At 47.4% G+C, this 57671-nt stretch carries 44 protein-coding genes (2 of these 44 only partly in view); 10 read left to right on the forward strand and 34 right to left on the reverse strand.

Annotated features, from left to right (window positions below; genetic code table 11):
* The 16 genes from AC1DFM_RS21365 to AC1DFM_RS21440 form a co-directional block, all read right to left on the reverse strand.
* Window positions 1-4673: the 5' portion of an eCIS core domain-containing protein gene (locus AC1DFM_RS21365; RefSeq protein WP_477078789.1), read on the reverse strand. Its footprint begins 103 nt before the window's first position; 4673 of the gene's 4776 nt are visible here — the first part of the coding sequence; its start codon is at window positions 4671-4673; its stop codon lies beyond the left edge, outside the window.
* Between the two features lie 36 nt (window positions 4674-4709).
* The gene (locus AC1DFM_RS21370) at window positions 4710-6059 is read right to left on the reverse strand and encodes a contractile injection system tape measure protein (RefSeq protein WP_477078790.1); all 1350 of its coding nucleotides are present in this window, start codon (window positions 6057-6059) and stop codon (window positions 4710-4712) included.
* Complete coding sequence (locus tag AC1DFM_RS21375; protein ID WP_477078791.1) at window positions 6052-8016, reverse strand: hypothetical protein; 1965 nt, start codon at window positions 8014-8016, stop codon at window positions 6052-6054. The genes AC1DFM_RS21370 and AC1DFM_RS21375 overlap by 8 nt, the downstream gene beginning before the upstream one ends.
* 11 nt (window positions 8017-8027) lie before the next feature.
* Window positions 8028-11321, reverse strand: coding sequence for a hypothetical protein (locus tag AC1DFM_RS21380; RefSeq protein ID WP_477078792.1), 3294 nt, complete (start codon window positions 11319-11321; stop codon window positions 8028-8030).
* Between the two features lie 7 nt (window positions 11322-11328).
* On the reverse strand, window positions 11329-15771 hold the full coding sequence (locus tag AC1DFM_RS21385; protein ID WP_477078793.1) for a hypothetical protein: 4443 nt from the start codon (window positions 15769-15771) through the stop codon (window positions 11329-11331).
* Window positions 15768-16205, reverse strand: a complete 438-nt coding sequence (locus AC1DFM_RS21390; RefSeq protein WP_477078794.1) for a GPW/gp25 family protein — start codon at window positions 16203-16205, stop codon at window positions 15768-15770. The genes AC1DFM_RS21385 and AC1DFM_RS21390 overlap by 4 nt, the downstream gene beginning before the upstream one ends.
* A 12-nt stretch (window positions 16206-16217) precedes the next feature.
* On the reverse strand, window positions 16218-16532 hold the full coding sequence (locus tag AC1DFM_RS21395) for a PAAR domain-containing protein (RefSeq protein ID WP_477078795.1): 315 nt from the start codon (window positions 16530-16532) through the stop codon (window positions 16218-16220).
* A 6-nt stretch (window positions 16533-16538) separates the two neighbouring features.
* A complete protein-coding gene (gene vgrG, locus AC1DFM_RS21400) occupies window positions 16539-18236 on the reverse strand; it encodes a type VI secretion system tip protein VgrG (RefSeq protein WP_477078796.1) in 1698 nt (565 codons plus the stop codon).
* A complete protein-coding gene (locus AC1DFM_RS21405; RefSeq protein ID WP_477078797.1) occupies window positions 18233-19024 on the reverse strand; it encodes a CIS tube protein in 792 nt (263 codons plus the stop codon). Before AC1DFM_RS21405 ends, vgrG begins: the two co-directional genes overlap by 4 nt.
* Before the next feature lies 1 nt (window position 19025).
* A complete protein-coding gene (locus tag AC1DFM_RS21410) occupies window positions 19026-19205 on the reverse strand; it encodes a DUF5908 family protein (RefSeq protein WP_477078798.1) in 180 nt (59 codons plus the stop codon).
* A gap of 12 nt (window positions 19206-19217) precedes the next feature.
* Complete coding sequence (locus tag AC1DFM_RS21415; RefSeq protein ID WP_477078799.1) at window positions 19218-19682, reverse strand: phage tail protein; 465 nt, start codon at window positions 19680-19682, stop codon at window positions 19218-19220.
* A 5-nt stretch (window positions 19683-19687) separates the two neighbouring features.
* Window positions 19688-20170, reverse strand: coding sequence for a phage tail protein (locus AC1DFM_RS21420; protein WP_477078800.1), 483 nt, complete (start codon window positions 20168-20170; stop codon window positions 19688-19690).
* A 37-nt stretch (window positions 20171-20207) separates the two neighbouring features.
* Window positions 20208-22028, reverse strand: coding sequence for a phage tail sheath family protein (locus AC1DFM_RS21425; RefSeq protein ID WP_477078801.1), 1821 nt, complete (start codon window positions 22026-22028; stop codon window positions 20208-20210).
* An 11-nt stretch (window positions 22029-22039) separates the two neighbouring features.
* Complete coding sequence (locus tag AC1DFM_RS21430; RefSeq protein WP_477078802.1) at window positions 22040-23074, reverse strand: hypothetical protein; 1035 nt, start codon at window positions 23072-23074, stop codon at window positions 22040-22042.
* A gap of 3 nt (window positions 23075-23077) precedes the next feature.
* On the reverse strand, window positions 23078-23650 hold the full coding sequence (locus AC1DFM_RS21435) for a Pvc16 family protein (RefSeq protein WP_477078803.1): 573 nt from the start codon (window positions 23648-23650) through the stop codon (window positions 23078-23080).
* A 575-nt stretch (window positions 23651-24225) separates the two neighbouring features.
* Complete coding sequence (locus tag AC1DFM_RS21440) at window positions 24226-24972, reverse strand: TlpA family protein disulfide reductase (RefSeq protein WP_477078804.1); 747 nt, start codon at window positions 24970-24972, stop codon at window positions 24226-24228.
* Window positions 24973-25050: 78 nt separating this feature from the next.
* Between AC1DFM_RS21440 and AC1DFM_RS21445 the strand changes: the two genes are divergently transcribed.
* Both AC1DFM_RS21445 and AC1DFM_RS21450 read left to right on the forward strand, forming a co-directional pair.
* Window positions 25051-25620: a Crp/Fnr family transcriptional regulator gene (locus AC1DFM_RS21445; protein WP_477078805.1), complete on the forward strand. Its 570-nt coding sequence runs from the start codon at window positions 25051-25053 to the stop codon at window positions 25618-25620.
* Between the two features lie 76 nt (window positions 25621-25696).
* Entirely contained in the window at window positions 25697-26278 is a 582-nt protein-coding gene (locus tag AC1DFM_RS21450) for an NAD(P)H-dependent oxidoreductase (RefSeq protein ID WP_477078806.1), read from the forward strand.
* Window positions 26279-26327: 49 nt separating this feature from the next.
* Here the strand turns inward: AC1DFM_RS21450 and pafA are convergent, their stop codons facing one another.
* The 9 genes from pafA to AC1DFM_RS21495 all read right to left on the reverse strand — a co-directional run bounded on the left by pafA (window position 26328) and on the right by AC1DFM_RS21495 (window position 41739).
* Window positions 26328-27968: an alkaline phosphatase PafA gene (gene pafA, locus AC1DFM_RS21455; protein ID WP_477078807.1), complete on the reverse strand. Its 1641-nt coding sequence runs from the start codon at window positions 27966-27968 to the stop codon at window positions 26328-26330.
* An 11-nt stretch (window positions 27969-27979) separates the two neighbouring features.
* Complete coding sequence (locus AC1DFM_RS21460; RefSeq protein ID WP_477078808.1) at window positions 27980-30121, reverse strand: hypothetical protein; 2142 nt, start codon at window positions 30119-30121, stop codon at window positions 27980-27982.
* Window positions 30122-30131: 10 nt separating this feature from the next.
* The gene (locus AC1DFM_RS21465; RefSeq protein WP_477078809.1) at window positions 30132-32378 is read right to left on the reverse strand and encodes a hypothetical protein; all 2247 of its coding nucleotides are present in this window, start codon (window positions 32376-32378) and stop codon (window positions 30132-30134) included.
* 147 nt (window positions 32379-32525) lie between these two features.
* Window positions 32526-33998, reverse strand: coding sequence for a SusD/RagB family nutrient-binding outer membrane lipoprotein (locus AC1DFM_RS21470; RefSeq protein WP_477078810.1), 1473 nt, complete (start codon window positions 33996-33998; stop codon window positions 32526-32528).
* Between the two features lie 18 nt (window positions 33999-34016).
* A complete protein-coding gene (locus tag AC1DFM_RS21475) occupies window positions 34017-37484 on the reverse strand; it encodes a SusC/RagA family TonB-linked outer membrane protein (RefSeq protein WP_477078811.1) in 3468 nt (1155 codons plus the stop codon).
* 20 nt (window positions 37485-37504) lie between these two features.
* The gene (locus tag AC1DFM_RS21480; RefSeq protein WP_477078812.1) at window positions 37505-38491 is read right to left on the reverse strand and encodes a FecR family protein; all 987 of its coding nucleotides are present in this window, start codon (window positions 38489-38491) and stop codon (window positions 37505-37507) included.
* 82 nt (window positions 38492-38573) lie between these two features.
* Entirely contained in the window at window positions 38574-39170 is a 597-nt protein-coding gene (locus tag AC1DFM_RS21485) for an RNA polymerase sigma factor (protein ID WP_477078813.1), read from the reverse strand.
* An 86-nt stretch (window positions 39171-39256) separates the two neighbouring features.
* Window positions 39257-40201 (reverse strand): dihydrodipicolinate synthase family protein, encoded by a 945-nt coding sequence (locus AC1DFM_RS21490; RefSeq protein ID WP_477078814.1) that lies wholly within the window; start codon window positions 40199-40201, stop codon window positions 39257-39259.
* A gap of 11 nt (window positions 40202-40212) precedes the next feature.
* Window positions 40213-41739 (reverse strand): sodium:solute symporter family protein, encoded by a 1527-nt coding sequence (locus AC1DFM_RS21495; protein ID WP_477078815.1) that lies wholly within the window; start codon window positions 41737-41739, stop codon window positions 40213-40215.
* Window positions 41740-41885: 146 nt separating this feature from the next.
* Here AC1DFM_RS21495 and AC1DFM_RS21500 point away from each other — a divergent pair, with 146 nt between their 5' ends.
* Window positions 41886-42743: an AraC family transcriptional regulator gene (locus AC1DFM_RS21500; RefSeq protein WP_477078816.1), complete on the forward strand. Its 858-nt coding sequence runs from the start codon at window positions 41886-41888 to the stop codon at window positions 42741-42743.
* Window positions 42744-42851: 108 nt separating this feature from the next.
* On the opposite strand, the gene AC1DFM_RS21505 is transcribed toward AC1DFM_RS21500, so the two are convergent.
* The 3 genes from AC1DFM_RS21505 to AC1DFM_RS21515 form a co-directional block, all read right to left on the reverse strand.
* On the reverse strand, window positions 42852-43934 hold the full coding sequence (locus tag AC1DFM_RS21505) for a Gfo/Idh/MocA family protein (protein ID WP_477078817.1): 1083 nt from the start codon (window positions 43932-43934) through the stop codon (window positions 42852-42854).
* 134 nt (window positions 43935-44068) lie between these two features.
* Entirely contained in the window at window positions 44069-45772 is a 1704-nt protein-coding gene (locus tag AC1DFM_RS21510) for a GMC oxidoreductase (RefSeq protein WP_477078818.1), read from the reverse strand.
* Window positions 45773-45932: 160 nt separating this feature from the next.
* Window positions 45933-47159 carry an MFS transporter gene (locus AC1DFM_RS21515; RefSeq protein WP_477078819.1) on the reverse strand — a complete coding sequence of 409 codons (1227 nt, stop codon included), beginning with the start codon at window positions 47157-47159 and terminating at the stop codon, window positions 45933-45935.
* 142 nt (window positions 47160-47301) lie between these two features.
* On the opposite strand from AC1DFM_RS21515, the gene AC1DFM_RS21520 reads away from it, so the two are divergent.
* The 4 genes from AC1DFM_RS21520 to AC1DFM_RS21535 are packed head-to-tail and all read left to right on the forward strand — an operon-like array spanning window position 47302 to window position 49081.
* Window positions 47302-47631 carry an ArsR/SmtB family transcription factor gene (locus AC1DFM_RS21520; protein WP_477078820.1) on the forward strand — a complete coding sequence of 110 codons (330 nt, stop codon included), beginning with the start codon at window positions 47302-47304 and terminating at the stop codon, window positions 47629-47631.
* Window positions 47632-47633: 2 nt separating this feature from the next.
* Window positions 47634-48098, forward strand: coding sequence for an SRPBCC domain-containing protein (locus AC1DFM_RS21525; RefSeq protein WP_477078821.1), 465 nt, complete (start codon window positions 47634-47636; stop codon window positions 48096-48098).
* Between the two features lie 6 nt (window positions 48099-48104).
* On the forward strand, window positions 48105-48503 hold the full coding sequence (locus AC1DFM_RS21530) for a DoxX family protein (protein WP_477078822.1): 399 nt from the start codon (window positions 48105-48107) through the stop codon (window positions 48501-48503).
* The gene (locus AC1DFM_RS21535) at window positions 48500-49081 is read left to right on the forward strand and encodes a YdeI/OmpD-associated family protein (RefSeq protein WP_477078823.1); all 582 of its coding nucleotides are present in this window, start codon (window positions 48500-48502) and stop codon (window positions 49079-49081) included. The genes AC1DFM_RS21530 and AC1DFM_RS21535 overlap by 4 nt, the downstream gene beginning before the upstream one ends.
* Before the next feature lie 80 nt (window positions 49082-49161).
* Here AC1DFM_RS21535 and AC1DFM_RS21540 read toward each other — a convergent pair whose 3' ends face one another.
* From AC1DFM_RS21540 to AC1DFM_RS21565, 6 genes are all read right to left on the reverse strand, one after another.
* Entirely contained in the window at window positions 49162-49995 is an 834-nt protein-coding gene (locus AC1DFM_RS21540; RefSeq protein ID WP_477078824.1) for an alpha/beta fold hydrolase, read from the reverse strand.
* A gap of 119 nt (window positions 49996-50114) precedes the next feature.
* Window positions 50115-51344 carry an MFS transporter gene (locus AC1DFM_RS21545; protein ID WP_477078825.1) on the reverse strand — a complete coding sequence of 410 codons (1230 nt, stop codon included), beginning with the start codon at window positions 51342-51344 and terminating at the stop codon, window positions 50115-50117.
* A gap of 153 nt (window positions 51345-51497) precedes the next feature.
* Window positions 51498-52457, reverse strand: coding sequence for a peptidoglycan DD-metalloendopeptidase family protein (locus AC1DFM_RS21550; RefSeq protein WP_477078826.1), 960 nt, complete (start codon window positions 52455-52457; stop codon window positions 51498-51500).
* A gap of 122 nt (window positions 52458-52579) precedes the next feature.
* Complete coding sequence (locus AC1DFM_RS21555) at window positions 52580-54067, reverse strand: alpha-L-fucosidase (RefSeq protein ID WP_477078827.1); 1488 nt, start codon at window positions 54065-54067, stop codon at window positions 52580-52582.
* 154 nt (window positions 54068-54221) lie between these two features.
* Window positions 54222-54887 carry a porin family protein gene (locus AC1DFM_RS21560; RefSeq protein WP_477078828.1) on the reverse strand — a complete coding sequence of 222 codons (666 nt, stop codon included), beginning with the start codon at window positions 54885-54887 and terminating at the stop codon, window positions 54222-54224.
* A 218-nt stretch (window positions 54888-55105) separates the two neighbouring features.
* Entirely contained in the window at window positions 55106-55936 is an 831-nt protein-coding gene (locus AC1DFM_RS21565) for a bifunctional UDP-sugar hydrolase/5'-nucleotidase (protein ID WP_477078829.1), read from the reverse strand.
* Between the two features lie 167 nt (window positions 55937-56103).
* Between AC1DFM_RS21565 and AC1DFM_RS21570 the strand changes: the two genes are divergently transcribed.
* The 3 genes in view from AC1DFM_RS21570 to AC1DFM_RS21580 are tightly spaced (at most 21 nt apart) and all read left to right on the forward strand, a layout consistent with a single transcriptional unit that may run on beyond the window.
* Window positions 56104-56664 (forward strand): phage tail protein, encoded by a 561-nt coding sequence (locus AC1DFM_RS21570; RefSeq protein ID WP_477078830.1) that lies wholly within the window; start codon window positions 56104-56106, stop codon window positions 56662-56664.
* A gap of 9 nt (window positions 56665-56673) precedes the next feature.
* Entirely contained in the window at window positions 56674-57249 is a 576-nt protein-coding gene (locus AC1DFM_RS21575) for a phage tail protein (protein ID WP_477078831.1), read from the forward strand.
* 21 nt (window positions 57250-57270) lie between these two features.
* Window positions 57271-57671 carry the 5' portion of a phage tail protein gene (locus AC1DFM_RS21580; RefSeq protein WP_477078832.1) on the forward strand. 160 nt of this gene lie beyond the right edge of the window, so the window shows 401 of its 561 coding nt (coding positions 1-401); its start codon is at window positions 57271-57273; its stop codon lies off the right edge, out of view.

Genomic DNA, 57671 nt, shown 5'->3' on the forward strand with positions numbered 1-57671 from the left:
AGGCGATCGTAAGAATCGAAACGTACACTTCCCCGGTCTTTCATTATTTTAACAATCAACTTAGCCCAGTCTTCTTTCATACCATCTATTCCTTTGACCATTTCCTTCACGCTGCCACTGTCGAGGTACACCGGATCTTTATCCCGTTCTTTTAACGCATATTTATCTACACGATCATCAATTTTGTTATTGATTGTTTTTTCGATGATAGGTTTAGCCACGGATTGATCAGGGTCTACCAATATCGCTTTACAATGAAGCGACTTCGGTACGAACTGTTCTCCTGCCCGGATGCTTTCTATATCTGCCACTTCTTTTGCATTGCCTATTTTTGACTTCTCTGCAGCAGTCAGCGCCGGCAACGCACTCCGGCCGTAATTCGGTATTACTTCATAGTCTACAATCGAACCTTTCAACACAAAGTTCTTTACGTTTTGTTCCACCAGATCGCGGTGATCCGCATTCGCCTGCACGGTCAATGGTGTCAGGTTCTTCATGTCTGTACCCGTACCGCCCAGCACCCGGTTCAACAGGTGGCCAAGAATATAATACGGTCCATTATCCTTCTTTCTTCGCTTAATATCTTTGTAATGGGCTGGCTCGGTTACACTTGGCTCACTACCTTTCAATGGATTTTTCTTCGTCAGTTTCTTGGCGTGCATATAGGTAGCATACTGATTGGAGTTAACCGGATCAAGGGTCAATTCCGGATCAATACTCTTAGCGGAAATGTCATATTTAAACAACGGTCCGATGATCACACCTAATTCGTCCATCAATTTCACGATATCTCTTTCCTTATCATCATCCGTATATTTAGGCGTTGTTGCTTTCTTTTCGGCCAATTTAATCTGGTCGTACTTCTTTATCGCCTTGTCTTTCCGGTCCTGCATTTTCTTGCCATCCGGTGTTTTCGGTTTATCGATTATAATTCTGTTTAACCAGGTTTCAAACTTCACAGGTGTGCTTTGTACAATCAGCTGCGCACTGCTTTCGGTGCCTTTGAAAGAGAGGCTATGTGTTTCTCCGTCTTCTGCTTTAAACTCAGACCGGATGCCCAGCCAGCCCAATACTTTATTGAGAGCGGATCTACCCATTTTAAGCAGTCCATCTATTACGCTGATGGCCCCATTGATGAGCCAGTCGATGGCACTATCTACCTTGGTGCGCCCAGCGGTCACTATATCCTTGATCTTATCGCCAACAGGGCCAATAATGACTTCTACAGAAAATCCTATTACTACCGGCACCGCTTTGGCCAATACTTCTTCAAAAGCTTTCTGTGCGTGCTCCAGCTTACCCCCAATGATTTCCGCGAGGTTATCCATCGCCTGGTTGGCCAGGTTCAGAATACGGTTAGCATAAGCAATCGCCTCTTTCATGGTATCGTAGATCAGGATAATGGTGTTGATGGTGGCGCCTATACCCAATGGGTCAGCGCTGGTAGCGAGGCGTTTCATGATTTCGGCAGATATTTTCTCCGATATCCAACTGATAATACCATTGATCACCATGTCTTTCAGATCACTCAGCTTTTCTTCTGCTTTGCGAAGCAACCCTGCCGCGCCTTCTTTAATCCAGACAGTTATCCATTCCAGCGCACCGGTAAGCATGCCTTGCATTTTCTTCATTTTCGCTACGCGTTCCTTTCCGATTCTCGGATGTTCTTCCATCCGTTTATATACATTTTCCAGGTTGATACCAAAGAGATCCAGTACATAACTCAATATGCTGGTTAAACTAAAATCGGATGGAGGCGCTACCGCTACGGCACCCTTCACTTCTCCAAACAACCACTCCAGTGCGCCCTGCAGCATATGTGTGCCCAGGTTATCGTAGAAGCGTACAAAACCGCCCTTGACAACGTTCCAGACATTCTTCAGGAACTCGCCCGGCTTTTTGATGATATCGGAGAAATTGTGCGCTGCCTTCGCAATTACGGCGGTAACCAATGTTGGATCGATGCCGATTAAGCTCAGGAGGTTGCGGAAAAATGTCCAGAGTCCTCGGGCCAGCTTACCATCTACGAACACCTGTTGTATCACCGTAAGTGCCGCAGCCCTGATCTGTGGCCATTTTTCTTTCAAGTCTATGAACTCCGCAATCACCGGGATCTTCTTCAGAATGACTTCCGTCAGCCAGTTCATAATAGGGTCCTTGATACACTTTGGCACCAGGTTGAATGGCCCCAGAATGAAATCGCCCAGGAAGTCCAGCACATTACCGGCAACAGCTACCAGCTTCAGCAGCATGTCGATGACGCGCTGCATGAAGCCGCGCAAGTCATCCATGCCCTGGTATATCTTATCAAACATCCACACCACTTTATCCTCTGCCCAGTCTTTCACACTGGCAATGGTTTTAGGTACCCAGCTGACCAAAGAATATACGGGTCCGAGATATTCATTGCTTTGCAGGCCACTAAAGAACGTACTTACGTTAACGGCTATATTATTTACTTTCTCCAATACCCATTGTCCGGCGGCGATGATGGTGACTTTAATGCGATCTATCGATTTGTTCAGCGCCGGCAGCAATACATCCCGGAGAGAAGTTTGTTTATTAGCCACGGCATCGTCATCGTTGCCCATGGCGGTTGCGGTATCAGCCACTTTATCCAGCCATTGGGTAGCATCGTCCTGTAATTTGCGGATGGCCTCCATGTTGATCATGGCGCCAATACCACTGATCACGCTTTGTATCGGCTCTATTACCGGGCGTAACTGTGTTTTAATAAACTGCCATGCTTCGCTCAGTTTCGCAGATACGAAGTCCATGAAGCCACCTTCATCGGAGTTATTGATACCGAGTTTTTTGCAGATCCAGGCCCAGGCATCGCGGTAAGGCTGTATAATGATGGCATCGAATTTATTCCAGATCCACCGCCCAAAGTTTTTGATACGATCCCAGACTTTACCGGCGAAGGCGGTAACTTTATCCAGGGCGGGCGTCATATAGGTATCCCATATTTTGTTGAGCCATAAACGCAACGGTTCAATGGCTTCCATCACCCGGTCCCATACAGCGCCGGCAATGGCTTTCACCACCACCGACAGGAGATTCAGTGCTTCAAATAAAGGTTTACAATCGCCTTTGGAAAGGCCATTGAGAATTACCGGCAACTGATTTTTCAGGTGGATGAAAATCTGGATAATCAGCATAAACTGTTCATCAGAAAATCCGAGGCCGTTGAACAATTCTTTAAATAGGCCGAACAAAGCATTTTTGATGTAACCAAAAACGCCCTGTGATTTTACATCTTTATAGAACTCGTAGATATCCGGAGGTAAGTGAGATGCCAGTATAGAGTCGGCGCCATTGAGCAACGTATCTGTCCAGGAGGTTTTCTTTTCCTCCCCATTCGCCTCGTCGCGCTGTACGGTTTTGGCAGCCCCCTGTTGAACAGTATGGGTCAGTTCATGTGCCAGCAGAAAACGACCTTTGGTAGATTCCGGATCGTATTTATTCTCCCCGAAATAAATGTGATGCTGATACGCAAATGCCTGTGCGCCTATTTCCTGGCTGAGGGCAGCTGCTTCTGTGCCGGTATGTATACGCACTGCGCTGAAATCGGCCTGGAAGGCTGTTTCCATATGTTGTCGTACCGGCGCGGCCAGCGGGCTTCCCGGCGCGCTGGTTTTCAGGCGGGTGGCAAAGCTATCGCTGGTGCGGAAACTGCCGTCGCCTGCGCGCTGTAGCCCGCGTATGGGTTTCGCCGAAATAGTTTCTCCCTCTTCTTCATTACGGCGAATGTTATTGCTACCATTACCGCCCGGACGGGTACCACCGCCACCGGTGAACGACAGGACCGGCATGCGCAATACCTTTTCGGCCATGCGGTCTGCCTCTACTTCATGGGGATCATCGGGTTTTCCTACTTTAAGACTGGGTTGTATCCGCATGGCAACGGCGGGCGCTGCAGATTCATCCAGGCTGGTATGTACCTTTTCCGTCTGTTCACACTCCGCGCATTTCGCCTGCACAGGGGCTTCTTCTTCAACAGGTGAACGTTTCAGCTCATCTTCCGTTTCATGCTCCGCACATTTTGTCTGTACAACAGCTTCTTCCGGCGCAGTGTAGCGCTTTATTTCTTCGTGTTCACATTCCGCGCATTTGGCCTGTACTTCGGTGTGATCCTCAGCAGGCGAACGTTTCAGTTCATCTTCCGTTTCATACTCCGCACATTTTGTCTGTACAACAGCTTCTTCCGGCGCTGTGTAGCGTTTTATTTCTTCGTGTTCACATTCCGCACATTTGGCTTGTACTTCGGTGTGATCGTCAGCGGGTGAACGTTTCAGCTCATCTTCTGTTGGATGCTCTGCGCATTTCGCCTGTATGGGAGCTTCTTCTGATGGACTGCGTTTTATTTCTTCCTGCTCACATTCGGCGCATTTGGCTTGTACCAGCGCTGCTGGTTTACTATTTTTTGATTGTTCACCATTCGAATATCTGGATTGTATTTTCCCGTCAGTGACTGACCGGTGAATACCTGGAATAAACAAGGATTGTAGCTCTGGTGTATCGGTGGTAGTATCCATTTCCCGTGACACGGTTGCTGCGAAAAAAGGGGTTTGCTGAGCGGCATGGCGCTGCCGGGACTCTTCCTTGCGGAAAAGCTTACCGGTTTTCAGGCCGGTGGTGGGAGTTGCGTTATGAACAGCGCTTTCGCTCATAGGGTTATTGCAATGAATTAAATGCAGCGATGTTTTCTACCACTGCACGTATAATATTTGCGGCATCCAGGCATATTTTACCATAGATACTTTATTAATGAGAATATCTTCTGTCCGCGCCTCCAGTGCCAATATCCAGGCACCATCATTGCGTTGGGACAACTGCCCTTCCCGCTGCAGGAAGGCGGTGCTAAACCATTCGGCGGAAAACTTCCGGTCTTTACGCCAGGCTTCCAGGTAATCCGCCAGCATGGAGTCGGCGGCCTGTCGGGCAGCGTCATCCGGTACCAGCGAAGGATCTACCGGCAAATGCAAAGGCCAGTTACAAAGCAGCTTATTCAGCAACCAATACTCCTCTCCACCGGGATCATTTTGCCCATAGCTGATATAATGCAGTAGCAAGATGGCCCGCTGTTGTGCGGCTTCATCTGTAAATTGCCGGTCCGCTACGTAGCCCAGTGTTCTGAATAACCGGCCGCATTCCATCCAGAGTAATACCAGTCCGGCGTTTTCAATTTGCAGCCCACGTTTCAGCTGATCGGTGAGTGTACCTACCTTTTCAGTAAGCGAGGCGGCTATCGCCGGGATATCATTCGCGGCATCAGTCATTTTTTCATCGATAGCACTACCATTAGCGACTATCCCAGTTGTTGCTGCACGTTGAAATAATGCCGCCCAGACAGCGGCATCCGGTACCCAAGGTGTGGACATACCGGCAAGCGTTACCCGAGTAGTTGTGTTATCACTTGTAGTACTACCTATACCGTAAGGTGATTCACTTTTCCCTGTACGGGCCAGTTCCTGCGCTATCATGATTTGCAGCGTTGCTTCACTGCAGGAAAACAGGCGAAGAAAAAGCTGCTTCATACCAACAGCACCCAACAGGTAATACAAGCGTATCCACACCACGGGATCATCTTTACCAGCGGCTTTCAAGAGTTGTTCTACTTCAGGCTGACCATGATCCGGCAAGGCCCGCAATGCCTCCTGCAAGGCCACAATGACTTCACTGCCATTATCAAATGCACGGATACCATACTTCAGAAAAAACAATTGAATGGCCAACGTATATTCAGCACCGTTAGGAATAATAATATTCGCTGCCTGTTGCGTACTGAGTTGTTTCCGGATGGCTGCTGCCAACTGCGACAATAACTGTGTCTGAAAATCATTTTCGTTGGTACATTGCAGTGAAACGGTGATCGCAGGAATTTCTATGTATTCCTCTTCTTTTACCAGATCATCCAGCAGCGTATTCAGTTGTGCCATGAAGGCGGCAGTATGCAAACGGTAGCCCAGCTGCTGTTGCAGTTCTCCTGCCAGCCGCGGCCCGGAAGCACTCAGCTGTACCTCCATCCGTTTAATGATATGTTGTTGTTCAGCCACGCGCCTGCGGTTGTTGAATCATCAGGTAATAGTCCACGTCAGGGATACCGCAGCAGCTCACCCGGTATGGTAACATAAAGTCGCCCACAATGGTGAAAGCGCTGATTTCCGCCCGATCGGTATGGATACATTCATTCAGCTCAATCTGTTCGTCTGCATCTGTATACACCAGCACCAGTGTTTGGCCCTGTTGCAGTGCCGGCCGATGCTCCAGCCCAAGCATATAAGGCAGTAACCCTGCATTGGTAGTGTTGTTTATATCTACTGCAATGACATCAATACAGATATTATAGGCCAACAGGTATTTGACCAGGTCGAAGCCATTGAGGCGAAAGTCTTTATTGTCGCCGTTCAGGGTGATCGGTCTTCCGATATGTCCCTCCACCCGCAACCAATGACGCGGTTCGAAGTTGAATGCCAGTGGCATCAATACTTCGGGACGGGTGCTATAACTATCGTTGCTGACATCGGTAGATGCTTTGTCGTCATTACCCGGATAAGCGTTGTAGGATAACAGCGTGTCCGTACGCCGCAACACGGTGGTTTCATAATCCCAGAACTGATGTACAGAATAAGCGCTGTTGCCATCCAACGGATAATAGTAAGGGATCGCAGTTTTTCCCAACAGCTCCGCACTACTACGTGTAGGCGTTAACTTTATAGGAAGAAACTGAAATGGATTGCCGGTATCCGGACTGGCCAGTGATTCCCAGTAGTCCGTGGAATCAAGCTTATCCTCGATGGTATCGTTAGATGTAGCCAATACTTTTTCCAGGTGCAGGAAAGGCAGATCAAACGTGCGAATCATCACCATCATACGCCAGTGCATGCAGCGTACTTCGCGGATAACGGCATCTTTTTCGGCTACCAGGGCCAGATCGCGGAATATCAGCGGTTGATAGGTACTACGGCCGCCCAGCACGGGGCCCAGCAGTACCACAAGACCGGTATTATCGCTTTCCGAAAGGGTTGTGCAGGTACATTTTCCCCGGAAGCCGTTGAGTTTTAATACCAGTTCATTATAAGCGGTGGTAAGATCACGCAGCCAATCGTACACATATTGAATATAATACAGGTGCATGCCTTCTTCATAAAAAGCATTCAGTTTAAGGACCAGCATTTTCCGGTACTGTTCCAGGTAAGCAGCGCCTTTATGAGAGAGCAGCGGGCCAAAGAGATCATGCAGTAATTTCAGGGCGTCGCGGAATTCCTGCTGATAGTCATCGATGATGGCCTTGTATTCGAAGAAAATATCCGAATAGGCTTTCACCCTTTGAAAAGGCGCTTGCAGATTGCTTTCTTTCAGGCCTATTGCCGGGTTTACAATAGCGAGTTTCTTGTAACCAAAACGCGGTATAATCAGCAATGGCAATTGCAGTACCGGGCGCAGGAAACGATCGACTGCGGGAATATCGATATCATCAGGGGAAAAGTTGTTGGAGAAAAGCGACTGGTCATCATCCGACGCCGGCGCTTCTATTCCAACTGCACGTGCCATGGCGTTGCGGGTAACGAGTATCCAGTATAACTGCTGGCCCGTTTCTGTATCAGCAGGTAGTGCCAGCAGCAGCACTATTTTATCCCGGTTCAGATTACGTTCAGGAATATCATCAGGGTGTTGCTGTTTCAGGGAATCGATCGTATCTGCTGGTGCATCATCCGGAGCCAGGAGCAGGAATTCCATGTGTTGGGGGTCCAGTTTGTCCAGTTTCAGGTACGCGAGCATAAACTGACTTACGCGCGTCCATGTGGTAGTATCCGTCTCCCCATTACCTCCTGTTGCAGGTAATGGTTTTACATAATAGCGGAACTTTTTCTCCGGGGTATGTAATATCGTTCCATCGGGTAATATCACGGTACCTTCTGACACATCGATAGAGCAATCTGCATTGACGTGTACTTCTGTGCCACACACTACGCCGTTGCCGGCAACACAGGTATCAATAACTTCTTTCATGAATACTGTTGTTAGAAATAATGAATCTGATTGTCGTTCCAGTTGTTCATCAGCGTTACCAGCGCATCATTGGCTTCTGCCAGGCCAGGCTGGCCTTTGGTACAGAGCCGTTTTATCCATTCGTTATACGCTGCTTCAAAGGCCAGCATATCTGTTCTGCTCAACAGCACATAGCGTACAGACAGATGCGCGGGCATTTCCCGGCGAAGGGTTTGCATAAATACATCCAGGCGGTCGGGGTCCTGGAAGCGGTCGGCCCAATCCGGTAAGGCAATGGTGATCCAGAAAGAATATGGGTCCAGCAGGCTGATATCATCCGGACAAGCAATCATTGGTATCAGCAACTGATTGAAAGTAGTATTGCGCGGCCGCAGGAGAATATGTTCCAGCAGGTGGAAGCTGTCATCATTGCAATTGCCGGAAGCCAGCTCCCGCAAGTATTCCAGCCGTTTGGCGGCGCCATCTCTGCCGGGTGAAGGTTCCAGCATCAGCGCATTTTTGTCCGTACGATCAGCAGGTGCCACATTGAGCCAGAAGCCTACCACGTTATCATCTACGATGTCGTACGCACTGCTGTCACCTGCGCGGTTGAGAAAATCGAGCCGGGCTTTTTTGGCTTGTTCAAAGCTTCTGAAGCGCTCCACGCTCACGAGCAGGCGTGCACCGGTTCCGCCCTGGGGCCGGATATAGAATACATATTCTGTTTCCGCGCTGGCATTACCCTGATTATCTGTTTCTCCAACGCCCACTTCAAATACGGGTTCGCAGGTGATGGTATGGCGGGTAGCGTCCTGCATACCCAATATGGCGCATACGCGTTTGCGCACGCCTTCTACGTTATCTGTTTTCCAATAACGGAATTCATCTTTATCAAACTGATATACAAATCCGCTGGCTCTTTTGGCGCCCAGTGCCGGTACCTGTTGCAGGAAACGTTGCTTGTCTGCAATACTTTCTGTCAGGCCTTCATCTATTGCCCAGGCATCCCCATCGGAAAGCGGCATTTCAATCCGGTACAGCTGCAGTGCGTAGTCAGTGAACTGTTCCCCGAACCGTGCCAGCATATGATCCAGCAAACGATCCTGATAAAGTTGCTGGTCGATATCGCTACCGGAAGTGAGCTGTTCTAAAGCGGTGATATAGGCGTTATGACTATCCGCTTTAAAGGCGTCCCACTCGGGATCAGGCGTTACTTTGTTGAGTGTGGAATCCACTACCTGAGCGCCTTTATAGTCCAGTAATACTTCCTTTATTCCAGGGATGTTGTACAATGCCTGGTACATGGCAGTCGCATCACTTTTCACAGAGAAAAGCGTTTTCACGGCCGACAACTGTGTCAGGTAATTGCCCAGCAGCTGATCATAAAAGAAGAGGTATCCCTTCAGCTGCTTTGCCTGGGCTTGTCGCAGGTCGGGCTGTTTTTTGGAAATACCGGTATTACCGATTTTATAGGTGCGCGGAAAATCTTCCTGTATGCTGGTGAAATCAGTAAGGTCTGTCAGTATCCGTCCATTCGGTACCGGGAGGTCCTGTTGTTGTTGCCGGTTAATTTTGGTGGTACTGTCCGGATGTACGTCGAGGTATTCCTTGAGCCGGAGCATGTCTACCGGTACTTCCTTGTAATGGGAGACAACGGCAAAAGTAGTGCAGTCGATGCTCAGGGCCGGGAGACATTTACAATCCAATGCCAGGCACCATTTTTCTGTACCGTTATTTTTATTATCATCGCTACACAGGTACATATTCAGCCGGTCTATCTGCACCACGCCTGTTACGGCAGCGATGAGCTGATAGAGGTCGGAACGATACACGGTTTGTCTGGGTTGAGCGGCCAGCAGGTCGGTATCGTCGATAAACCCATTTTGTAATAACGGTCCCTGGTATACGGGATCGGCGTTATAATATTTTTTCGCAGCGATAAATACATCGTTGTAGTAATCTGATACGGATGCATTGTCCCATAGGTTGGCGATGGCTGCCTGGAAGGCGGTGTCGCCGGTAATCCGCGTGTTGAGGAGGCTTTGCAGGGCGGTCAACAGGCCATCCGGCAGTTGTGCGGTTTGCAGGGTATCTATCACATCACTGTCTATTTCAAACTGCGCATAGCGGTTCATCATTTCTTCGAGGCTGTAGAAGCGAATCACGGGCGACAGATAATATTCTATTGCACGGTATACGTTCGCCAGCACCTCCCATTTATCAACGGTAGGGTCCAGTTCTACAGCGAGGTCCAACCCCATTCCTACGGTATCGGCTATATGAATATCCGGACTGATATCTTCACTGAGATTACGTACCCGGTGTAATCGTTTTTTGGCTTCCGCAATAATATCGGCTTCGTCTCCTACATAATCTTCTTCCAGCCGTAGTGTAACGCTGTAGATACCTTGAGGTTGAAAGAGGTTATATTCTGCCGGTTGATCTTTTCCTGGCAGTTCACCACTACGCAGGCTACCGGTAAAATACAGGCATAATAGAGGGTCAAAGTAAAAGAATGCCTGCAGGTCCGGATTTTTATCGATCAGTGCAATGATTGAGTTCCAGGCGACAAATCCGGCCATGTCCTGGTGGAGTGCCTCCAGCCTGCGGAACAGGGCAGAAAAACCGTCCTCCGGATGCTGATTGGGATCAATGGTGATCAGGTAGCTTTCCAGGAAGAACACGGATTCATCGTAATATTTATCCACCATGTACAGCAGCAATACTTTCTTCAGATCGGTTGTAATATTGGCCTTCTGTAAATGTTCCAGCAGTTCTTCTCTGAATTTCTCCCGGACAGCAGCCTTTTCTTTATCGCTGATGCAGTCATTCATGGCGATGAGCAACTTCGTATCAAGCTCCCCGGGCCGTGGTAAGGAAACTGACACCTTGAGCATGGCTATATATGGTTTCAGCTGCGCAACGGCGTAAGTGTCGACCAGTCCATCTACCCAGTAAAAGCGGACTTCGGGGTCCTCGAGTTGCTGCACCCAGGCATTTTGCACACCGGGCATATCGATCAATATTTTTCGTAGGTCCAGTGCCGTTACTGGTGCGCAGGGAAGTATCTGGGCGGCGGTATAAAATGAGTCGTTGTTAGGTGCCGCGAAGAGATCTGCCGACGGCATATTGCTCCGGTAGCCCAGATCGGTGATGGCATAGCAAAGTATTTCCAGGGTGGTGATACCGGGATCGTGGAGGTTATAGTCTGTCCAGATATCCGAACCCAGGTTCTCTATATGCCGGATACCTTCTGTGCGCAGCAACTGCCAGTCCATAGAAGGTGGATACACGGGATTTTTCGGTATGACGAGAGAAGTACTCATACGTAGTTTATTTTTGGGGCTTAGCAATTTGGATGGTGGTGAACTGCCCTGGCGTGAAGGCCAGGTCTACGGTCATACCTGCCACCTGATTGTTTTTTATTACTGGTGTAATGCGATAAGCGTTATCAGCAGCCACGCCTTCGCTGGCGTTTGCCGGAATACTTCCGCTCAATGATTTTGCCTCCACCTCTCCGTTTAACACCTTTGCCAGGGCATTTGTAATAGCGTCCGTATTGATGAAACGAGGCTGCCAGGCTTTAACCAGGGCTGCCTGCAGAGAAGCGATTTTATCAGCCGGAGCTGGTGTTGGTGCGGGCGTAGGTGTTGGTGTAGGTGTAGGTGCGGGTTCTGGTGTAGGCGGCGGCGGCGGTGGCGGCGGTGGCGCGGGTGCAGGCACTGGTACGGGCTCCGGAGCTGGTGCTGGTGCTGGTGCAGGTGTTGGAGCTGGCGCTGGTGAAGGTGCTTGCGCTGGGGCCGGTTGGGGCGCTACATTACTCACATTCGTTTTCTCAGCCGGTGGCGCCACCTGCGCTACATCAATCAATGTTGGATGATCATCCTTACAGCTACCGCAGGCACAACGATCATGCTCTTTGATCACGTTAATATCATGGTCCATGACGTTGGGATTATCTTCGTTCAGGCGATCCAGATAGGTGGTCAGTACAGATGCCGCTGTGAAAGGCGTGATCACATCTACATCGCTCCAGTCGAGGGTGCCCTCATATTCCTCCGCCATCTGACGGGAAGAAAAATGTTTGATTTTAAGATTGGTGACTACATCTACATAATCCAGGTTTTCGAGGAACTGCAACAACCGGGTCCTGGAGATGGGTGTACCAAACAACAGGGGTTTCTTTCCCGTAGCCCAGGGCGACAAAAACAATTTCAGCGCTTCATTGAGGGCTTTGGTGTAGTAAGGAATATCTTTCCCGGAATAGAAGCGTACACATACCTGAATCCTTACTGGTTCAAAGCGGGCATTGATAACATCGAGGCGATCTCCCCCCTCGTCACAACCGCAGTCTGCATTGCAGCAGCAAAAACCCGGATCACCGTAACCACCTACGAAATAGCTGTTTCGCTGCGCCAGGAATTGTTTCATGGAAGTCAGCTCCCCTGCTTCAAATATGGGATAGAATATGCGGTTGCCGGTCATTTTATTGGGAAAAGGAATCGCGGCTACTGTAACGTGTCCCGGCCTGGCCGTGTAAATGCGGCGGGAATGCGACAAACATTTCAGCACCGCTACTTCAGGGAATGATTCCAGCAACAACCTTTCATAGTCCCATATGGTGACCGCGCGGTTTTTATGGCGAAGTCTTTCGTGTATACGTGTGAGGTAGCCATCGCGGTCCGACTGTTCGGAGGTACGTCCGCCGAAAGATGCATAGGGCTGTGTAACGGATTTCACATTTACATCCCGGAATTTCAGCGCGGAAATTGTTCCGGCAGGGAGGCCATCCACCAGGTGATCTTCGGTGTTCTGTTGGTCCGTAAATACTGCCTCTGCGGCATTCACATGTATATCAATGAGCATGGGCAGCGCATCTACCATCACATCATCGTCCGGTATTTCTATCGCCGAAGCGCGCAACCAGAAAAGATCAGTACGGCCATCTTTACCGAGGATGGTAGTGTTACCGTTTTTGATATCGTCCGGAATCTGGAAGAGGATGATACCGGTTTGCTGCATACCCAGCGTAGTATCTTTCAGAATATATTGAGGCGGCAATTCCACCCAGGTATCTGCCAGATAAGACCAGGCAATGTCCGGGGCATAGTGATCGGGGTTACCAGTACCAGGCGCTGTTTTAAAAAGCAGGGATAATGTTTGGTCGGGCACCAGCTGCTCGAAGCCCAGGAACAGATTGCCATTTGCCCGTGGCGGTTTGGGACGTGATTTGTCAAACAATTCCGGTCCTATTGGCAATTGTGGTTCTGGCATAGTCGGCACTGGTGCAGGGCTAATGCCTTCACCAGACATATCTTCCCAGTTACCCAGCGAGTTAAATACGCTGAAATAGTGACGGGAGGCCAGTCTACCATTTGCCTTCGGATTAATATTCTGATCAGCGCTGATAGTCACCGGGTTACTACGATAAGCAAATACAATGTTGTCTGCATCCAACACATAGTAGTTGTCACCACCCCAGCTCACCTCCGTTCTGATCCAGCCGCTTACCTTAGTATCATTTGGATCTGGCGGGAATTTGGGCGAGGCCAATAATGGACCTTCTATTTCCGTATAGCCAGCAATGCCTGGTCCACCATTGTCTGGTATTGCCAGCCACGTACCACTATAAAGGAAAGACTTGTTGCTTAAGTACAGATTATCATTGCCTGTATGCAGGATATAAAAATAACCAGGGTCTTTAAAAAATAACTCCTGTAGTTTGATGAACACTTCGGATGGCGTTGTTTTGTCAATCACCATTTGATTTCTGGATTCTACCTGTCCCTGTGGCGTTTCCCGGAAGAATACCGCGTTCTGATTTGATTGTGTCACCTCTCCCAGGAAGTCGGAAGGTGTTTGCGCGTATTGTGTCAGTTCTMCTACATAGGTAAAAATCTTCGCCTGCCACACAGTAACATCATCTGGTTTAATATCGGTGGTCTTAAAGCGGATAAAAGGAGGTGTATCTTCATCTACCGGCAACACAGCAGGGAATTCGGGATGTAACCAGATCACAATCCGTTGTACCCATGATGTTTCTTCATCCTGTGTAGTTGTAGCGCCGGCAACCAGTTTGGCGTTCTCAATCGACCCACCACTGCTGCTATCCACCTTTAGTACCCTGTTATACAGCGTGTATTGGGCGTCTGGTCCAACATTGGCTTTTTTTGCGGCACTAATAGCTGATCTGAATTCATTCTGTATTTTACTCAATAACTCATCAGGCATACCCGTATGATTATAGGTATTACTGCTATCGGCGATACTGGTGTCATACAGGTTCAATTTGATCAAACCTTTCTCTGTGGCTATTTCCATTTCGAAATTTTCCAGCGCATCTACGACACTGCTGCCATTGCAAGAAAATTCAATGGACACCATCCGGTCCAAACCATTAGCCAGCCATAGTTCTGTACTGCTTACGCTGAATCCGGCGAAGGCTTGCAGTTGTTGCAATTTTTGGGTGAGTTTCATTTGTTCTTTCACCACCGCTGGTGGACGGGCATCGTAAAAATCGAAGAGATCCTGTATTTTTCTCTGCTGATACATCAACCGGTTGTATACATCCTCACCTGAAAGCGCCCGCCAGGCTTTGGTTCCAGCAGGCCATTCCTCGGCCAGTCCGTCTTTTTTATCTGCAGCTGGCAACGCATAGGCGCTTATAACGGGTATACCGTTTTGCACCACTTCTTTCATATACAGGTTCCGGCGCTCTACCAGTTTTACCGGAGAGATCACCAGTTCGTCTGTCAACTCATAAAACATCGGTACACCGGCACTATCGGCACCGGCTTTAAGTGCGGTACCGGTCGCAATCAATGCAGGCGGTAGTTTCAGCGCCAGCTCAAATACTACATGTACTTTATCCGGCACCAGCTGCCTTTTCTCCAGCCGGAGAACATCCTGATAGTAAAAGAGCAAATGCTTTTCCACCTGGCTGTTCAGTTCATCCTGCAGGTGTTTGAACAGGTACAGGAAAGTAATGTATAGGGTGATATGTGGTGCATGGTTATGTCTGGAACGGAGGGCACTTTGAAATGCCTTCCTGATTTTTTCCAGGATCAGCGACAACGCTTTATAGAACTGTAAAAAGAGGCTCCACAATTCATCGATCGATTCATACGGCAACACAAAATCAATACACTCGAAGGCTGCCCTGTCTTTCAGGCCCCACGGCGCTGCACAGCCGTAGGTACCAATAAAACCTTCATAGAGTTTAATGGCATTGGGATCAATCGCTTTATGAAATTGTATGAGGCGGTACAGGGGCGCTTGCAGTGTGCTGCTGATAATATTCAGCACATCCTGTTTCAGTGGATGATCTGCCGGAATTTTCTGGCAGATGTGCAATACCATCAGGGCAAGACCGTAGACACCGAATTCGGTGCTTTTTATCATCTCCTCCAGTATAGCCGCGGCGGTTTCTTCACCGGGTTTGGCAGTACCCATGTCTTCCTGTTTACGGCGACGGCGGTACATGATTTCTTTGGAGCGGAAAGCGGTACGAGGGCTATCTAAGTCTGTGGCAGCGAGGATTGCCAGCAGGCTGGTGATATCTGATTCCCAGAAAGGGGTCCAGTCTCCATCTTCCTGGTTATCGGGTCCCCAGTGACGCACATGTTCAGATAAACCACCGGCAAAGGCGATTAGCTCTTCTATATTGCGATCGTCCAGTGTCAGCTGTTCAGGAATAAGACTGATCAGTAACCGGTCGCGTTGTTGTGTACCGCCATGTACCAATGGATGGCGTAATGTGTTGCAGTGTAGTATCATAACTCCACGTTTGTTCCCTCTTGTTTATAAAATGGGTATACGATGCTGAATCGGTTGTTGGTAGTTCTCACTACGTAGTCCATCACAATTTCCAGGGTACCTTCCAGTTCAGTAGGGGTAATAGCGAGCGAGATAATTTTTATGCGCGCTTCGTATTTGGCTACATTTTTCCGGATAAGATCTTCCAGGTAGCTGAGAAAAGTCACATTCAGGGCTGTGAATACATAGTCCTCCGGATTACAGCCGTAGTCTGGTTGCAGTACGCGTTCACGCACACTGGTGCTGAATAATATCCGCAGGCTCTGGTCAATATCTTCTTCATATTGCGCCATGGCTACCGTTCCGGTGGTGCGGTCGAAAGTGGGTGGAAATGCCCAACCTTTTCCCAGGAAGGCTTTTTGTTCGTTTTGTGGATTTAAGAATAAATATTCCATGGTCATATTTTTTTATCCTCCGATGAATACATTGGGAGATCCTGTTTGAATCATGCCTCCCGGTTGATGGGTGGTTTCATCCATTTGCCGTGCAGCGGACTGGCCGCCGAAGAACACCGTAGAAGAACCACTTTTGATCATATTGCCTGGTTCCACGCACATGCACATATCATTTTGCACGGCGGCGGCCAGCTGATTAACAAATACCCTGGCTGATCCGGTGGCGATTACCTGTCCGGGGCCATGTATCGGTGTAAATGGCGACACCGATAATAGTTTGGGGCACAAATGCACATCTGTGTTTCGTGCTGCTGGTTTTCCTGGCATGATGCATCAGTTTAAATCGATTCGTGTTCCATTTATTTTTATGCCCTGCGCAGATAGCTCGATGGAGGTACTGGCATCCAGTGTGATGCTGATCTTCTGTCCGCTGCCATCGATCTCTATTTTGGGACTATTGCTATCTCCTGCGCTGAGCAGAATTTTCTTATTGTCGTCATCAAAAATGAATTGCATGCCGCCCTTTGCGATAAAGCCTTTGAGTGCGTTTTGATCGCTCGCCGGCAATTCCTGCGGGGCTACATTTTTATCGCTATTCACAGCGCCTAATACCACGGCATCATTGGGGTCATTATTGATAAATCCTACGATGACCTCATCTCCTATTTCCGGCCGGAAAATAAATCCCCGTTTGTCGCCGGCGTAGATATTGACCATCCTGGCCCAGATACCGTCTGCATTGGTGCTATTGGGATTTTGTGCGATGAAAGGGATGCGTACCTGAATGCGATAATCGCCGCTGCGGCTGTCGCCTTCAATTTTGGATACAATGCCTGCATGGAGGCCACGGATACTGCTTACCAATCCCGCCGCTTCCGGTGGGGCTGGTGTCATGTTGTCTGCTGCAAAATTTTTATTCCATCCAAATTGTATATCTGTTTTCCAGGTGCCGTTGATCACCTGGTGTAATATGCCTGTAATGAGATGCGTACCGTTAAACCGGTCTCCTACTCCGTTTACTTGCAGGGTGTCGCCGGGTTGCACTTTTATACCATTGATGGCGGCGCGTCCTTTCACATGCGACAAGGTGCCCCGTTGTTGTTTGGCATTGGCCCAGGCGCTGAGTTCCTGGGTGTCCATATCACCGCCGTGATACAATTGTACCGTGTTATCTTTATACAGTACATCCGGGAAATCGCGTTGTGCACCACCGCCACCCAGCGCGCTGGTAGCGGACGAGAGTAATCCACCTGCGCCACTGCTGTCGCTGCCGGCATCTTCTTCCATTACTTCCTGCTTTGTATAATCCCAGGTGCTACCTTTTACGGCAGGATAATGATCCCGTGCATCCAGTTCTGATTCAAACTCCAGGATGGGAATTCCCTGGCTGCCGATGCCAAACTGTACCTGCAGATCCGGAGTAGATTTTATGGCGGGTTTCTTCATCTGGAGGGTCCCTTCGTCCAGCAGGAGACAGAGCCCATTGGCATCTGCGCGCAATAACATGAAGTCCCAGTCGGTTACATTGTATTGCACCAGTTCTTTATGGGTATAGCCTGGGGTGTCCATATTGCCGGCTGTTACATCGGGGTAGTTGTTCAGGATATCCTGCACGAGGTCTTTATCAGATACATTGTAAAAGTAGCGGCTTTTGCGGGCGACGGTTGTTTTCACGGCAGCATCGCGGCATTCTATCTCCATCCGGAAATAGCGGTCCTGCTGTACTTTCACGGCATGCCGGATAATAATTCCTTTGAAAATAGTTTCATCTTTTTGTTCATAGCCCAACAGTATTTCCACTGTTTTCCCGGGAGAAAAAAGGTCCTGGTTACTCTTGGTGAATTCCTGTTTTTCCACGGAGCCATCGGCAAATATGAGCCGGGCCCAGGGGATGCGGTTTAATTCAAGCCCGATGGACAGGGATATCAGGCCACCAGGGGACATGGTCACTTCTTTGCCGTCGGCCCTAACGGTAACGGCTACGTTGTGTGTTTCCCTGTTTTGCGTTTCCGCTGTTTGTGGCAGGATCATTTTTTCGTGGTTTTATCGATGGGAGGAAGAATCAGCTGGGTGCCGGGTTGCAGGCTTCTGAAATTGGTGAGCTGATTCGCTTTGGCTACTTCCAGGTAATATTTTTCGTCGTCATACACATCGTCGCAGATGCGCAGGATGTTTTCGCCTGCTAGCACCATATGGTGCCGGCTCAGATCCGGCGATAACAGCGACAGCAACGCCATGCTATCTTTAAACGGTGTATATGCTTTTATTTTCAGTGTTATTTCTGCACGGAGGGGAATGCCATCGGGACTAAAAAGGTTGTAGTTGATGTCCATATTCAGGAGTAGTCCCATGAATACGAGCTTGCCATATTGCACCAACAGGAAAGGCGTACGATGGCTTTCATCTTTGAAATCGTATACGGCGGCTTGCAGCTGTGCTACCCTGACCGGCACATAGGCACCTTGCGCATCTGCCGGCAGTTGATTCATTACGCTGCCGATGAGGTCTGCAGAAGGCATGGTACTTTGTGCTACCACACCGGTGCCATCCAAAATGAACCGGAGTTCCAGCTCTTCCGGATTCACTTTATCGAATTGCAGTTCTGTGCCCGGGGTACCTTTCGTATCAGGTTCATTGTACTTGATACTAAAGCTTCTGCTGATTGACTCGGGATTGATCTGTACTTCAAATATTTTAGTGGTGAGCGTAGCCGCAACGGTGGTGGCATCGAGGCTGCTCAAGCCACCCAGTCCGCCTTTACCAGAAGTATCTGGTCCGGGCAGGGAAACGATGCGTAGTTTGCTAATTGAACCGTCCATGTCAGCGATCTTTTTGTCGTTCTAAAATCTCCATCACCTGTTGCACGGCTTCTTCGATGATGCGGGTTTTCACATCTTCAGAGATGCCTGTCTGCGGGAGTGCCCCCGTGTTGGTGGCCGCACTTTGATTGGTAGCCGTTACGTTGGCTTTCACCACCAGTTCCCTGATAATAATGGGCATGATGAAAAAGATTTAAGAAGATTTAGTGAAATAATTATAGTTGATCTGTATTGTTTCCACGGCGATGTCGCTATTCTCTGCATTAAACCCGGTGATTTCCCATTTGGTAGGAAAGGCATTTACCAGGTGCCAGGCCATGAGTGGCTTAGGGCTTCCTTGCGTACCGCCTTCTACGTCGAGCAGGAATACATGCAGATCTTTTGGCGAGAAGCTAAAGTCTTCTATCGCTTTACGACACCACTCTACCAAGGGAGAACTTACTTTCAGTCCCCGTTTCAGCACCAGTGGTTCTGCACGGGCTGGCAGTGGCAGCTGGTGGGTAAAGCGATTTTCGCCCGCTTCCTTGACGGATTGCGTTTCCATGCTCATGGAAAGTCCCGACAGTTCCTGGAATTCCGAGTCGCTGTCGGGCATACCATCAATCACTACTTTGAAGTAAAAACCTACGGGCGGATAACTATTTCCAATTACCGGCATACGATTTATTTATATTCTACTGACAAATCTTCAATGGCCAGTTCCAGTGTTTCTACCGCCACCTCATTGGCATCTGCTTTCATATCGGTGAAGGCTACCTTTACAGGAAAGGCGTTGGTCAGCGTCCAGGCTACCACCGGATTACCTTCTTCATCGTTGAGGGTAATCACTAAGTTTTTGCGATAGTCTACTCTTTTGCGCACGGACCCTGCTTTGCCGCCGTCGCCGATCCAGCTGTAGAAATCCGAGTTAGCGTCTTTGAAGCCCTGGATCAGGCCTTTTTTCAAGGTAACGTTCGCGAACTTGCGTAGTCCCGGTAATTTAATTTTCGAGAAATTGGGGTCATTACCCGTGCGATATTCTATCAGGTCTATCTGGTAGTCCAGTCCGCTCACTTCGGTGAAGCCGATCTGGTCAGCACTATTAAATTCCTGTTCCGGGCGTGATACCTTGAAATAGAATTTGGGGAAAGGATAACTCTTTGCCATTTGCTATAAAAGTTTAAATGCTTTTAAAAATGTACTGTTAGGATTCCGCCAGCTCGAACTTATGTTCGTACTGTAATACGATGAATTCTGCTGGTCTTGCTACTGCCACTTTAATGAAGATGCGCATGATGCCGTTGAGTACATCGTCATCGCTCATGGATTCCGGTGCGCTGCAAATCACTGCGTAGGCATCATCGGGGGTATTACCATAGAGGCCACCAGCTTTCCAGAGTCTGTTGAGGAAGCTCTTGATCATGGCGCGTACCTTGATCCAGGTTTGTTCGTTGTTAGGGGCGAATACAAAATCCTGCATGGCAAGTGCAATAGAATCTTCTATAAAGCAGAAGGTGCGGCGCACATTCACGTATCTCCATTCGAGGTCGTTGCCGGCCAATGTTCTTGCGCCGTATACCAACAGGCCTCGGCCCGGATAAGTACGGATCGCATTAATGGCTTTTCCGTTAGTAGGTGCGTTCAGGTTAGCATGGAAGTCGTCATCAATATCCAGTGCCGGCTGTATCCCTCCTAAAACGCTCACATTCGCAGGCGCCTGCCATACGCCGGCGGTGGCATCGGTACGTACATAGATGCCCGCAATAGCGCCACAGGGGGGCAGTGTAACCGCTAAATTTGAAATAGCATCTTTGATTTTACCATAGACGAGGTTATTAACGTCTTTGATGATATCCATGGTGAAATTCGTGAGCGGAATACTTACCTTATCGCCAAGGTTTTTAACTGCCGTTTTTAATGTATCCAGTGTGGAAGCGATCAGATTCTTTGCATCAGTAAGGGCGGTATTGGCCAGTCCCAATGCACCATTTGTATCTGTTTGTGCTTTCGCTAATATGGTTTGGGGAGCAGGATTTGCCTTATCTAATTCAAGGGCTACATCTGCGGGTATTGCCACGCCGGAATCGGCGGATATTTTCAGTAATTGTGCCAGCATTGCATCGTCTTTGGCACCGGGAGTAGCTTGTACCCATGCATCCAGAGCTGTTTTCAGGTAGTCAACCGCTTTTTTCTCCGCAGTGAGTCCATCTACTTTCGCCTGAGCTGCCGGTAATGCAGCGTTGGCATCCAGATAAGCTTTGGCTTTCGCCTTCAGATCGGCTACCGTATTTGCATCTCCGGGTATGGATTGTATATGTGAAGTGACCACTACATCTGATTCTGCATAATTATAGCTAAAGATGGTTTTAATGTAGGGATAGTAGGTCATCCCATACTTTTTCAGCTCAATATCAGCAGGCATCTTAGTCTGGAAACCATTTTCAATAGCTGTTGTACTATCACCATTTACATCATGCAAATCGATGATGGTTACCCGGTCTTTCATTTTACTGCAGTGTTCCAGGGCAGTGGGAATCACACCTGACTGATATTGATCTTCGGTGAGTGAGGTACCATCAGGAAATACGAGGATGGTCACATCCTGTACTTTTGTTAAACTGCCGATCGCTGTTTTAATCGCATTGGCATTGGGATCTGTATCAAATTTGCCTACAGAGAGGATGTAGCAAGGGCCTCCACCATTCGCAAAATAGAAGAGCAGGGAATGATACATTTTGTATTTGAAGTCGGTTGGATCTGCCACCCGTACATCGGGAGTACCAGTGCTTTCATCGATGGTTACTTTGAGTTTTTGTAGCGGCGCGGTGCCAAACAAATCTTCGTATTCTTTCATCGACTTGATCCGGGTTGGTTTCCCGCTCAGGTCTACCCCTTTCCTATCGGCTTTTTGGGTATTGCCAATGAAAACCGGTACGGCGCTGGGGACCACGCCCACCGTTGGGGGAAGCGTAGAAATTTCCTGGGTGTAGACGCCAGGCATTCTTAAATCTAGCAAAGCTGCCATGTTATTTGCTTTTAGAGTTTATAAATGATAGTTGTATTTTTCATGCTTCTATCCGGAATAGCAATAGGGCCTACTTCTACACCGGCGTCTTTATTGAGTTTCACCACGGGCTGTTCTCCATCTGCCAATACAATAGGAATGAGCGATTCGAAGAGATATACTTCTTTTATTTTTCCATCCGCTTTGAGGCCATCGATGTATGTTTTTTCTACCGGAGATGGCGGACGTTTTTGAATGGCTACATTCAGCGGATAACGGGAACTGTTTGACACACTATAAGCGATGGTAAGTTTGGTGGGGTCCAACTGGGCGCCGCCGCGATCCACCGGTTCCACGAGGTAATATTGCCATTTGGAAGAGCGGGCACCCAGGGTCAGGCTAAATACCAGGTTATCATCTCCTGGTTTTAGCTGCAGATGCAGTACTGCCCAGTTATTACTTTGTTGCATGAGTTCATCGCTCAACACCATTTTTGCGGTAGCGGTTCCGCCGCCTGTCAGATTTTTTTCCAGCAGATAAAGACCGGGATCTGTTACTACAATTTTCACTGCACCGCTACTTTTCTCCACGGCGTTGGTGCTTACGGTTACCCATCCGGAGGGGTTGGCTGCAGGGCGTTTCAGCGTTACGCTATCAACTGTACCTGCCGGAAAGTTCAGCATGGTTTGCTGACCGGCCATATCTGGTAAGTCGTTGGCAGCAGATAACACCAGTTGTTGTTGGTAGGTGCCATCTTCCTTCAGGTTAGAAAACCAGTAACGACCTTTACCGAATGCCTGTGTAATATTGAGGAGATCTGTTTTTATCTGCATGCCGAAGTACAGATCAATGACTGTATCCAGCTGTACGAAAGGATCTCCGGCCTCGTCCCGCTTCAAATATATTTTCAGGTTGCCATCTGATTGCCGGAACTTTAACCCGTAGGCGTCTAATACGGCTAATGCAGATGGTGTCGGGATAAACAGGGCATCAGCTGCATGTGCATTGCTATAGAATGCATGTTTTATCTCGAGGGAAACCAGTGGGGTATATTTAAAATGTAACATCAGTTAAACAGTTTCATCGCCATGGATATCTGTAATCAGTGAGCCGCTTACAGGTGGTGCCTGCTGGAACATTAATACACGTGCCTTATAGATCACAGAGGGCAGGTATCTGCCTCCCATTACAGTCCAGAGGTTATTGAGATTTTCGAAACCAAGATTATGCAGGTTGATAATCGCATCCTGCTCTTCACCATTGACGGTGATGCTGATTCGACGGTTCGATTGGAAGCAGCTGATCACCTGGCTGATGGCCTGCATACTGGTCACGTAAGAATCATATTTTGCAGCGAACAGGAGATAGGCATTAATATATACTGCGCTCTTTTCTTTGACGAAGCTGGTTCCTACTTCACGAATCGGATAATTATTTCTCAATGCATTMTCTTCCTCTACTGACGCCAGTGTCAGCATTACTTTATCGTGAAACAGCTCTTCTCCGCCACCCTCGGCGCTTTTATCGTGGATAGATACGTCTCCGATTGTGCACTCAAACAAATCGCCGGGGCCACCTTTTGATCGCAGACTAAAATAGAGATTCAGCGTTGCTACCATCTCTGCAAGCAATAGATCAATCATAATATATGTTGATTTTAGGGCAACAAATTTCCATTAGCAGGTATGTCAAATAGTGAGACACACCATGCAAAGGGCATCATGAAGACATGCGATACTATATAGTCAACCTATACAGTTCACAACCGATAAACACAGTGAATAGTAGCTGCAACGCGGCAAAGCGGCAAACATTTCAGCTGTGAAAAATGACTTCTTTCGAAGCTCATACTATCAACCAGACCATTTGTGATTTTTTTTGGGAGTTACAATTACAGTTCTAAATCGTCGATACATTGGGGTTTTGGGGCATCGATTATTTCCAGACATGAAACTAGACAAAATAAATTAAAATACAAAATCCATTAAATAAACTTTTCTTATTGCAAACGTTGGAAGTCAGGATTCCTTTTTACATAAACCGATGTAAAATGCGCTATCATAGCGGTTATTATCTCCCGAAAAAAATTTTAAAAAAGCAAAAACGCAAAAGTACGCAAGGGTTAAATTGCGGGAAAACCCTCACTGGTTTCCCAGCAGTGCGCACTTTAAACGGGGGTTTATTTTACTGATACCGTTTCATGTAAGGCGGTAACCAGCTAGTTATAGGAGTCGGGTATTTTTTGAATAACACCGTTGCGGATGATCATATGTGTGGGATAGATGCTGATTTTCATTTCTTCCGAAATAAATTTCTCTGGTACAGGAATAGTAGCATACAGGAAGCGTGTTGTTTTCAGGAATTTTTGTAGTTGCTCTTTGGTGTCAAATGCCATGCTTACAAAAAGTACGTCCTTATGCTCACGATATTCCTCTACCAGCCTGTTTAGCTCCGGCATTTCTTCTACACAGGCCTGGCAATGTATGAACCAGAATTTGAGGTCAATCGTTTTATCTTTTAAAGTGGCTTTATTATAGACAACACCATTGACATCTGTAAAATTAAAATCAGGTATTGTTTCTCCTTCTCTCTTATAATGCTGCCAATAAAGTTCTCCGTAATACCGGATGGTGTTTCTTACACTTTTATTCGTGGAATCCGGCAGGTAATACAGGCGATAAGTGTTACTGTCTTTACCCGGCCTTACTTTCAGCGGCAGATAATCACCGCTGGCAAATGCCTGCAGGAATGCCTCCCGGGAGATAGGATGTGCCGCAGTATCCAAAGGAGTGAATTTAGCGGCGAGGTTCAGCAAATCCTGTTTATACCCCATAAAGCCATCTGCCAGGATCTTTTCCGGCGGAACAACAGGATCACCTGCTTTCGGGCCATGTACAGGGGATTTGCAGGCAGGGAGCGTACAGAGCACGATTATTAACAGCTGGCGGAAATATAACGTGGTCATTATGCATTTTAGTTTAATGGAAAATACGACAATCCTTCCTTCTTACAATACCCTACCTTCGCCGTTTATTCATCGAATATGCCGGTTCAAACACTTCTTCAACACTTCAATACTATCACACCATTATCATCCGCTGCACAAGCCGCATTAAAGCAGTGCCTGTATCTGGAGCATTATCCTAAGAAAACCATCATACAGCAGCAGCACCGGCCGGCACAACATATTTTCATTGTACATACAGGCCTGGTGCGGAGTTACTACACACATAACGACAAAGAAATCACTGCCTCCTTTGGCACACCTGGATGTATGGTATGTGCAATGAGCAGCTTGTTGTCCTATGAACCCGCCGCTTACAGTATAGAAACGCTGGAAGAAAGTGAGCTTTTTTTCATGGAATTTGCGGCCCTGGAAGCATTGTACAATGCCCATCATGACCTGGAAAGATTAGGTAGAATGATGATCACGCAATTTTATCTTGACCAGGAAAAAGAGCTGAAAGCGATCCGGTTCCAGTCTTCCGAACAGCGATATCAAACTTTGCTCAACACGCAACCTGAGTTATTACAACGTGCGCCACTTGGTCATGTAGCCTCCTATCTGGGCATTACTGCCGAAACACTCAGCCGTTTGCGGGCCCGGTATTAGTGATGACATTTTTTGATTTATATCAAAAAATGTGGTGTCTGTATCCTGCAATTTCGCAGCGTAACAGACATACAGCATGAAGAAAATATTGATAATACAGGGGAATCCCCATCCGGGAAGTTATTGCAGCTCCTTAGCCAATACTTATCAGCAAACAGCGAGGTTGGCGGGGCATCAGGTGGAACTGATACATTTATATGATTTGAATTTTGAACTGAGTCTGCGTCATGGATACCATCAGCGAACCGAATGGGAGCCTGACCTGCACGATGCCTGGGCTAAAATACAAGCTGCGGATCATTTGGTATGGATATTCCCCGTCTGGTGGGGAACTATGCCGGCGCTCCTCAAAGGCTTCATAGACCGGGTATTCCTCCCCGGCAAAACGTTCAAGTACCACAGTGAGAAATCACTCTTTTGGGATAAACTACTTAAACATAAATCCGGGCGCATCATCGCTACCATGGACTCTCCCGCCTGGTACGATTACCTGATGTACCGCAGGGCAGGCATTCGTGCGATGAAAACTGCCACACTTTCATTTTGTGGTTTATCGCCGGTGAAAGTAACGATACTGGATAAAATAAAGCTGCGTTCCCCGCAAGCGCTCGAAAAAGGGCTACGTAAAGTGGAGCGAATAGCGTTGAAAGGGAAATAACAACTACTCCGGAAACCTGATGGCGAAAGTTTCCGGAGTTAATATTCTTTTATTTCATCACTTCCCATACCACCTGGCCAATAGTACCACCGGGCACCTGGATATTCAGCAATGCAGACACCGTAGGCGCAATATCTGTCATCCCTACGGTACGATAGGTGCTGCCAGGCTTTATGCCCCATCCCATCCATACCAGCGGAATATGTGCATCATACGGATACCACAGGCCATGTGTGGCCCCTGTCATGTTACCATCTTTCCAGCCATTTTGTAATATGATGATCACATCTCCGCCACGCTGTTTGTTGTAACCATTGACCAGCATGTTTTTTTCCGGTTCCGGCAATGCTGTTGTACCAAGATCCGGCAAACTGATGGCATCTGCAATACCGGGTATCGCTTTCAGTTTTTCAATCACCATTTCACGGACTGTTGCCAGCGGAATATTACGTGCCGCAAATGCCGGGCGATTGAGATACAGCTGATAGGCTGCAGTAGCCTGTATCGCCTCTGCTACACCAAACTGCTCTTTGATGGCGATATTGATGGTCTTGATGACTTCTTCTACATCCACCATACCGGTAGGTAATTTATTTTCCTGCAGGAAACCCGGAGAGGCAGATACCCCATGATCGGCGGTAATAAAATAGAGATAATTACCTTTACCGAATTTTTTGTCGAGATAATTGAAAAAGCCTTCCAGCTCTTTATCCAATCGCAAATACACGTCTTCCACCTCGATGGAATTTGGACCAAACTGGTGCCCCACCGCATCCGGAGAAGAAAAGCTGACCGCCAGAAAATCCGTTTCGGGCCCTTCTCCCATGTGATAGCCTTCTATGGCTGCTTTTGCAAATGCAAAGGTCAGGGTGTTGCCGTAAGGCGTAGAACGTACGGCACCTTTTTCACGGCCGGCGAAAGTATGCGGAAACACCGGCGCCTTTTCGTGACCGAAGGCCCGTTCGTAGCTTTTGTTGTCCGCATCACTTTGTATATAGGTAGCAATGGGATATAATGTTTCCCATCCTTTAGCCAGGTATTGTACGGGCAGTGATTGCGCATTGAAACGCTTTGCCCATTCAGGCAGATCGGGCATATAATAGCTGCTGCTGATAAAGTTACCCGACTTGCCATCATACCAGAATGCAGCGTTGGCGGCATGTCCGGCGGGTAGTATAGAAGCTCTGTCTTTCAGCGCCACTCCTACTACTTTGCTTCTAAAGTTGGTGGCTACACGTAGTTCGTCGGTGACCGTAGATACCAGCAAATTGCGGGGCGACATTTTCCCGGCTTTGCCTTCCGCACCAACTGTTGTGACGCTACTGTCGTCTGTGCAGTAAACGGAGCGTTGCAACTCGCGGTTGTACCAGTCGTTGTCTACAATACCATGTACCGCAGGCGTAGTGCCGGTATACACGGAGGTATGCCCACATGCTGTTACCGTAGGCGCATAGTTGATATACGTTTGTTCACAGCGGAAACCGTCCCGTAACAAGCGTTTGAAGCCTCCGTTACCATATCGGTTACTATACCGGTAGAGAAAATCCCATCGCATCTGATCGACCATCATACCGACGACAATTTTCGGTTTCGATGCTGCCGGTTTCKGCGCAGCGGATTGCTGCGCCATTGCCGAAGTGGCTGCCAGCAAGTATATGCCGGCAGCTAAAAGTTGTGAGCTATTTTTCATAACGTGGAATTTTATTCAATTACTTTCAGGTAGCGGGCCATCCAGTAGGGCAATAAATATTCATCTCCTGCCAGTTCTGAATCGCCATCGTGGCCGCCATCCAACGTAAAGGCGTTGGCGTTATGACGGTGTGTTGGCAATTCATCCAGCGGCAACAATACTTCCGTGGTTTGATTACGGAAGTTAGCAGGTAACAGCGTAATATCTTTCCGGTGAGAATTTTTGATAGTCCAGGTGATCTGATCCATAGGGAATGTTTGCAGCCACCAGGTGGTCGCTTCTGCATCGTAATCGCCGGCAGTAGCGCGGGTGATCAGGTTCCAGAGTCCGTTTTTCTCCGGACGTTCCATTTCCCAATGGTTGCGGATAGCTCCTTTGTACTGTTGTTTCAGTTCATCGGTAAAGGCATAGTTATTTAATACCCAGTAGGTGAGAAAGGCCATTTCATCGTCGGAGTGATTCCAGCCGCCGGTACCCATATCAATGCCCATGTGCAGGTAACCGGGAGTAGATTTTACTTTATGATAATCGATCTGGATATTTTTCAGATAACCATATTTATTCAACAACTTATACCCTTCGGTTTTATAACGTTCCTTGCCGGTGAGGGCATAGGCCAGTTGCAAACCTGCAACAATAGTAGTGCTGCCCAGGCGGCGATCGCCAATGGTTTCCGGATACCAGTTGATGTATTCCGGTCCCCAGCGGGCCCAGAGCGTAGGTTTATTATCGATATCCACCAGGGTGTATTTGTGGTCGATAATATGCGTCATGATCTTATCGATAAAAGCGGCCACCCGTTGCTTTTCTTCCGGAGTTTCCGCGACCATCTCATGCAATACCGCCGCAATCCAGATATAGGCGACATATTCATCGCTGCTGGTATGTCCTTTCCATTCCCATTCAGCATCCGGGGAGTTGCGCCATCTTTCCGGATCAGAATTTTTATAGCCTTTTCTTTCGAAGGTACGGGAAGGAAATCCGGTGAGCTGGTTGATAGACAGGATTCTTTCAAAGGCTTCAAAAGCTTCCCAGGCGTAGCGTTTAGCTACCGCTTCATGTGTGGTAGCATAACGGAAGGCCTGGCTGCCGAGATAGAAACTGCTCCACAGACCATCATTATCGGTATCCGCCATTTCCGCCGTGGCTACATCGCCGGGCGTAAGGAGCTGCACGTTAGAGATAAAGCCATAGCGGATATGACGTTCCCGGATTTTACGTTCAAAGTACGCCGCTTTCTGTGCCAGTGTTTGTTGGGTGAAGGCGATTTTATTCAGGCCGGTAGCGGTTAAAATATATACGTCCCCGTTACTGTCGGCCGCGAAGGATTTTACTGCGTCCTGATCCAGCCAGCGGCGGGAGGCGAAGTAGCGGTAATCGCCTGCACTGGTTTTAGTGAACGCGCCTTGTGGTGTACCTGCCCAGATATGACCATTCACCACCATTAGTGTATTGATATCGGGAACGGGTACACGTACTTGCAGAGATAAACTGGTATCACCGCTGCGGCTGTTGATAGCGTAGTAGCCGTTGTGCGTACCGAGTATAACGTCGTTGCCGTTGAAAGTCATGGCAGTGGCGTCTTTGACGGCATGTATCGCTTTGAACTGCTCCCCTTCCAAACGATACACCGCTTTGCTGGTGAGGAGGAAGAAGGAACCTGCATTGGCGGCCAGGCTTTGCACACCTTCGGGAAGTGCGGGCAGTTCCTGTAGCTTGCCATTGACAGCTATTGCGAGCGCGTTGTTGCCGCTCAGCAGCATGCGGCCGGTGGCATCTACCGCTACGTGGTTAAATTTATTCAGGGGTAAATTGATATAAGGTATACCGGCGTAGCCGTTCGTCAGACATTTATCTGCATACAGGTAATACAGGTGGCCACTGGTTTCCTGGGTAGTGACATCTACGGGTATCTTTTGTGCCAGCGGTCGAAACCGGACATCTTTTACGAGGTCGTTGCCACTGAGGCGGTAGAACCCTTGCGAGGTCAGTACGTGTACATTATCGTTGTAATCAGTGATTACTTTGAGCAGTTGGAGTCCTGCCGGAACGTGGTATTTCACGGACACCGCCTGCGTGAAAGGCTGGTCAGATGTGGCATGGGAAGTACACCACAGCAGCAGGCCTGCTGCGAGGATTGTTAGTTTCTTCATTCCAGTTGTTTTATAATTTAATCAGCCACACTTCGGTGACCCTTGAATGTTGGCGCCAGTTAAGGTGTTCTTCATCTATGGTATCCCAGGTAAGTACGAGGGTACCGTTTTTAATCAACGTGGCCGGGATTGCAAATTCTTTGCGTTCACCGATACCTTTATCGTAGCGGCCGGGTGTCAATAATACGCCGTTGCCACGCAGCAGGCATTCGCCGTAGCCGGTTACCTGTACCATGTATTTTGCGGTGGAATCCAGATGCTCGTATCGCATAGCAGAAGGCCATCGCAGGCTGATCATCCACGACATCCGTTTCCGGCTGCGGCCACTCTCCCACCAATCGAATCCGGGGGCATCACTGCGGCGTATCAGCGGATCGGTGTGTAAGTCTTCCGTACGCACCACATGTGGAGATTTCGCAATATTACCCACCGCATCGTAAAAACTGCCGGGGCCGGGATTTTCCCAGCGTGCAATAGTATCCAGTGCTTTTCGTTGATCCGTTTCCGGTAGTGTGCGGATATATTTAAATTGATCTTCCAGCCACCAGCGGTTATTCAGGGGGCGATCGAGGAAGTCGAGCACCGCGCCTCTCTCTGGTCCGGCTGCCTGGTATTTGGCGACGCTGGTTTGCAGCGCGACGGATTTAAAAAGATCATCGCACAGCGCGATGATACGCGCATGCCATTGGGGCATGATGATGCTATCTGCCTGTTGTAATATTCTTTCGGCGCGGCCCATGGCATCGCCTCCTTCCAGGAGGGTGCGGTTAACAGCGGCTTCCAGGGTGGCTTCCCGAATGGCGCGTTGTCTCGTATAGGCGTCATAGTAAGCTCTGAGCAAACACATTTGCCAACGCCAGTTGCCGGCCAGTTCGGGATGTTGCTGTTCGAGTTTCTGCCATAGGGTAAGTGTGGCGGGTATACCGCCATTATCGGCAATAGGGCCTTCCCAGTTTTTCTCCAGGGCCAGTATACCATCGGCGGCTTCTTCGGCGAAGGCGTTGCCAAAAAAGTAATGGCAATATTGTATCAGCATGTCTCTCACATTAGCCTGGCTGTTCCAGCCCAGCATGCTCCATACCATTTTATTGAGATCGTCGTGCGCACCGTCGGAGTAGCTGACAAAGCCATCCATGGTGGGCGCAATAAAGCGATAGATATTCGTGTAATACAATGGCTGCGGATTCACTGGCTCACGGCCAAGGGTATACGCAAAAGCGGGGTCCCACCAGGCCACCGGATAGTCGCAACGAACCGTGTGCGTGATATCCGGGTAGTGACGGATAGGATACTTCGCAGGTAGTGCGACCCGGGTATCTTCCAGCGAAGGGCTGGAGGGACCTACAACGATCCCTCCTAACCACATTGGCTGATGTTGATGGATATAGGAATAAACGAACGCACACTGATCGGGTGTATAGCCTTGCAGCGACAACCAGATGCGTGCTTTCGGATGATACTTTTTTAAGGCAACGGATAATTCTTCCAATAGTGGAATGACTTGTTGCGGTGGATTGTCGCCGGGATCTCCGCCGGGAAAAAATACGGCATCGAGGCGCGGCGCCTGCCGGAGCAGGGTATCGAATTGGAGGAGGTAATGTTTTCTTTTATCGGCGTCTTTCAGGTCAAACGTGGCGGGCGTCCATACAGAAAAGTCCAGGTCATATTTTTTACAAAACCCGCTGATGCGCAGGGTCATGTCCATGGAGGGAATATGGAAATGGGGAGATGGCGGCATAAACGGAATGGCCTCAATGGTGTTGGCACCAAAGATGGCGAGGTCGCGGATGTATTGTTCGTATTGTTCCGGCGTCCATCCATCGTAAGAGTTAGCGAGATTGCGGTAGCCGATCTGATGGCCGCGTACGGGCTTTTCGGGAACGGCATCTATCTCTGGTATAACCGGCAACCACATTTGCTGCTGGTCGTATGCCATGTTCCGGAGTATATAGCCTGCACCGTATAGCAGGCCACGGGTGCCGTCGCCTTCTACTTTAATGATCTGTCTGTTTTTCTCGTAGACAGTACGGATATGATAAGATTCGGCAGCGCAGGGAATGCTGGTAAATACGATTACTTGCCCCTTTTCAGGCATCTTGTTGGTGATTGGCCAGGTGATACCGGTACGGCGTTGTACTTCTTCCTGTAATACCTGGGCGGCAATCTGTTTATCTTTTGTAACAATTGTTATCTGTTGCCTGGCGACAGCAGAACATAGCAGTGGAATAAAAAAAACTATAGCAAAGAATCCTCTCATCATGTCATTTAAATCGGCTTAACAAAAAGGAATAGCAGGACAAAGAAACGATTAGCTGTTAGCGGTTAGCTTTTAGCCAATACAGCGGAGACCTGCATTCATCGACTCCGCTGCATTTACTAAAAGCTAACAGCTAATGGCTAAACGCTATTTTAAATACCACATCAGGGTAGTTTGTTTATCGGGACCGAATACAGCGATTGCTTTCTGGTATTCCGCTTCGTTGGTATCACGCTCACCAGTTGGATAGACATATCGCTTAGGTAATACGGACGTAGATGACAGTGGGCCCAATACAAATTTTGGGAATCCGGTACGACGATTATCGAACCATGCCTCTGCCCCTTTCAGGAAGCCGGCAATCCATTTCTGACCGATCAATTGTTCCAGCGTACCGTCATATTTTACCATCGGTTGATCGTAGTAAAGTGAGTCGTTAGCTGCTTTATCTACACCATAAAATTTCATATTAGCCTTGATGCCATCGTAGTATAGACTTTCAGCTGTTTTACCGGCTACGGTTACTTTCCCTGCCTGCACGCTTTCTGCAAGAATAAAACATACCTCCGCATAGGTGAGCATACTGGCTTTCAACATCGGGTCGTTGGTTTTGGTAAAGAGCGTCGACAAACGGGAAATATGCGTTTTACCACCGTTATAATCATAAGGTGCTGGAATAGCATTGGGCACGCCTACGTATACACTTGAATCTGTTTTCCATCCTTTAAGAGAGTCCACAGGTGCTATCCATACTTTTAAACGGGGATCTTTGCGTTTCTGCAGGGCATCAACAATTTCCTTACTGGGCTTGCGTTTGTCAAACTCGTCTACGGAGCTTCCCTGAGCGCTACCTGGCCAGCTATTATCGCTTACAGTACCCTGATAAATGATTTCTGCATTATCAGCATTGCTTTCAAAGATGGGATACTTTGTTTTGTCGTTCAGGATTTCCTGCATTTCTGTAAAGGCAGGCGCATAGTTCTTAGCAATGCGGAGCAACATCCGAAGGCGCAGGGAATTGGCAAATTTTCGCCATTGCAAAGGCGCTCCTCCGTACATTACATCTGCTTTGGGATCTATACTACCTGGCGGATTGGACAGGTCGTTATTGGCATCTTTAAGCGTTTGTAATAAAGCCGGATATACCGTTTGTTGCTGATCGTATTTTGGATGAACAAGCCGGTCTTGTTTCAGTCGGAGTGCATCCGTATACGGGATATCACCAAAGAGATCCGAGGTATACGCGAAATTAAAAGCTGCCATAACTTTACCTACTGCGAGGTATTGCGGCATATTCAATTTAGTAGCAAGGGCCATCATCTCCTGATTTGCAGAGAGTCTTCCGTAGTAGTCGTCCCAGCTTTGTGGCCCCCAGTCGAATTTATCATTCCCCTCATTGCGTACCATCGTGATATAACGGCCAGCTGAAGCGGGTTTATCGAAGTACGCTTCTTTTTGATAACCATACGCCGTATTAATGATCACATTTGACATCAGAAACTCCGGACTAACCACTTCTGATTCATTGGGATTGGTGTTGATGGCTTCAAAGTCTTTTCTACAGGCTGAGAGCAACAAGCCGATTCCCAGTATATAATATTTAAGAGGTATGCGTTGCATAGCCATACAATTAATGGTTTAAAAATTGAAACCTATTTTAGCGCCAAAAGAACGGGTATAAGGCAGTCCCCAGCTGGCAACGCCTGGAGAGAAGCTGCCATTGGAAAGTGTCATTGCCGTTTCCGGATCATATCCTGATTCTGCGGCCGTCCAGGTAAAGAGATTACGTGCAATCAGTGAAACCGAGAGATTATTCAATGGCACCCTACCCAACATCTTCTTTGGGAAAGCATAGGTCAGCGAAGCTTCACGTAATTTCACGTAACTGGCATCGAAGGTAGAACGGGCAGGAAAGTCCCAGTAGTATTCCCCGTAATAGTTCTCCGGATCTGTAATTACATCATTGAGTTTGTATTTACCATTACCATCGCTCACGTAGCCAAACAGCGTCATGCCATCCGTACGTTTGTTTCCATCAGCATCTGTCCATGCCAAACCACCTGTTTTCGGATCGCGGCCAGGCACGGTTGTTTGCGTGCGGCCATCACTCAACAGGTTCTTGGCTACATAAGAAAAGAATTTTCCACCCTGGCGCCAATCGATCAGCACATTAAGGGTAAAGCCTTTATAGGTAAATGTGTTGCTGATGCCCAACATAAAGTCAGGGTTATAGTTTCCTATCTTTACATAATCATTCCCTTTCTGATAACCACCCTCATCGCTCAATAACGGTTGCCCTTTAAACTCTCCATCAGGTACGGTTACCCAGGTCTGTGCATACATATCTCCCATTTCCCGGCCTTCCTGCAGCAGGAAGCGAACTCCTTCTGCACCACCTAACATGTAATTAGTAAGGCCTTCCCGTAGTTCCAATATTTTATTACGATTACGGGTGTAATTTACCTGCAGATCCCAGCGGAATGGACCAGCTACCGGAGTAGCACTTAAGCCAATTTCAATACCCCTATTCTGGATTTTGCCGGCATTAGTAATCATACTGGAATAACCGGTGGCTTTCGTGACCGGAATATTAATAATCTGGTTACGGTTAACGGTATTATAGTAAGTAACGTCAAGCCCTAAACGCCCTTTCAGGAAGCGCAGATCGGCGCCAAATTCATGTGAAGTGGCAATCAGCGGCTTCAACTCGTTATTTTTCAGTACATCGCTGATGTTGGCTTGTTTCACATCACCCCAATCCTGTCCAAAGCTAAAGGTATTGTTCAACTGGTAGGGATCTGTATCTCCTCCTACTTGCGCCCAGTTAACCCGGACTTTAGCAAATGATAATACATCTGATTTGAGCCCCAACATATCTGACACAATCAGGCTTAATGAAGCAGAAGGATAGAAATAGGAATTATTAGCCATTGGTAATGTACTGGACCAGTCGTTCCGTGCTGTAAGATCCAGGAACGCATAGTTCCGGTAACTCACCTGTCCCATACCATATACACTATTGATTCTTCTATTGGATCTGGAAGAGTTGTTTACAACTGTACCAGCTTTCGCATTGGCAATTGTATACAATTGAGGAATCACAAGGGCTTCAGATTTCTGAGAAGACCCTTTCCCAAATTGATTCATACGATTGGCTCCACCGGATACAGAAAAAAAGAAATCTTTGTTGATGTTCTTTTTATAACTCAATAAGAAATCCGTATTCTGTTCCCGGAAATATTCTGTTTCTAAAGCATAGGCACCTGTTTTGTTCTTTATCGCGCTAAAAGGACGTTTGCTTTCGCGTGTTTCAGAATATAGATCCATACCGGTGCGTACCATGAGCGACAATTCTTTTGTGAATTGGAAATCAATTTGCACGTTACCTGTCATACGATCACGATCAAAACCGTTGATGAATTCATATGCCACCAGGTAAGGATTATCAGTAGATCCGGGCACATGAGAGAACTGTTGTAGTCCTTCTCTGCCAGGTAGCCAGTAATTACGTAATTGTTTGATATCTACGTTGGGCGTAGTGGTATATACAATATTGCTAACACTGCCCCTATTAAATGTAGGACGGTTGTCGCTGATATTTTTCGTATATCCGACGTTGGTACTCACCTTGATATTGGGCTTGAGATTATAGGCTGCCGCCAGATTCAGGGTATTCCTCTTTAAATCTGTGTTTGGTATAATGCCTTCGTTTTTCAGATTAGTGAAAGACAAGCGGAAACTACCTTCTTTGTTGTTGCCTGTAACGGCAATGTTATTGGTAAAAGTAGATCCTGTACGGAAGAAATCTTTATGGCGATTGGGATAAGATATCCAATCCGTTGGAATAGGCTGTCCATTCGCATCCTTCGGGCTGTTCCACTGTACATGTTTGGTGCCTACATCCAGTCGTGGTCCCCAGCTGGCATCTGAAATAGTTTCATCAGAGCCTTCCCTGTCACCAGAGCCAAAATCATTTTGGAACTTAGGAAACAACCAGGGTTGATCGAACATTGCACTGGAATTCACAGAAACACCAAGACCTTTTGTAAGCCCGGAGCCTGATTTACTGGTGATCAATATAACTCCATTAATGGCACGGGAACCGTACAATGCAGATGCGCTAGCGCCTTTCAACACAGTAATACTGGCAATATCATCCGGATTAATATCTGCTATGGTACTACCATAATCTACAACTACCTGTCCCACGGTTTGTTTGGGAGCGCGGACACCTGAAGAAATTGGAATACCATCTAACACATACAAAGGTTGATTGTACCCCTGGAATCCGCTTTGACCACGGATAGTCACCAGTGCAGTACCTGCCGGATCAGAACTCGTAGCTCTTACGTTCACACCCGCTACTTTACCAGACAATGCATTCGCTACATTCACTTCTTTCACGGTACTTACCTGATCACCTTTGATAGTGGCAATAGAATAACCCAAGGCTTTTTCCTGACGCTTAATACCCAGCGCCGTTACTACCACATCATCCAGGCTGCGTACATCTTGTGCCAGCTGAATCTGGATGTTGCCATTACCGGCTTTTTGCTCCTGGGCAATGTAGCCTACAAAACGGAACGCCAGCACGGCATTCGCGCTGGCGACGCGGAGTGTGAAGTGCCCTTCTGCATCAGTGACAGTACCATTGTTAGTGCCTTTTTCATGCACCGTGACACCCGGTAATGGGGCGCCTTTCTGATCGGTGACCGTACCTTTTACCTGTACGTCTGCCGCAGTGATGGCCGCTTTGGTGGCGGTACTGGTGCGGATGGCGTAATCATGTTCACTGAGTTTTACTGCCTGTAATCCCAATGGCGCCAGCATTTTTGTGAGCTGCACATCAAGATTTTCAGCGTTTAGCCGTCCGGGTTTGGCAGCTACAAATTTGTCTGCCACCTGAGCGGGCGAGTAGTTGAAGCTGACCATCAGCCTGGTTTCCAGGTCGGTCAGCATTTGGCGGAGGGAGATAGAACCTGCTTCCCCTGGAGTGTTTCCACTACTTACCATTAACTGCTGTGCATTGGTGTGGGTGCCCAGCGTTAACAATAACAGCAGCATGGCGCTCCATGGAGCATAAAGCTTCGTAAAGCTCTTTTGCATAACTGTAAATTTTAAGATCCTTATTCAAAAATGATAACTGAATTGTGTTGTGTCATTTTCAGCTGATGCACAGTGGCTATTGCTTTCAACAGCAAGGCAGGATCAGCAGCAGGACCTGAACCGGTAAAGAGCAGGCCTTCCATCCTTTTATTCCTAAACTCAATACGATACCCGTATATATCGGTTAATTGCTGTGCTACGTTCAGCAGTGTTTCTTCGTGGAACACCAGGCGGTGTTGTTTCCAGGCGGTTAGTTGTGCGGCATTGCCTGTTAATCGTTGATACGTACCGGATGCAAACTGCATCATGTCTCCTGGCTTCATCTGTAAACTATCATTCACCACGATCTTTCCTTCTTCCAATAATACCTTTACTTTTTTATGGCGATGATATACGTTAAAGGCCGTTCCTTTTACTTCGATGGTGACCGCCGGCATGATCACCCTAAACTTAGGATGCAGGCCTGCAGGAGATTTGGAGACATTAAAATAGGCTTCTCCCTGTAATGCTACTGTTCTTACTTTATCCTGTTCCCATTTGGCGGGGTACTCTACTGCGGAGTTGGCGTTGAGTTGTACCACAGAACCATCTGGCAGATGTATGATTTTAGTTTCACCGAAGCCGGTTTGTACTATTATTTTTTCCGGTGTGGTATGGCTGGTCTTATACCAGGTAATAGCCAGCAAAGTAAGTGTGGCCGCGGCGATAGAGGCTCCAACGGTATAGAGCCATCTTCTGCGCGATGGTCCGCTATTTTTTTTAACGGCGGCATCGTTCAGTAGCTCATCTATCTGGTATTTTACCGCGTCCATTTCTTCTGCACTTATTTCGTTGGTCCGGAACCGTAGTGCGAGCACCATGGCGCGTGCCTCCTGCAACACCTGTTCCTGTTCAGGATATGCAGCCTGCCACTGTATCCAGAAAGCAGTATTTGTATTTTCCAGTACCCATGCCCGGAAAGAGGCATCTGCAGCAAAATCAGCTGCATCGTATCCACCATAGTTCATAAAAAAAGTACCTTGTACTTATAGTAGAGACAGGAACCGAAAAAATACCCTCAGGAAAATCAATCTTTTTTTAAATTATTTTTTAGCGGAGCATCAAAGCCGACTCGTTGGGCGCCAGCAACTCTTTTAATTCAGCGATGGCACGATATATTAAGGTACGGGCATATTTTACTTCTTTCAACCCCATAATCTCCGCAATTTCTTCGTAGGTAAGGTTTTCGTAAAACCGGAGGTATACCGCTTCTTTCTGGCGGAGGGTGAGTGCGTGCAGTTTTTGTTGTAGCAGACGTGCGGCGTGTTCGTTGTGTTGGCGATTAATTAAAATACTTTCAGGCGACAGTTCGAGATCGAAAAGGGAGGCTACCTGGTCGTCCAGCATGCCGGGCATTTTAGCCGACTTTCCAAGATAACGGAATAACTTTCTTCTCGCTGCTACTAACAGGTAGCTTTTCAGGTTCACCGGGGCAGACAGGCCGGCACGTTGCAGGAACAACTGTGAAAAGAAGTCCTGCAACATGTCTTTTACCAGGTTTCGATCCGTGGTAAACCGGATACAATACCGGAATAACAGCGGAAAATAACGCCGGTATATTTCCCCGAAAGCTTCCCTATCCCCCTCACAAAGCCGGACCCACAGGAACATTTCATCTTGCTGCGAATTATAAAGGCTGGTTGACATCTATTATGTGAATTAGGAACAAGATTTGTCGAAACTACACATTGGCCGGTTGCCATCATAATTTCCTGCCTGAAAATAACAACGATTTAATGTGCCGATAATGCCCCGGTACTTACCTCTTTGATCTGTAACCGGTCGCACCAGCCCTTGAAATCATGGTAAATCTGTTGCAAAGTTGCCTTCTGTTCCGGCGTTAATTCCAGCGCATGCGCGCGACTAATAGTACGCACCGGTAGTCCACGCTGCTGCAGAAAGTATTTGGCGCTCAACGGATAAGCCATATGGATCAGGGGATCTACTCTTTGCAGCTCCGATTGTATCCATTGTACGTCTGCCTGTTTACTTTCATCGTCTACATGATTACATAACCAGACTAATATCTCAGGATAAAAATTTCCGGAAATGGAAGACATCCCCGCAGCGCCCATTTTCATAGATGCGACCCCGTTAGGTGTATGCGCATCGTAAAACTCCAGTCGGCTCCCCGCTGTCACCGCTAGTTTTGCCCGTACATTCTCTACATTACAGGAGGTGTCTTTATGATAAATCAGGCGATTGGTGGCCAGTAAGGTAGCTAAAATTTCCGGACTAATGACTCTTTTATAAGGCGCAGGACATTCATATAATCCCAGTGGAATATTGCCGGTTAAGGAGAACAGTTCTTCGAATCTTTGTAAGAGCACGGCATCAGATTCGTCGATATTGGCAAAGTGCCCGGTAATCATGATTACAGAATCCACGCCGGTGTCGTACATCTTTTGGGTGAACAGCGCCTTATCCGGGATGGTTAATCCAAATGATCCGGTAGCGACAACCGGTACACGGCCATTGACATACCGTACCACATGACGCGCCAGCTCCAGCCGCTCATCTTCGCTGATACTGTACATTTCGGAAGAAAGACAATTGGCAAAAAAGCCTTTCACCCCGGCTTCCAGGTAAAAATCAATCAGCTGTTCTATCATATCATGATCTATCTGTGCCTTCAGATTAAACGGCGTGATCATCACCGGAACAAATTTCTTTTGCATAACAAACAGGTTTAAGATTCAGGGAGTGTACGGCGTTGCAGACGTGTAAACAGTATGCCCGCCAGAAATATAGATAAAGTGCCTACCACAATAATCAAATGCACATGTAATGGACTACGCCATTGTTCCCACGCAGCAGGCAGGTATTTGGAAAGCGACATCCAGAGAATGACCAACAGGCCTATTACCGTAGCAGCCACTGCTGCCGCATTCTTTGTTTTAGATACAATGCCCAGGAGAAATAATCCCAGCATACCTCCGGCGAAAATGCCGGATAATTCCCACCAGATATCCAGGATGCTCTTCACCCCTATCATAGAGATACCAAAAAATATAGCCAGCAGGCCGGTCAGCGTAGTAGCGATATACAATACCCGCATTTCCTTTGCCGGACTGATTTCCCGGCGGATATAACGCTGGTAAATATCTTTCAAAAAAACAGTAGCTGTACTATTCATTCCACTACTCACGGTACTCATGGCAGCAGATAATATGGCAGCTACAATTAAGCCCAGCAATCCTTTCGGTACCTTCGTAACCATAAACCAGGGCAACACTTTATCGCCATAATCCGCCGGCACCAGGGATTCCACGGATACATGCCGTTCCGCCGCTACTTGTTGCTTTACTGCCAGCAGCGCCTCCGGATGTTGTTGTGCATACGCAAATAATGCCGTGCCGATAAAAAAGAATACCATACTCACGGGCACATACCAGTGTACACATAACCAGATACTGCGCGAAGCTTCCTTCTCAGAACGGGCCGTGTGATAGCGTTGTACGTAGTTCTGATCCATCCCGAAATTGTTCAGGTTAATAAAGAACCCATACAGTAATACCACCCAAAAAGTAGGCGTGCTGACATCCGCAGGATTAAAACTACCCAGCGAAAACTTTGCCTCCCGCATACCAATACTAAAGATATCCGAGATGCCATTTTTCATGCCCGCTATCACCAATCCCAGGATAATCAATGCCCCGGCCGTTTTGATGATTCCCTGCAACACCTCCGTCCAGATTACCGCTTCCATTCCACCCAGCACGGTATATATAATAATACAGATACCGGTAACGGTCATGATAGTACGCATTTCCAAACCGGTAAGCGCCTGCAGCGCCAGTGCCACCCCAAAAAAGATGGTGCCCATTCTGGCCAGCTGCATTAATATAAAACAGATAGTGGCATAAGTTCTGGCCCATGGACCAAAGCGGCGTTCCAGATGGGTGTACGCACTTACTTCTCCACTATGTCTGTAAAATGGTACAAAATACCTGGCCGCAATAAATGCGGCGAGCGGCATCGACAGACTGAATACAAAAGCATTCCAGTTACTGCCAAACGATTTTCCGGGTACGCCCAGGAACGTATTGCTGCTCAAAAAAGTAGCATATAATGATAGCCCCAATGCCCAGCCAGGAATGCTTCCGGATGCGGTGGTAAACTGCGCGGCATTTTTGTTTTTCCTGGAAAACCACAACCCCGTTAAAATCATACAAAGCAGGTACATCACAATGACAGCCAGATCAATTAAAGGCATTTGGTGCATAAAATTTCGCTATTGGTTGATAATTTCGTACGTGGAAAATAAAATAATTGTGCTACTTGCTACTGCTAAGGTTGCCCTTTTTTTTTGATCAAACAATGTTGCAGGTTATGAAAAGAATGGCTTAAATTACTATTACCATGAATCACCTTGCCACCAACACACCCAGTACATGGATTTTACCGGACCACCTGAAACGCAATCTGGAAAAGCATCCGCTTGGCAGAAATCTTTTTATTACCAACATAGGACGCTATCCCGAAAATACTGCCAGAGAACCCATGGAAATAAAAGGCAGCGCGGTATACACGTTGCTATATGCAGCACATGGCAACGGCTGGATAGAAACCCGCGATAAAAAAACGGTGATCAAACCGAATCAGTATCTATTGATTCCGGCCAACACGGCTTTTCGCATAGGCGCGGCTCCTGATGATCCATGGCGACTCTATACCGTACAGTTTTCCGGACAGCTGGCCGCCTCCATCTACCAATACCTGGACACTGCCGACAAGCCGCGCACCATTCCCCCACTGGTAGGCAGGAATGCACAGTTCGATGATATCCTGCATCACCTGGATCTGATGAATAATATTGAAAATCTGTTGTACGCTAATTTCCGCTTCTATAGTTTTCTCGGCACTTTCCGCCTCAGCGTTTTTAATTATATGAAACATGGGGCAGATAATATTATAGAACAGTGTATCCAGTTAATGAAGCAACGCCTGGAGCAGCATCTCACGCTGGCAGACCTTTCCAAAGAAATGGGGTTATCCGCTTCTTATCTGTCGGCCTTATTCAAAGAAAAAACACGTTACGGACCTATACAGCTGTTTACGTCCCTCCGTATGCAGAAGGCCAGCCAGCTATTAAGAGAAACGAATTTATCCGTAAAAGAAATTGCGGGAGAGATGGGATATCCGGATCAGTATACTTTTTCGAGGTCGTTTAAATTAGTGATGGGCGTATCACCCAAAACTTTCCGGGATAAATTGTGAGGCAGCTGTTAGCCATTAGCTTTTAGCTGTTAGCAAATGCAGCGGAGATAATACTTTGTTGGTCTTCGCTGCATTTGCTAACAGCTAAAAGCTAATGGCTAAAAGCTGCTAAAGGCTGACTACCTTCCCCGTGCGCACAGATTCATCGCAGGCAAAAGCAATGCGTAAGCTATTCACGGCATCTTCTACGTGATCAGTCAGGTCTATATTTTCCCGGATAGCATTCAGGAAATACAGTTGTTCCCGATCGCATAAGCCCTGGTGGTCCGGTTCTCCTTCCATAGTAATCCAGGTATCTTCTTTCACAAACTTTCCGTTGGCATCCAATGCCGCATGATGAAAGCGGAGTGATTCTGTTTTCGTGTGTGCATCTACGTTATCTGAATTACCGGTGGCGCCTGCATCTTTAGCAACAATAGACACGGAGCCTTCCGGTCCGATGACATCTTTCACAAAAAAGGCGGTTTCACTCATCATGGGTCCCCAACCGGCTTCATACCAGCCTACAGAGCCATCTTCGAAACGGATTTGCAGCTGACCGTAATTATAATTATCTGCCGGCACATCATCAGAAAGGCGGGCGCCGATTGCATATACCTGTATCGGTTTAGAGCGGGTCATCTGACACATCACATCAATATAGTGTACGCCGCAATCCACAATAGGGCTCAGACTTTGCAGCAGGTTGCGATGTACCGTCCACTTGCTGCCCTGGCTTTGCTGGTTAAGGTTCATGCGCATCACCAGCGGCTTACCCAGCTGTTGTGCAAGTTCCACAAACCGCTGCCAGGAAGGATGATGGCGTAATATATATCCCACTACCAGCTTTTTGCCGGCTTTGCGCGCAGCGGCCGCTACGCGCAAAGCTCCTGCTACGGAGTCGGCCAGTGGCTTTTCTATGAATACATGACAACCATGTTCCAGCGCCATCACCGCGAAGCTTTCATGTGTATCCGGATACGTGGAAATACATACTGCATCCGGCTTGGTGGCAATCAGTGCGGCTTCGTAATCACTGTATAACGGATAGCCTCCACCTAGTTTGTTGTTCAATACCTCCTTACTTTTCCCGGTAGATACAATACCGCAGATGTCAAATCCATCCAGTGTATGATAAGCTGTGGCGTGAGATGCGCCCATATTACCACACCCTACTACTAATACCCGAATAGGTTTCAATGATCCAGACATATTATTATGTTTTGTTTTTTAGCAGAAAGCGGAAAGCGTAAAGCAAAAAGCTATTGTAGCGAATAATATTAGCAGATATCGATTCATGATCCGCTACAGTAGCTTTTTGCTTTCTGCTTTCAGCTTTCTGCTAGTTATAAATCCTGCCGCTTCAGTGCTTTCACGGCGTAATCCGCCGCCCGCGCCGTGATGGCCATATAGGTCAGTGACGGATTTTGACAGGCGGAAGACGTCATACAGGCGCCATCGGTGACAAATATATTTTTAGCCGTATGCACCTGGTTCCATTCATTGAGTACGGAGGTACGCGGATCTTTTCCCATACGGGCCGTTCCCATTTCATGGATGGCCATACCCGGATATGAATCGCGGTCGAATGCCTGTACATCTTTTAGTCCTGCTGCTTCCAGCATGGCTACTGCATCTGCGGCCATGTCTTTCCGCATTTGCTTTTCATTGTCTTTAAATTCGCAGTTGAACTGGAGTACAGGTTGGCCCCAGGCATCTTTGGTGCTATGGTCCAGTATTACCTGATTCTCTTCATAAGGTAAACATTCACCGAAGCCCATCAGCCCCATTTGCCAGGGTCCCGGCTCTGATAAATAATCTTTGAAGGCGTTGCCGATGCCCAGTTCTGCAATACCTCTGGCCCAACCGGAACGACTGCTATAACCGGTATAGCCGAAGCCACGGATGTAGCCGCGTTTATCGTCTGTATGCACATTTCTGAAGCGGGGAATATAGAAGCCCGCGGGGCGCTGGCCGTAGTAATATTTATCTTTAAACTCGTCTGAAGTACCGCTGGCGCCTACATGAAAATGGTGATCCATGAGGTAGTGTCCCAGTACGCCGTGATCGTTGCCGATACCTTGCGGGAAGCGGTTTGACACGGAATTCATCAGCACAAAGGTACTGCCAAGTGTAGAGGCATTCAGGAAGATAATGTTTGCGTAAAACTCCTGCATCTCTTTGGTGTGCTTGTCAATGACGCGAACACCGGTGGCTTTATTTTTACTTTCATCGTAAATGATACTATTCACGATGGCATCAGATACCAATGTGAGGTTACCGGTTTTAGCGGCTGCCGGCAATGTGGACGACTGTGAGCTGAAATAGGCGCCAAAAGGGCATCCGCGGGAGCAGCGGTCCCGGTATTGACACTTGCCTCTGTCGCCGATAGGTTGTGTGAGATTGGCGGTACGGAAGATGGTCATTTTTCTGCCGGGAAATGCGGACTCGATGCGTTCCTTCGATTGTTTTTCAAAACAGTTCATTTCCATTGGTGGCTGAAAAATGCCGTCCGGTAAGTGCGCCAGCCCTTCTTTCTGTCCGCTGATACCAGCAAATGCTTCCACGTGATCATACCACGGTGCAAGATCTTTATACCGGATGGGCCAGTCGATGCCGATGCCTTGTTTGATATTGGCTTCAAAGTCGAGGTCGCTGAGGCGTAGGGAACCGCGGCCCCACATGATAGAGCGTCCACCCACGATATCTGCACGCATCCAGTCGAAACGCTTCTTTTCCGTATAAGGACTTTCCGTGTCTTTCGCCCAATAGCTTTCGTTAAATTCAGTATACACCCGATCGCGGATCAGGTATGGATGTTCTTTGGATTGCGCTATGGTAGTGGCTCCACGGTGTGTCACTTCCCAGGGAGCTTTCAAAGCGGTGGTATAATCTTTCACATGTTCCAGTTGCCGGCCACGTTCCAGCAACAATACTTTCAGTCCTTTTTCACATAATTCTTTTGCCGCCCAGCCTCCTGAAATGCCGGAGCCTACTACAATTGCGTCAAACGTATTTAGCCCTTTTGCTTTAAGGTTCAAGTTAGCCATACACCGAAAAAAATATTGGTCCGGCTGGAAAATAATAAAATAATGGAGAAACAAGCAGTTATTTGGTATGAGCGGAAACGTGTTCTTTTTACGCTAATTCAAGGTTACAGCCGATTGGATGAATGGCTGTCCCTTCTTTTTCATCAGGCTTTGTTCATTCTTACTCCGTGTAATTCAAATCCTTCGAAAACGTTTCCTCCATGCGCCACAACGCCAACAGCGCGGGTATAACAGTTCCCAATGCAATGATGCCCGCCGCCATAGCGATGCTGGTATGCACCTTTAGCAACAGGAATAACGGCGTAAATATATTCACACTACCCCGCACAAAATTAGGTACTGTGGTAGCCACGGTGGCGCGCATATTGGTACCGAATTGTTCTGCAGCAATGGTCACAAATAAAGCCCAGTAGCCGATGGCGAATCCCAGTAGCAAACATATCCCATAAAAAAAGATGGTGCTGGCGCCGGCAGCCGTGAGATAGATGACTACTGCTACCAATGTCAGCATCACGAAAACAAATACAGCCGTTCGCCTGCTTCGGAGATACTGGCTCAATAACCCGCTGCATACATCTCCCAGGGAAAGTCCTATGTAACAAAACATCACGGCTTTACCGGCATAGATGGTATCGGTAATACCCGCTGCTTTTCCAAATTCGGGAGAAAAAGTAATCAGTATCCCGATCACAAACCAGATGGGTAAGCCTATTAAAATGCAGCGCAGGTACTTGAAAAAACGTTGCCAGCTGGTAAACAGTGCGAAGAAATTACCGCGGGAAGTAGTAGCTTTTTTTACATCCGTGAACATACCGGACTCGAATACATTAAATCGTAGTACCAGTAACGTTAGTCCCAGGCCGCCACCAATAAAATAAGCTATTTTCCAATTGAACATATCGGCCACCCAATAGGCCAGCACGGCGCCCAGTACGCCTACAGCAGATACGATGGTAGTACCATATCCCCGGATTTCTTTCGGCAATATTTCCGCGACCAGCGTAATACCCGCGCCCAGTTCGCCTGCCAGTCCAATTCCGGCAATGAAACGCAGCACTGCATATTGATCAACGGAAGTCACAAAACCGTTGGCAATATTAGCCAGTGAGTATAATAGAATAGAGCCAAACAGTACGGATAAACGTCCTTTTTTGTCGCCATAAATGCCCCATAAGATACCGCCCAGCAGCATTCCCGCCATTTGCATATTGATCAGGTAAACGCCCTGCTCCAGCAGCGCTCCTTCTGCTACACCTAATGCCCGCAGGCTGGGAATGCGCACAATACTGAATAATAACAGGTCGTAGATATCTACAAAATAACCTAGTGCCGCTACCAGCACCGGGATGGAAAATAATTTTGAAACCTTGATGCTTGCCTGATCCATGTAATAATATTCAATAGATTTTGGTGAGATAATAATGCGATGCCGGATAAAGACGAAAAAAAGCGCCGGGAGAATCCGTTCGAAAAAAAATTTGCGTAGTCAAATAACTACACATATATTTGTGTAGTCAAATAGCTACATAATGAATTTAAGAAGAGACGTATTCCAGGCCATCGCAGACCCCACCAGGCGGGCAATACTCTTGTTGGTGGCTTCGCAGGCTATGACAGCAGGCGCCATCGCCGCCAATTTTAATACTGCCCGGCCCACGGTTTCCAAACATCTCCAGATCCTCACCGAATGTGAACTTCTGGAGCAAAAACAAACCGGCCGGGAAATTCATTACCATATCAACGCAAAAAAAATGAGAGAAGTCGCCGATTTCATAGAACCATTCCGCAAAATGTGGGATGATAGATTTAATGCACTGGAAACAATTATGAAAACCTACCAGGCAAAGAAAAAAGACTAACCATGGAACTGAAAACAAACATCGATGCAGCCGACGGTCAGCAGGACCTCACCATTACCCGTGAATTTGAATTGCCGGTGGAACTGCTTTTCAAAGCCTACGACACACCGGAGATCGTGGAACAATGGATGGGCACCAAAGTATTGAAACTGGAAAATAAAAAGTATGGTGGCTACGCCTTTGAAACGACTGATCCTAAAGGAAACAAGTTCGGCATGAACGGCACCATCCACGAATTCCGCCAGAACGAAAGCATCACGCGGACATTTGAAATGGAAAACAGTCCGTTTTCGATACAGCTGGAATTCCTGCAGTTTGAATCCCTCACAGCGGACACCAGCAAACTCACCATGCATATCATTTATAAATCCAACGAACACCGGGATCTGATGCTGAAAATGGGCATGACCAAAGGAATAAACATGGCACATAACCGACTCCAGGCAACTGTTAACAAACTAAAATAATTCGTTATGACAAAGCGGAACAAAATTATTTACTGGATTGCTACCATCTGGCTTTCACTGGGAATGGGTTCCAGCGCTATTGTACAACTGCTGGGCGTAAAAGCGGAGAATGACTTTATTACCCATCTGGGCTACCCCATTTATTTTTTAAAGATACTGGGCACCTGGAAATTATTGGGTATCCTCACCCTCCTCCTTCCCAAGCTTCCTTTGCTGAAAGAATGGGCATACGCCGGTTTCTTCTTTGTGGCCTCCGGCGCGTTGTTGTCGCATCTGATATCACATGATGCTTTCAAAGATATCTTTCCGTGTATCCTGTTGTTATTGCTGACAGTAACCTCCTGGTACTTCCGGCCCGCGAACAGAAAACTTTCCGCCGTTCACTTTAATAATTCCATCGCATGAATCCAAAAGCAGATTTTTATTTCGACAAAGCCGGACAATGGGAGAAGGCAACCACACACCTGAGAAGCATTGTGCTGGACTGTGGACTCACCGAAGAAGTAAAATGGGGCTCTCCCTGTTACACGCATCATAACAGCAACATCGTGTTAATACACGTGTTCAAAGAATACTGCGCCATCTTGTTTTTCAAAGGCGCACTGCTCCATGATCCGGAAAGTATATTGGTGCAGCAATCCGAAAACACCCAGGCTACGCGGCAGATACGGTTCACCAGCGCAAAAGAAGTCACCGCTATGCAGGCCACTATCAAAGCGTATATCTATGAAGCGATAGAAGTAGAGAAAGCCGGTTTGACGGTGAAGCTTAAAAAAGTATCGGAGTTCCACATGCCGGAAGAATTCCAAACCAAACTGGATAAAATGCCAAAGCTAAAAAAGGCATTTGAAGCATTAACACCAGGCAGACAAAGAGGTTATCTCCTCTTTTTTGGTGGCGCCAAACAAGCTAAAACCCGTGAATCCAGGGTAGAAAAATATATTGATCACATCCTTGCAGGGAAAGGATTAGATGACGAATGATACAAAGGAAAACTGGCCGGAGCATCAGGTATGATGCTCCGGCCAGTTCCCGTATACTCATTTGCAAAAACCAGTTGTTCCTACTTACTCAAAAACTCATTCACTACTATCAGAAATGCTTCCGGTTCTTTGCTGCTCTTATCCGGGGCGCCTACCTCTCCCATGTATTCTCCGTGACCGCCTGGAAAAATAGCTAATTGTCCGTGCGATAAAGTACGGGATAATGCGAGTGCATGCTCCGGTAATATCAGTTCTGTGGCACCATTTATCACCAGGGCAGGCGCCTGAATCGCTTTAATCGCTGCGTCTGGGATATCTTTAAATACTTTCATTCTACCTGCATCTCTATCGAACATCGCCTGTAATCCTTTGGGGTCTGGATTGGCTTTGAGATAAGCGGTCTTTAATTCTTTCGGCATTACGTCCAGCGTAGCGTGGGCGAATCCATCGAAGAAGCCGGGAGGTGTGCCGGAACGATTGTACAGCGTGGAGCACAGTATCAGTTTGTTCACTACTTCCGGGTGACGAATCGCCACTTGCAGCGAAGTAGTACCGCCATTGCTGAACCCGAGAATATCGGCCCTGGAGATGTGGAGTTGCTGCAGCAGGGCAGCGATATCATCGGCGTCCTGTTCAAAGGTCATGTCGCGGTTGATGTCGCGGGTATGACCGTGGGCCTGCATCTCTACCGCGATTACCTGGTGTGTTTTAGCCAGCTCCGGTAAAACACGGCCATAGCTGGACTCAATGGTGGAACCTCCCCCATGAATCAATACCAGCGGTTTACCGGTGCCATGAATTTCGTAATAGAGCTGTAGGCCATTGACTGCCGCATAGTGCCCTTGCTGTTGCGCATCTGCCAGCTGCGAGATGAAAAGGCTGGCACATAGCAGTAAAACTAATCTGTATTTCATACAATTCGTTGTTTGAGCCACAAACTTACTCCGGGATTTCGAGGCGGAAGGGTTGTCAAAATGCCAATTTGCGGGGCGATTACGACAATCGTTTGGGCGACAACGTATAGGCGCCCCGTTTATCCCGCAATTTCCGGTTTCTCTTTTTTGCTCAATACAAATACCCGGTACATCACTACCCCACTGACCAGGATCAGGGCGGTATAGCTAAAGGCCAGGTTTCCGCCATCTTTTGCAGGCAGCAGGTACAGGAGGACGGAACTCAAAATAGATACCGCCACATACACCAGGCCACCAGTTAATCCACCGGCGATACCCGCATTTTTGGGAAAGCGCTGCAGACAGAAAGTAAAATAGTTATTGTAAGTAAAACCCGCGCCCACATGCACGAGGAAGGCAAACAACAGCACGGTCCATATCTCCCGGAAAATATAAAAAGTAATGGCCAGCCCCAGCGCACACAATAGCTGCAATGCCACGTTCACACTCATTTTTCCGAGCAAGGGTTTATTAATCTGGGACTTCCCAAGAAAACCGCCCACCATCCAGGCAAAGCCCAGCACCAGCGAGCAATAGCCCGTTACTACCGGTGAAAAGTTAAAGTAATGTTCAATGATAAACGGCCCCGACATATTATACACCATCACCATGGTATAAGCCAGTCCCAGCATGGAGATACCCAGCGTAAAGCTACGGGTGCGCAGCATATTCACATAAATAGACAGGATTTTTCCCGGATGAAAAGCAGTGCTATGCTTAATGGTTTCCCCACTGTAAATAAGTTCCAGTATAAATAAAATGGCGGCAAAACCACCCAGGAAATAAAAGTTAGCACTCCATCCGAAGCTCACTTCCAGGTAACCACCAATGAAAGGCGCTACTATAGGGCCGGTAGACCAGATAATCGTAAAAATACTGAGATAACTTTTTAGCTGTTCGCCGGAATATAAGTCTACAAACAGCGCCCGCTTCGCCACCACCATGGAGGCAATGGTAATACCATGGATAATCCGCATGGCATAGATCACGTAAATGCTATGTGTGTTGGCAATCACCACACAGGAGATACAAAAAACAAGCATGGCCCACATGGCAATCCGGTATCTGCCGTAGCTGTCCAGTATACTGCCCACAAATAGCTGGGAAAGACCGTAGCTGACCAGGAACAAGCTCAGGGTCAACTGCGTTTGGCTGCCCGTAACGCCCAGATCGGCGGCCATTCCCGGTAAAGAAGGTAGGTAAATGTCGGTAGCAAGACCAGACATAGGTATCATCGCAAAAGCGAGTAAAGTAGCAATCCAGATATTCCCTTCTTTGATGGGCCGGGTAGTTATTGTGCTGGTAGTCATTTTACAGTAGCTATTGATTCGTTCCCGGCAAAATTAGGACTTAATCATTTAAGCGCCACCGCCTTTTTTGTTACCATTATGTAAACCGGCCATGATGGCTTTTTACAATCAAGCTACCCTGGCCGGTAATTTTAGCAAAGCTTGCCCGCTGCGTTATTCATCTCCCTTAATCCTATCCCCTTTTACCGGCGAATAATTCTTTTGTAAGACATCATTGACGGTGAGCTTTTCGAAATAACATTTTATGCCGACAGCCTGACTGAAGTCTTCCACATGTTGTATATGAAAGTGTAGATGCGGTTCAGAAGAATTACCGGAATTACCACAAAGACCGAGGAGCTGCCCTTGCTTCACCCGATCGCCCTGTTTTACTTTGACACTGTTCTGTTTAAAATGTGCCAGCAAAATATATTCTGCATTTGTTGTTTTCAGCAGCACTGCATTGCCGGGAATATACAACGCGTTCATAAGGCCGGGCACATTGTCTTTCACACCATCTACCGCCAGCACAATTTCACCATCGCAGGGCGCCAGCACTGGCTGACCAAATGCGTAGTAGTCGTCGTTGGTTTTACCATTGGTTTTAAAACTGCGCCCGTCTTTGTTGTGGACCACGATATCAAACGCATTTTTCTGAAACGGCACCACCACGTGATAATTCTGTTCTTTGGTATCACCACCCCAGAACACCGTCCATTCGCCTTTAAAAGGCAGGTGCATGGGCGTTTTATTCCGCAGGGTATCGGGAGTATACGGCTTGGCATATATGCCTGTAATCGCGTTATTTTGATCGGCGGCCAGGTGCAGTAAAATGGTGCCTTTTTCTAATGTTGCTTTATACACTGCAAATCCGTTCTGGTAAGACAGAAATGCCGTGCTTTTGATATTGCCGAACTGTTTGTTTAGCTGGCTCAGGAAAGCATTCGTTTTATCCCAGGGCAGGGCTGTTTTGGTTGACTTGGAGAAGTGGGCGAAAATACTGTCGTATGCACCGGAGTTGTAATACTGTTGAAAGCTGGTGATGATGGATTTACCGGCCGGCGTTTCTGTTTGGGCCACGGCTATACGAAAGGTAAGCAAACAAATCATCAAAAGGGTAACACGTAAGTTCATGGTAAGCATTTATGGTATTAGTTGCCAAAGGTATCCATAAACTTACATGGGTAGATTTTTTTTGATCAGGCGCATAAAAAAAGCCCGTTTAACGGGCTTTTCCTATGTTTATTTTTTTCGGCTTACTTATCTATTACATTGATTTCATAGATAGACGGCGGCGCTGTCGCTTTAATAACGCGGAACCGCAGCCTGGAGGTGTGATAGCTACGTGGCAGGCGGATCACTTTACAATCGCCCATGGGTTTAGCTTCCATGAAAATAGTTTCCCACACACCGTTGGTCAGTATGTCTATCGCATATTCCTGGATACGTGGTAACCTGATTTGAGAGAAACCATCAGGCAGTGATTTCGTGTCTTTATACTCAAAGATGCTGATTTTATTAAACGCATCTGCGGGCGACAATTCCATTTCCAGGGTGGCGATGGTATCTTTCTCTGCGGCTGCCCAGCGGCTGCTTAAGCTTCCATCGTTCACTGCAGTAGCTCCATATTGATTTTTAGGATCGGCATATACGCTGGTGGCGGTAGCTGGTTGATGAGCAGAAATAAAGCGGCCATTCTTCGGCAATGGTTTGTTCATGGCCAGTCCCAGTCGTTTTCCCAGGCTGATGGCTTGCAACGCTGTATACTCTCTGATTCGTCCGGTTTGATCAGGAGGAATATTTACCACGAGGCAGTTACTATTATCTGTGCTCCAGTAAAACAGCTCTTCCAGTTCATCCAGTTCGCGAACCGGCAGCTGTGCTGATTTTTCAAACCAGTTCAAACGATCGCTGATACAAATAGTGTGTTCAAAAGGAAGGTAGTAGGATTTCCCATTGTGCAGGTATTGCTTTTTATCAAAGCGGGTAATCATTTGCGGGTCCCATAAACGAAAATCTGAAGGGAAATACTGGAAGAAATATTTATTATCTGTTGTCATTTCACCGGGAATGGTGGCCTGTCTTTTCCCCTCTTCATTGACGATGGTGTGGTTGACGCTCACTGCGCAATTGGGATTGAATTTCTTCACCAACTGGTATACCTGGTCAACGCCCCATTCGTTTGGTTGGCGGTCCCAGCCCCCGTCCAGCCATAGTTCACAGATGTTGCCATAGTTGGTAAACAGTTCTGTTAACTGGTGGAGCATATAGTCTACATATTTTTGTTTGTTGGGATCTTTGTAAGATGGTTCATGCCTGTCCCATAAGGAATAGTAGATCGCAAACTGCAGTCCATACTTTTTACATGCATCGGATACTGCCTTTACCACATCAGTTTTCACGGGAGATGAGGCCACATCGTACGTAGTGTATTTACTATCCCATAAACAGAAACCATCGTGGTGCTTGGTGATGAGCAATACATAGCGGAATCCGGCGTCTCTGGCGGTACGAACCCATTGGTCGGGGTCCAGCTGTGTAGGATGATAAGTATCCACGGGGAGTGTACCATCTGACCATTCCACGTCCGCAAACGTATTGATGCCAAAATGGATGAACATACCATATCCCCGTTGAATCATGCGTTGCTGCGCTGCATTGGGTGTAGTGGATGGTTGCAGTACCTGTGCCTGCGTGAAATGATACAGGCATGTCAGTATGCTTACGAGTAACAGTCTTCTCATGATAATCTTGCTTTACAGAATCGAAAAAATAAAAATRAGWGAAGCGTGGCAACTGTTCTGAAACATAAGTGACTTTTACTGGACTTATTTTAACAAAAAAGCCGGTACTTGACAGGTACCGGCTTTTAAGCGTAAAAAACGTGTATGATGTTTATCATTTAAAAAGATAGCCCACACTAACACCGAAGTAACGTTGTTTTTGCGTTTCCTTCGGATACGGGTCCGTGTTCACCAGGCCAAGGCTGTAGTTAACACTAAACAATAAGCCCATTTTCAGTTCATATCCGATCATAAAGTTAGCGCCGGCATCGAAAGGTTTTACATACACGGTTGTCATGTCGGAACCGTCTGCATCACCCTTAAATTTAACGGGCACACTTACCGACACATTTCCCTGGGTAGCTTTCACTTTACCGCCCACACCATATGCGGCATAGACGCCAATACCGGCAAATAGTTTGCCGGTACCAACCTGGTATTTATACACCAGGTTTACCGGAAGTTCGAGGTAACTAATACGAAACGATGCAGTGCCGAAGTGGCCAGCGCTGTCAGTATCACCACCGTTTAATTTTGCACCTTTCTGGCTAAAAAACAAACCGGGTTGTAATGATAGTTGGTCATCCAATGGAATATCCACAATTACGCCGCCATGAAAAGCAGGCAATGTTTTGGTCTTTTCTTTGTAGCCATCATCATCTTTGAGTGAAAAATTGGCTGCGCTGAATCCGGCTTTCAAACCAAAGGATGTTTTTTGTTGGGCTTGTGCGTACAGTCCACAGGCTAATGCTACAGTAAATAATAAAAAGTGCTTTTTCATCAGGCATATGAGATTATATCCGCCAAAGATAAGACAGCCAGGTGTCTCCATGGAGAGAAAAGAAACAGTTTCTTATCGAGCGCCGAAAAAATACGTACAAATGCGTATGGTTATTTATTGTTTGAAGTGTCATCAACGATCAGTAGCTCATAAAAAAGCGGGCTATATTTCTTCACGATGGTGAAGAAATATAGCCCGCATACTAAGAAAAAAATCGTTTATGCGTTCATGATATGTCCCGGGCGTATACCGCAGCCCTGGCGGTCTTCATTGAACAACATCTTCATATGTCCCACCATCATTCCATCCCATCCGGCCTGGCTAAAGTAAACTTCATTGTCTAATTGATTCCGGTAGACCATCATTTTTTGCAATTGTTGCTGATGACCACCTATTACAAAATCAATATGCGTGCTATCAGTAGCCAACTGGCTGGATAGCGTTGCACCCAGGTGTGATAAACAGATCACTACGTGGCAGCCATGATCTTTTTTCAGACTGGTGGCTATTGCGTTGGCAGTAGCAACGGGAGGTAAATGTATAACATCATTGTGTGAGGTCAGTTGTGGCCCTACGCCGGTAATACCGATTTTGATAGATCCGGCGTAAATGATTTTATAGGGAAGCACCTCACGACGAAGTACGGGATTGGTAAAACGATAATTACAATTCACCAACGCAAACTGCATGTGTGGCAGTAGTGTGGCGAGTGCTGCCTGACCATTGGCCAGTTCACGGTTACCAATAGTGGCAGCGTGATAGCCGGCTTTGTTCATGGCCTGAATCATTTTTAATGACGCTTCCGTGTTATGCGTGTGATCCGTAAAATCACCTGCATCTACGAGTAGCCCTTCCCGTTGTACCGGCAGCAAGGAAGACACTTGTCCATGCATATCGTTGGTGTACCAGATCATGCATTCCCGGTTGTTACCAGGAAGATAGGTAGCGTTGCCGGTGATAGCACCAAGTGATTTAAATGGGTGTTGAAATAATAATAAACCTGTTGCCAGTGAGGCATTGCTGAGAAATGATCGGCGTGATGTACTCATATTATAGGGGGTATAGAAAAAAGGTGTTGCTGCTTTACGTATTTGTACGTTTTTTTATTTTGCTGATTGAAAATTGTTGTCAAGATAGAAATAATTTTTATTTTTGATGAAATTTCCTTGCTTGCTGAAATATTTATTATCCCTAACTACAACCAGATACATTTGTCATGGCATCATACCTTGCTGAGATTTCTATTGTCTCATTTAATTTTGCCCCGAAAGGTTATGCCTTATGCAATGGTCAGACATTGCCGATCAATCAGAACCAGGCACTCTTTTCCCTGCTAGGTACTTTCTACGGAGGAAATGGCCAAACTACTTTCAAGCTTCCTGACTTACAGGGACGCATTCCTTTGCATTGGAGCGACCAGTATCCGCTGGGGTCTTCTTTTGGAGAAGAAGGTGTTTTATTGACCAACAGTACTATGCCGGATCATAGCCATACCGTGCAGGCTTCACTGGCGCAATATGTAGGTGGAACTGCCACTGAAACTTCGCCAATTAATGCATTGCCTGCTGATGCTACAGCTGGCAGTCCCCGTTATAACAGCAAAGCAGATGACCAAATGGTACCAATAACTTTGTCGCAAATGGTGCCTGATCCGGTAAATCATCCATTAACAACAGCGCCGCCTGTTGGGCCACAGCAGCCGGTTCCAAACCTGATGCCGTCTTTGGCACTTACATATATCATTGCCATACAAGGCATTTTCCCCACACGCCCTTAACTATACCTTATGGCTGGAGATGAAACATCTTTTGGTGACATCATTATGTTTGGAGGCAACTTTGCCCCGGTAAACTTCGCGCTTTGCGAGGGACAATTACTACCAATATCGCAGAACACCGCTCTTTTTTCGTTGTTGGGTACCACGTATGGAGGAAATGGTACGTCAACTTTTGCATTACCGGATCTGCGGGGAAGGGTACCTATAGGCGCCGGACAGGGGCCTGGTCTTAATCCGAGAGTACTGGGGGAATCAGACGGTCAGACAACGGTAACGCTTACCATAAACGAATTACCTGTGCACTCGCATTTAGTTAATTATACTCCGCTGGCCTTTCCTGCAGGCGGGCCCAATGATACCCATAATCCGATCGGTCATTATCCGGGAGTAGCCGCTGCCCCGCAATATGCAGCAGGCGGAGCAGCGGCAGGTTTAATACCGGCTATCACTCCTTCCATACAGGCGTTGCCGTTAGGATATCCTGTGCAGCCAACAGGTAGTGCGGCCCAGGCAACCAATAATATGCAACCTTCATTGGCCATTTCGTTTGCAATTTGCCTGCGAGGAATATTTCCCAACTTTTAATTACCCTAAAACATTCTATAGATGCCTTTCGTAGGAGAAATAAGAATAATCGCAGGAAATCGCGTACCTATTGATTGGGCGCCTTGTCTGGGTCAAATCATGTCTATTTCAGAAAATGAACCCCTGTTTCAACTCATTGGTACTACTTATGGAGGAGATGGCCTGGAAACTTTTGCCTTGCCGAATCTACAAGGCAGGGTACCACTGCACTGGGGAAATGGACACACTTACGGCACGGCAGAAGGAGTGGAACAAGTCACCATTACAGCCAATCAGCTTCCACCACATGTACATAAACTCGACGGCATGGTATATATTCCGGCGATGGGCGCCAATCCAGGGAACCTGGTAACCGCCAGCAATAACTATCCTTCCATTACAAATGGCAGCCGGATGTATAGCACGGTAAAAGATGCAAACAA

It is taken from the genome of Chitinophaga sp. 05T412, from assembly GCF_056396465.1.

Bases quoted from the DNA above. Each gene is read 5' to 3' on its own strand.
- AC1DFM_RS21375 (WP_477078791.1), bottom strand. From the start codon at position 8,016: ATGAAAGAAGTTATTGATACCTGTGTTGCCGGCAACGGCGTAGTGTGT.
- AC1DFM_RS21380 (WP_477078792.1), bottom strand. From the start codon at position 11,321: ATGAGTACTTCTCTCGTCATACCGAAAAATCCCGTGTATCCACCTTCT.
- AC1DFM_RS21390 (WP_477078794.1), bottom strand. From the start codon at position 16,205: ATGGAATATTTATTCTTAAATCCACAAAACGAACAAAAAGCCTTCCTG.
- AC1DFM_RS21395 (WP_477078795.1), bottom strand. From the start codon at position 16,532: ATGCCAGGAAAACCAGCAGCACGAAACACAGATGTGCATTTGTGCCCC.
- vgrG (WP_477078796.1), bottom strand. From the start codon at position 18,236: ATGATCCTGCCACAAACAGCGGAAACGCAAAACAGGGAAACACACAAC.
- AC1DFM_RS21405 (WP_477078797.1), bottom strand. From the start codon at position 19,024: ATGGACGGTTCAATTAGCAAACTACGCATCGTTTCCCTGCCCGGACCA.
- AC1DFM_RS21410 (WP_477078798.1), bottom strand. From the start codon at position 19,205: ATGCCCATTATTATCAGGGAACTGGTGGTGAAAGCCAACGTAACGGCT.
- AC1DFM_RS21415 (WP_477078799.1), bottom strand. From the start codon at position 19,682: ATGCCGGTAATTGGAAATAGTTATCCGCCCGTAGGTTTTTACTTCAAA.
- AC1DFM_RS21420 (WP_477078800.1), bottom strand. From the start codon at position 20,170: ATGGCAAAGAGTTATCCTTTCCCCAAATTCTATTTCAAGGTATCACGC.
- AC1DFM_RS21425 (WP_477078801.1), bottom strand. From the start codon at position 22,028: ATGGCAGCTTTGCTAGATTTAAGAATGCCTGGCGTCTACACCCAGGAA.
- AC1DFM_RS21430 (WP_477078802.1), bottom strand. From the start codon at position 23,074: ATGTTACATTTTAAATATACCCCACTGGTTTCCCTCGAGATAAAACAT.
- AC1DFM_RS21440 (WP_477078804.1), bottom strand. From the start codon at position 24,972: ATGACCACGTTATATTTCCGCCAGCTGTTAATAATCGTGCTCTGTACG.
- AC1DFM_RS21445 (WP_477078805.1), top strand. From the start codon at position 25,051: ATGCCGGTTCAAACACTTCTTCAACACTTCAATACTATCACACCATTA.
- AC1DFM_RS21450 (WP_477078806.1), top strand. From the start codon at position 25,697: ATGAAGAAAATATTGATAATACAGGGGAATCCCCATCCGGGAAGTTAT.
- AC1DFM_RS21460 (WP_477078808.1), bottom strand. From the start codon at position 30,121: ATGAAGAAACTAACAATCCTCGCAGCAGGCCTGCTGCTGTGGTGTACT.
- AC1DFM_RS21465 (WP_477078809.1), bottom strand. From the start codon at position 32,378: ATGAGAGGATTCTTTGCTATAGTTTTTTTTATTCCACTGCTATGTTCT.
- AC1DFM_RS21470 (WP_477078810.1), bottom strand. From the start codon at position 33,998: ATGCAACGCATACCTCTTAAATATTATATACTGGGAATCGGCTTGTTG.
- AC1DFM_RS21475 (WP_477078811.1), bottom strand. From the start codon at position 37,484: ATGCAAAAGAGCTTTACGAAGCTTTATGCTCCATGGAGCGCCATGCTG.
- AC1DFM_RS21480 (WP_477078812.1), bottom strand. From the start codon at position 38,491: ATGAACTATGGTGGATACGATGCAGCTGATTTTGCTGCAGATGCCTCT.
- AC1DFM_RS21485 (WP_477078813.1), bottom strand. From the start codon at position 39,170: ATGTCAACCAGCCTTTATAATTCGCAGCAAGATGAAATGTTCCTGTGG.
- AC1DFM_RS21490 (WP_477078814.1), bottom strand. From the start codon at position 40,201: ATGCAAAAGAAATTTGTTCCGGTGATGATCACGCCGTTTAATCTGAAG.
- AC1DFM_RS21495 (WP_477078815.1), bottom strand. From the start codon at position 41,739: ATGCCTTTAATTGATCTGGCTGTCATTGTGATGTACCTGCTTTGTATG.
- AC1DFM_RS21500 (WP_477078816.1), top strand. From the start codon at position 41,886: ATGAATCACCTTGCCACCAACACACCCAGTACATGGATTTTACCGGAC.
- AC1DFM_RS21505 (WP_477078817.1), bottom strand. From the start codon at position 43,934: ATGTCTGGATCATTGAAACCTATTCGGGTATTAGTAGTAGGGTGTGGT.
- AC1DFM_RS21510 (WP_477078818.1), bottom strand. From the start codon at position 45,772: ATGGCTAACTTGAACCTTAAAGCAAAAGGGCTAAATACGTTTGACGCA.
- AC1DFM_RS21515 (WP_477078819.1), bottom strand. From the start codon at position 47,159: ATGGATCAGGCAAGCATCAAGGTTTCAAAATTATTTTCCATCCCGGTG.
- AC1DFM_RS21520 (WP_477078820.1), top strand. From the start codon at position 47,302: ATGAATTTAAGAAGAGACGTATTCCAGGCCATCGCAGACCCCACCAGG.
- AC1DFM_RS21525 (WP_477078821.1), top strand. From the start codon at position 47,634: ATGGAACTGAAAACAAACATCGATGCAGCCGACGGTCAGCAGGACCTC.
- AC1DFM_RS21530 (WP_477078822.1), top strand. From the start codon at position 48,105: ATGACAAAGCGGAACAAAATTATTTACTGGATTGCTACCATCTGGCTT.
- AC1DFM_RS21535 (WP_477078823.1), top strand. From the start codon at position 48,500: ATGAATCCAAAAGCAGATTTTTATTTCGACAAAGCCGGACAATGGGAG.
- AC1DFM_RS21540 (WP_477078824.1), bottom strand. From the start codon at position 49,995: ATGAAATACAGATTAGTTTTACTGCTATGTGCCAGCCTTTTCATCTCG.
- AC1DFM_RS21545 (WP_477078825.1), bottom strand. From the start codon at position 51,344: ATGACTACCAGCACAATAACTACCCGGCCCATCAAAGAAGGGAATATC.
- AC1DFM_RS21550 (WP_477078826.1), bottom strand. From the start codon at position 52,457: ATGAACTTACGTGTTACCCTTTTGATGATTTGTTTGCTTACCTTTCGT.
- AC1DFM_RS21555 (WP_477078827.1), bottom strand. From the start codon at position 54,067: ATGAGAAGACTGTTACTCGTAAGCATACTGACATGCCTGTATCATTTC.
- AC1DFM_RS21560 (WP_477078828.1), bottom strand. From the start codon at position 54,887: ATGAAAAAGCACTTTTTATTATTTACTGTAGCATTAGCCTGTGGACTG.
- AC1DFM_RS21565 (WP_477078829.1), bottom strand. From the start codon at position 55,936: ATGAGTACATCACGCCGATCATTTCTCAGCAATGCCTCACTGGCAACA.
- AC1DFM_RS21570 (WP_477078830.1), top strand. From the start codon at position 56,104: ATGGCATCATACCTTGCTGAGATTTCTATTGTCTCATTTAATTTTGCC.
- AC1DFM_RS21575 (WP_477078831.1), top strand. From the start codon at position 56,674: ATGGCTGGAGATGAAACATCTTTTGGTGACATCATTATGTTTGGAGGC.